At 74.3% G+C, this 57,671-nt stretch carries 41 protein-coding genes (2 of these 41 cut by a window edge); 29 read left to right on the top strand and 12 right to left on the bottom strand.

Features of this window, described 5'->3' with window-relative positions:
• Window positions 1-482, bottom strand: partial view of an acyltransferase family protein gene (locus tag QRT04_RS03810; RefSeq protein WP_289453617.1) — the beginning only. It extends 646 nt beyond the left edge of the window; the window shows 482 of its 1,128 coding nt (coding positions 1-482); it begins with the start codon at window positions 480-482; its stop codon lies off the left edge, out of view.
• A 36-nt stretch (window positions 483-518) separates the two neighbouring features.
• On the opposite strand from QRT04_RS03810, the gene QRT04_RS03805 reads away from it, so the two are divergent.
• Genes QRT04_RS03805 through QRT04_RS03795 form a run of 3 tightly spaced genes read left to right on the top strand, consistent with a single transcriptional unit; the run spans window position 519 to window position 4,285 of the window.
• Window positions 519-1,676, top strand: a complete 1,158-nt coding sequence (locus tag QRT04_RS03805) for a CHAP domain-containing protein (protein ID WP_289453615.1) — start codon at window positions 519-521, stop codon at window positions 1,674-1,676.
• The gene (locus QRT04_RS03800) at window positions 1,673-3,016 is read left to right on the top strand and encodes a CHAP domain-containing protein (RefSeq protein WP_289453613.1); all 1,344 of its coding nucleotides are present in this window, start codon (window positions 1,673-1,675) and stop codon (window positions 3,014-3,016) included. Before QRT04_RS03805 ends, QRT04_RS03800 begins: the two co-directional genes overlap by 4 nt.
• 57 nt (window positions 3,017-3,073) lie before the next feature.
• The gene (locus QRT04_RS03795) at window positions 3,074-4,285 is read left to right on the top strand and encodes an acyltransferase family protein (protein ID WP_289453612.1); all 1,212 of its coding nucleotides are present in this window, start codon (window positions 3,074-3,076) and stop codon (window positions 4,283-4,285) included.
• 47 nt (window positions 4,286-4,332) lie between these two features.
• Here the strand turns inward: QRT04_RS03795 and QRT04_RS03790 are convergent, their stop codons facing one another.
• Both QRT04_RS03790 and QRT04_RS03785 read right to left on the bottom strand, forming a co-directional pair.
• On the bottom strand, window positions 4,333-5,676 hold the full coding sequence (locus QRT04_RS03790; RefSeq protein WP_289453611.1) for an LCP family protein: 1,344 nt from the start codon (window positions 5,674-5,676) through the stop codon (window positions 4,333-4,335).
• A complete protein-coding gene (locus QRT04_RS03785) occupies window positions 5,673-6,896 on the bottom strand; it encodes an LCP family protein (protein WP_289453608.1) in 1,224 nt (407 codons plus the stop codon). Before QRT04_RS03785 ends, QRT04_RS03790 begins: the two co-directional genes overlap by 4 nt.
• 99 nt (window positions 6,897-6,995) lie before the next feature.
• Here QRT04_RS03785 and QRT04_RS03780 point away from each other — a divergent pair, with 99 nt between their 5' ends.
• Window positions 6,996-8,042 carry a glycosyltransferase family 2 protein gene (locus QRT04_RS03780; protein WP_289453606.1) on the top strand — a complete coding sequence of 349 codons (1,047 nt, stop codon included), beginning with the start codon at window positions 6,996-6,998 and terminating at the stop codon, window positions 8,040-8,042.
• Window positions 8,043-8,052: 10 nt separating this feature from the next.
• On the opposite strand, the gene QRT04_RS03775 is transcribed toward QRT04_RS03780, so the two are convergent.
• Both QRT04_RS03775 and QRT04_RS03770 read right to left on the bottom strand, forming a co-directional pair.
• A complete protein-coding gene (locus tag QRT04_RS03775; protein WP_289453605.1) occupies window positions 8,053-9,825 on the bottom strand; it encodes a glycosyltransferase family 61 protein in 1,773 nt (590 codons plus the stop codon).
• Between the two features lie 186 nt (window positions 9,826-10,011).
• The gene (locus QRT04_RS03770) at window positions 10,012-11,622 is read right to left on the bottom strand and encodes a glycosyltransferase family 61 protein (protein ID WP_289453603.1); all 1,611 of its coding nucleotides are present in this window, start codon (window positions 11,620-11,622) and stop codon (window positions 10,012-10,014) included.
• Between the two features lie 336 nt (window positions 11,623-11,958).
• On the opposite strand from QRT04_RS03770, the gene galE reads away from it, so the two are divergent.
• The 5 genes from galE (at window position 11,959) to QRT04_RS03745 (ending at window position 17,057) form a co-directional block, all read left to right on the top strand.
• Window positions 11,959-12,960, top strand: coding sequence for a UDP-glucose 4-epimerase GalE (galE, locus tag QRT04_RS03765; RefSeq protein ID WP_289453601.1), 1,002 nt, complete (start codon window positions 11,959-11,961; stop codon window positions 12,958-12,960).
• A gap of 64 nt (window positions 12,961-13,024) precedes the next feature.
• On the top strand, window positions 13,025-14,167 hold the full coding sequence (wecB, locus tag QRT04_RS03760; protein ID WP_289453599.1) for a non-hydrolyzing UDP-N-acetylglucosamine 2-epimerase: 1,143 nt from the start codon (window positions 13,025-13,027) through the stop codon (window positions 14,165-14,167).
• 67 nt (window positions 14,168-14,234) lie between these two features.
• On the top strand, window positions 14,235-15,473 hold the full coding sequence (gene wecC / locus QRT04_RS03755; protein ID WP_289453598.1) for a UDP-N-acetyl-D-mannosamine dehydrogenase: 1,239 nt from the start codon (window positions 14,235-14,237) through the stop codon (window positions 15,471-15,473).
• Window positions 15,470-16,672 carry a glycosyltransferase family 4 protein gene (locus QRT04_RS03750; protein WP_289453597.1) on the top strand — a complete coding sequence of 401 codons (1,203 nt, stop codon included), beginning with the start codon at window positions 15,470-15,472 and terminating at the stop codon, window positions 16,670-16,672. The genes wecC and QRT04_RS03750 overlap by 4 nt, the downstream gene beginning before the upstream one ends.
• Window positions 16,665-17,057, top strand: coding sequence for a hypothetical protein (locus QRT04_RS03745; protein ID WP_289453595.1), 393 nt, complete (start codon window positions 16,665-16,667; stop codon window positions 17,055-17,057). The genes QRT04_RS03750 and QRT04_RS03745 overlap by 8 nt, the downstream gene beginning before the upstream one ends.
• Window positions 17,058-17,119: 62 nt before the next feature.
• Here the strand turns inward: QRT04_RS03745 and QRT04_RS03740 are convergent, their stop codons facing one another.
• Window positions 17,120-17,950, bottom strand: a complete 831-nt coding sequence (locus tag QRT04_RS03740) for a hypothetical protein (RefSeq protein WP_289453593.1) — start codon at window positions 17,948-17,950, stop codon at window positions 17,120-17,122.
• Window positions 17,951-18,144: 194 nt separating this feature from the next.
• Between QRT04_RS03740 and QRT04_RS03735 the strand changes: the two genes are divergently transcribed.
• The 5 genes from QRT04_RS03735 (at window position 18,145) to QRT04_RS03715 (ending at window position 29,224) form a co-directional block, all read left to right on the top strand.
• A complete protein-coding gene (locus tag QRT04_RS03735) occupies window positions 18,145-20,205 on the top strand; it encodes a glycosyltransferase (protein WP_289453592.1) in 2,061 nt (686 codons plus the stop codon).
• Between the two features lie 27 nt (window positions 20,206-20,232).
• Complete coding sequence (locus tag QRT04_RS03730) at window positions 20,233-22,326, top strand: hypothetical protein (RefSeq protein WP_289453590.1); 2,094 nt, start codon at window positions 20,233-20,235, stop codon at window positions 22,324-22,326.
• A gap of 31 nt (window positions 22,327-22,357) precedes the next feature.
• Window positions 22,358-23,179 (top strand): hypothetical protein, encoded by an 822-nt coding sequence (locus QRT04_RS03725; protein ID WP_289453588.1) that lies wholly within the window; start codon window positions 22,358-22,360, stop codon window positions 23,177-23,179.
• The gene (locus QRT04_RS03720; protein ID WP_289453587.1) at window positions 23,176-25,740 is read left to right on the top strand and encodes a stealth conserved region 3 domain-containing protein; all 2,565 of its coding nucleotides are present in this window, start codon (window positions 23,176-23,178) and stop codon (window positions 25,738-25,740) included. The genes QRT04_RS03725 and QRT04_RS03720 overlap by 4 nt, the downstream gene beginning before the upstream one ends.
• Window positions 25,741-25,843: 103 nt before the next feature.
• On the top strand, window positions 25,844-29,224 hold the full coding sequence (locus tag QRT04_RS03715; protein ID WP_289453585.1) for a CDP-glycerol glycerophosphotransferase family protein: 3,381 nt from the start codon (window positions 25,844-25,846) through the stop codon (window positions 29,222-29,224).
• Here QRT04_RS03715 and QRT04_RS03710 read toward each other — a convergent pair.
• On the bottom strand, window positions 29,181-30,560 hold the full coding sequence (locus tag QRT04_RS03710; RefSeq protein ID WP_289453584.1) for a polysaccharide pyruvyl transferase family protein: 1,380 nt from the start codon (window positions 30,558-30,560) through the stop codon (window positions 29,181-29,183). The genes QRT04_RS03715 and QRT04_RS03710 overlap by 44 nt on opposite strands.
• 348 nt (window positions 30,561-30,908) lie before the next feature.
• Between QRT04_RS03710 and QRT04_RS03705 the strand changes: the two genes are divergently transcribed.
• Window positions 30,909-33,071 (top strand): acyltransferase family protein, encoded by a 2,163-nt coding sequence (locus QRT04_RS03705; RefSeq protein WP_289453583.1) that lies wholly within the window; start codon window positions 30,909-30,911, stop codon window positions 33,069-33,071.
• A 24-nt stretch (window positions 33,072-33,095) separates the two neighbouring features.
• On the opposite strand, the gene QRT04_RS03700 is transcribed toward QRT04_RS03705, so the two are convergent.
• Window positions 33,096-36,452, bottom strand: a complete 3,357-nt coding sequence (locus QRT04_RS03700; RefSeq protein ID WP_289453582.1) for a glycosyltransferase — start codon at window positions 36,450-36,452, stop codon at window positions 33,096-33,098.
• A gap of 128 nt (window positions 36,453-36,580) precedes the next feature.
• Here QRT04_RS03700 and QRT04_RS03695 point away from each other — a divergent pair, with 128 nt between their 5' ends.
• The 6 genes from QRT04_RS03695 (at window position 36,581) to QRT04_RS03670 (ending at window position 44,355) form a co-directional block, all read left to right on the top strand.
• On the top strand, window positions 36,581-37,813 hold the full coding sequence (locus tag QRT04_RS03695) for a CDP-glycerol glycerophosphotransferase family protein (protein ID WP_289453580.1): 1,233 nt from the start codon (window positions 36,581-36,583) through the stop codon (window positions 37,811-37,813).
• Between the two features lie 110 nt (window positions 37,814-37,923).
• On the top strand, window positions 37,924-38,613 hold the full coding sequence (locus tag QRT04_RS03690; protein ID WP_289453579.1) for a phosphocholine cytidylyltransferase family protein: 690 nt from the start codon (window positions 37,924-37,926) through the stop codon (window positions 38,611-38,613).
• A 35-nt stretch (window positions 38,614-38,648) separates the two neighbouring features.
• Window positions 38,649-39,446: a CDP-alcohol phosphatidyltransferase family protein gene (locus QRT04_RS03685; protein ID WP_289453577.1), complete on the top strand. Its 798-nt coding sequence runs from the start codon at window positions 38,649-38,651 to the stop codon at window positions 39,444-39,446.
• The gene (locus QRT04_RS03680; RefSeq protein WP_289453575.1) at window positions 39,443-40,318 is read left to right on the top strand and encodes a glycosyltransferase family 2 protein; all 876 of its coding nucleotides are present in this window, start codon (window positions 39,443-39,445) and stop codon (window positions 40,316-40,318) included. Before QRT04_RS03685 ends, QRT04_RS03680 begins: the two co-directional genes overlap by 4 nt.
• A gap of 109 nt (window positions 40,319-40,427) precedes the next feature.
• Window positions 40,428-42,083: an endonuclease/exonuclease/phosphatase family protein gene (locus QRT04_RS03675; RefSeq protein WP_289453574.1), complete on the top strand. Its 1,656-nt coding sequence runs from the start codon at window positions 40,428-40,430 to the stop codon at window positions 42,081-42,083.
• Between the two features lie 64 nt (window positions 42,084-42,147).
• Window positions 42,148-44,355: a SpoIID/LytB domain-containing protein gene (locus QRT04_RS03670; RefSeq protein WP_289453573.1), complete on the top strand. Its 2,208-nt coding sequence runs from the start codon at window positions 42,148-42,150 to the stop codon at window positions 44,353-44,355.
• A gap of 70 nt (window positions 44,356-44,425) precedes the next feature.
• Here QRT04_RS03670 and rfbB read toward each other — a convergent pair whose 3' ends face one another.
• Window positions 44,426-45,427 carry a dTDP-glucose 4,6-dehydratase gene (gene rfbB, locus QRT04_RS03665; RefSeq protein ID WP_289453571.1) on the bottom strand — a complete coding sequence of 334 codons (1,002 nt, stop codon included), beginning with the start codon at window positions 45,425-45,427 and terminating at the stop codon, window positions 44,426-44,428.
• A 173-nt stretch (window positions 45,428-45,600) separates the two neighbouring features.
• On the opposite strand from rfbB, the gene QRT04_RS03660 reads away from it, so the two are divergent.
• From QRT04_RS03660 to QRT04_RS03645, 4 genes are all read left to right on the top strand, one after another.
• Window positions 45,601-48,198, top strand: a complete 2,598-nt coding sequence (locus QRT04_RS03660) for an N-acetylmuramoyl-L-alanine amidase (RefSeq protein ID WP_289453570.1) — start codon at window positions 45,601-45,603, stop codon at window positions 48,196-48,198.
• Between the two features lie 139 nt (window positions 48,199-48,337).
• On the top strand, window positions 48,338-49,336 hold the full coding sequence (locus tag QRT04_RS03655; protein ID WP_289453567.1) for an ABC transporter permease: 999 nt from the start codon (window positions 48,338-48,340) through the stop codon (window positions 49,334-49,336).
• 3 nt (window positions 49,337-49,339) lie between these two features.
• On the top strand, window positions 49,340-50,185 hold the full coding sequence (locus tag QRT04_RS03650; protein WP_289453566.1) for an ABC transporter ATP-binding protein: 846 nt from the start codon (window positions 49,340-49,342) through the stop codon (window positions 50,183-50,185).
• 62 nt (window positions 50,186-50,247) lie between these two features.
• A complete protein-coding gene (locus QRT04_RS03645; RefSeq protein WP_289453564.1) occupies window positions 50,248-51,393 on the top strand; it encodes a hypothetical protein in 1,146 nt (381 codons plus the stop codon).
• Window position 51,394: 1 nt separating this feature from the next.
• Here QRT04_RS03645 and QRT04_RS03640 read toward each other — a convergent pair whose 3' ends face one another.
• Window positions 51,395-52,012, bottom strand: coding sequence for a dTDP-4-dehydrorhamnose 3,5-epimerase family protein (locus QRT04_RS03640; RefSeq protein WP_289453563.1), 618 nt, complete (start codon window positions 52,010-52,012; stop codon window positions 51,395-51,397).
• Window positions 52,013-52,147: 135 nt separating this feature from the next.
• On the opposite strand from QRT04_RS03640, the gene rfbD reads away from it, so the two are divergent.
• Entirely contained in the window at window positions 52,148-53,002 is an 855-nt protein-coding gene (gene rfbD, locus QRT04_RS03635; RefSeq protein WP_289453561.1) for a dTDP-4-dehydrorhamnose reductase, read from the top strand.
• On the opposite strand, the gene rfbA is transcribed toward rfbD, so the two are convergent.
• Window positions 52,999-53,868, bottom strand: a complete 870-nt coding sequence (gene rfbA, locus QRT04_RS03630) for a glucose-1-phosphate thymidylyltransferase RfbA (RefSeq protein WP_289453559.1) — start codon at window positions 53,866-53,868, stop codon at window positions 52,999-53,001. The genes rfbD and rfbA overlap by 4 nt on opposite strands.
• 144 nt (window positions 53,869-54,012) lie before the next feature.
• Between rfbA and QRT04_RS03625 the strand changes: the two genes are divergently transcribed.
• A complete protein-coding gene (locus tag QRT04_RS03625) occupies window positions 54,013-56,100 on the top strand; it encodes a hypothetical protein (protein WP_289453558.1) in 2,088 nt (695 codons plus the stop codon).
• Window positions 56,101-56,132: 32 nt separating this feature from the next.
• On the opposite strand, the gene QRT04_RS03620 is transcribed toward QRT04_RS03625, so the two are convergent.
• Window positions 56,133-56,843, bottom strand: a complete 711-nt coding sequence (locus tag QRT04_RS03620) for a TIGR03089 family protein (protein ID WP_289453557.1) — start codon at window positions 56,841-56,843, stop codon at window positions 56,133-56,135.
• A 228-nt stretch (window positions 56,844-57,071) separates the two neighbouring features.
• Between QRT04_RS03620 and QRT04_RS03615 the strand changes: the two genes are divergently transcribed.
• A complete protein-coding gene (locus QRT04_RS03615; RefSeq protein ID WP_289453556.1) occupies window positions 57,072-57,401 on the top strand; it encodes a WhiB family transcriptional regulator in 330 nt (109 codons plus the stop codon).
• A 77-nt stretch (window positions 57,402-57,478) separates the two neighbouring features.
• Window positions 57,479-57,671: the 5' portion of a glycosyltransferase gene (locus QRT04_RS03610; protein WP_289453553.1), read on the top strand. It continues 3,347 nt past the right edge of the window; 193 of the gene's 3,540 nt are visible here — the first part of the coding sequence; its start codon is at window positions 57,479-57,481; its stop codon lies beyond the right edge, outside the window.

Here is a 57,671-nt window from a genome sequence, read left to right as displayed (position 1 = left end):
TGGGTGACGCCGTGGCCGAGCCCGGCCGCGATCGAGACGACCACGGAGCCGGCGAGCAGGATGCCGGGGCGGACGGCGCGCAGCATCGGCGCGGCGAGCCGCCACGCGACGACCGCGGGCAGGTACCAGAGCGTCCAGCCGGGCACGAGCAGGTCCAGGTGCGCCGGGTGGCCTTGCGTCAGCGTCCGCTCGCCCCACTGCACGAGCTCGAACGCGAGGTACGGCACCACGAGCGCGGTGACGAGGCGCCCCGCGCGCCGATGGGTGAGCTCGGCCGTCAGGTACCCCGTGACCAGCACGAGGAGCGGCACGTGGAACAGGTAGATCAGCCGGTAGAGCCAGTCGGCGCTCGCTGACGAGTCGGTCGCGGGCTGCACCGCGTGCCCCACGACCACGAGCAGGACCGCCAGCCCGCGGGCGTTGTCCCACCACGCGTCGCGGGCACGTGTGCTGTGCGCCGCGTTTGCGAGGTCTGTGACCACCACTGCACCCTAGGCGACATGCCCGTTCGACGACGAATGCCCTCGCTGGTCCTGTCTGCCGCAATCGCGCTGGTCGTCGCGCTCGTGACCTGCGGCCCGGCGGCGCCGGCACAGGCGGCGGCGCGGACGGCGGTCACGTTCTCCGCCAGCCAGACGGCGCTCCGCAAGGGCGAGATGACGTGGCTGAGCGGCCGCGTCACGGTCGGGTCGTCCGGGGCGTCCCAGGCGAAGGTCGCCGTCGAGCGGCGCGCGGGTGCGGGCGCCTGGTCTCGGCTGACGACGCTGACGACGACCACGACGGGCCGGTTCGCCGTGCGGCAACGCCCGGCCGCCGCGTACTCCTACCGGGCGCGCGTGCTCGCCGCGGGCTCGGTCGGCAGCGCGGTCAGCCGCACCGCGACGATCCGGTTCTCCGGCGCGGACCGGACGCTCGCGCAGCGTGCCACCGTGCTGCGCCCGCAGCTCGGCCCGCTCACGGGCGCCACGACCGCCGCGTCGGGCTCGGTGCGGTACCGCAGCACGACCAAGGGGCTGCTCGTCGAGGTCCGCACGAGCTCGTCGGTGCGCACGTGGCTCGTCTACGGCGACATCCTGACGGCGTACCGCAAGGCGGGCGGTCCGAAGGGGAAGCTGGGCGCGCCGCTCGCCGACCCGAAGTGCGGGCTGCTCGAGTCGGGCTGCGTCCAGCGGTTCGCCCGCGGCGCGATCTACGACAACGCGCACACGAAGGGAACCGTCGCGTACGGGACGGGCCGCGTCACCGAGATCATCGCGGCCGAGCGCTCACAGCTCGGCTACGGCATCCACACGCTCAACAGGTCGAAGTACAACGCGTGGGCGCACTCGCCGTACGCGTGGTGCTCGCTGTTCCAGTCCTGGGCCGCCGCGGCGACCGGCAACGCGGCGTACATCCCGCAGAGCACCAAGTTCTCGCGCTTCGTCGCGGCGACGAAGGCCCACCTCCGCACGGGCTCCACGCCGCGGGTCGGCGCGCTCGTCTTCTTCGACACCGACGCCGACGGCCGCACCGCGCCGACGCACGTGGGCCTGGTCATCGCGGTGCACGCGACGACGATCACGACGATCGAGGCGAACACGAGCAACCCCGCCGGCGGCACGGCGCGCGGCGTCTACCTCAAGGAACGCGTCAGATCCTGGCCGCTGTTCTACGCCTACCCGAAGTACCTCTCGTGACGACCGCGTCCCGGGCCGCGCACCGACACCGGATGCGCGCGCTGGCGATCACGGCCGCCCTCGCGCTGGCCGCCCTCGTCGGGGAGACCGTCGCGGCGGGTCCCGCCGACGCGGCCGGCGGGGCCGGCTCCCGGGCGTCGGCCGCGCGACTCTCGGGCGGGGTGGAGGCCGCCGTCGTGGCCGCGGCGCCTGCCGCCGTGCCCGCTGCGACCTCGGCCACCGCTCGCGTCGTCACCGCGACGGCGACGCCCGCGGCGGTGATCCGCGGCGAGCAGGTCCTGTTCCAGGGCTCGGTCAAGGCCGGCGGCACGGCCGTCGTGGGCGTCACGGTCCAGCTCGTGCGCCGGGTGTCCGCGACCGCGCGGGAGGTCCTGGGCTACGCCGTCACGTCGTCCTCGGGCGGCTACTCGATCGCCGCGCGTCCGGCCGTCGCGGGGGAGTACTACACGCGCGTGCTCGCGTCGGGCTCGACGCCCGGGGCGCACGGTCCCGTGCTCCCGGTCCGCCTCGTGGGCGGCAACCGCACGCTGGACCAGCGCGCCCAGCTGCTGGGCTCGCGGCTCGGTGCGGCCACGGCCGGCATCTCGACGCTGTCCGCCTCGGCGCGCGCGCAGGTCGGCGACCCCGCCGTCACGCGCGTGCGGACCCGCACGTACCAGAAGGGTCAGCTCGTCGAGGTGACGCGCTCGGGCGTCGTCCGGACGTGGCTCGTCGCCTCGAAGATCCGGAGCCGCGTCGTCGCCAAGGGCGGGGTCACGGGCGTGTTCGGCGTCCCGATGCAGGACGCACGCTGCGGCCTGCTCGAGTCCGGCTGCATCCAGCAGTTCTCGAAGGTCGCGGCGTACCAGAGCTCGACCGTCGCCTCGGCGCACTACCAGCACGGCCGTGGCGGGGCGGCGCAGTACCTCGCGACCGCTCGCGCGCAGCTGGGCTACCGCGAGCCCGCGTGGCGCAAGTCGAAGTACAACACGTGGGTCGGCGGCCACCTGGCGTGGTGCAGCGTGTTCCAGTCGTGGGTCGCCGCGGGGTCCGGGCAGCCGGGAGCCGTCCCGAAGCGCGCGACGTTCCCCTCGTTCGTCAAGGCCGTCAAGGCGCAGCTGCGCACGTACTCGCGGGGCAGCAGCAAGCCGCACGCGGGCACGCTCGTCATCTACGACCTCGCGACGGGCGGTCGGGGCGCGCCGACGCACGCCGGGGTCGTGATCAGCCTGACGAAGACCACGGTGACGGCGATCGAGGGAAACTCCTCGACCGGGCTCGGCTTCACCGACAAGCGCGGCGTGTACGTCCACACCCGCGCACGGAGCGCGGTCGTGCTGTTCGCCGAACCGGCGTGGTGAGCCGATCCTCATCCGCTCGACCGGCCGTTCGGCGCCGGCCGAGCTAGCGTCGAACGGATGGCCGTCAGCTCGCTCACCCCTCCACCAGCGCCTGCCGACGACACCACCGTCGGCGCGCCGACCCTCACGGCGCCCGCCGCCGAGCCCACGCGCGCCCGCCTCGCGGCGCTCGACGGGCTCCGGTTCGCGGCGGCCGCCGCCGTCGTGCTCTACCACTTCACGGCCCGGCGCACGACGTCCTGGGGCACGCACCAGGCCGAGCTCGGGGCGCTGGGGAAGTGGGCGACGTACGGGTCGCTCGGACCCGAGCTGTTCTTCGTGATCAGCGGGTTCGTGATCCTGATGACGGCGTGGGGCCGCTCGACCGCGAAGGTCGTGGCGTCCCGGGTCGCGCGCATCTACCCCGCGTACTGGGTCGCGGTGCTCGCGACCGGCGCGCTCCTGCTGCTCGTGTACCCGGCGGGCAAGGCCGTGACGCCGGGCGAGGTGCTCGTCAACCTCACGATGGTCCAGCAGGCCGCCGGCTACGACCACGTCGACGGCGTCTACTGGACGCTCTGGACCGAGCTGCGCTTCTACGTGCTGATCGGCGCGTTCACGCTCGTGGGCGTCACGCGCCGGCGGGTGCTCGGCGTCGTGCTGCTGTGGCCCTGGGTCGCGCTGTGGGTCGAGCGGCAGGGGTGGGACACCGCCGCGATGCTGCTCGTCTCGGACTACGCGCCGCTGTTCTCGGTCGGCATGGCGATCTACGTCGTGCACCGCTGGGGTCACGGGGTGCTGCCGTGGCTGGCGGTCGGGCTGGGCACCTGGCTCGCGGTGCAGCGCGTCGTGCCGTCGCGCACCGCCGTGCTCAACCACGCGACGGCGTTCGTCACCCACCGGGGGGCCGTCGCCGCCGCGCTCGTCGTCTGCGTCGCGCTCGTCGCCGCCGTGACGCTCACGCCGCTCGCGCGCGTCGAGTGGCGCGGGCTCGTCGTGCTCGGCGCGCTGACCTACCCGCTGTACCTCGTGCACCAGTACTGGGGCCTGTACGTGATCCACGAGGTGGTCGACGCCGTCCCGGCGTACGTCGCGCTCGCGTGCGCGCTCGTCGCGGTCACCGCACTCGCCTGGCTCGTGCACCTGCTGATCGAGCGGCCCGCCGGCCCGCGCATGCGCCGCGCGGTCCAGACCGGCCTCGAGCGCGCTCGCGACGCGGTGCTCGGGCCCGTCTCGCGTGCCGGCCGGCTGCTCGCGTGGGCGCCGGCGCCGCGCGACGCGCTGCGCTGAGCGCGCCGCACCGAGCGTGGCGTCCGGCTCGCGTCGCCGGCCGCGGGTTACTCGAGGCCGCCCACCTTGCCCGCGGGCAGCTTGCCGTCGCGGATCGCGGCGAAGAAGGACGCCGTCTTGTCCGGGTCGAGCTCGACGGTCGAGCCGACGCCGCCCGGGCGGTAGTTCAGCGAGAGCAACGGGGGGGAGCCCGTGACGCCGCCGTCCCCGTTCGCGGCGCGGAACGCGAGCGCCATGCGGCCCAGGTCGACGATGTCCGAGTCGTCGTCCACCGTGAGCACCCCGGTCGCGGCGTCGACGAGCGCGACCTGCTGGGACGGGTGGAACGCGAGCGAGCTCGGCTGCACCTTCTTCATGACGGCGCCGACGACCTGCCGCTGGCGCTCGGCGCGGCCGATGTCGCCGAGGGGGTCGGCCTTGCGCATGCGCGAGAACGCGAGGGCCTTCTTGCCCTGCACCACGTGGCACCCCGCCTTCCACGTGAGCTTCGAGTCCTTGTCGTGCACGTCCTTGGCGTAGCAGAGCCGCACGCCGCCGACCGCGTCGACGACGTCCTCGACGCCCGCCATGCCGATCTGCACGTAGTGGTCGACCGTCATGCCCGTGAGCTTCTCGACCGTCCGCACGAGCAGGGGCGCGCCGCCCCACGCGAAGGCGGCGTTGATCTTGTTGTGGCCGTGGCCCGGGATGGCGACGTAGGAGTCGCGCGGGATCGAGATGAGCGCGGTCGGGCCGTGCTGCGGCACGTGGAGCAGCAGGATCGAGTCCGTGCGCGCTCCGACCGTGTGGTCGTGCACCGCGCCGTCGGCGCGCGAGTCCGAGCCCGCGATCAGGTACGTGGTGCCGGGCGTGCCCGCCGCGCCGGAGAGTGCCGCGGTGTGCTGCACCTTCCCGTTCGCCCACGTGACGAGCCCGACGGGCCACGCGAGCGCGAGCACGAGCAGGAGCACGAGGCAGACGACGACCCAGCGCACGGGGTGCCGGCGCCGGGCGGGTGCCGCGTCGCCGTCGGCCCTGGCGTCAGCGGGCTGACCGGTGCCCGGTCGGCCGGTGCCCGGCTGCGCCGGGCGCGGCTGCGTGCCGGCGCGTGCGGCTCCGGCGGCGCGGACCTCGGGTCGGTGGCTCGTCGCCGTCCGCGGCGCGGCGGGCCGCGACGTGGCCGGGGGCGACGTGGCCGCAGGCGAGGCCGCGGCGCCGCCCGACGGCGAGTTCGAGGGCCGGGACGACGACGTCGCGGGCGCGACCGTCGGCGGGCGCTGGCCACCCGGCTGCGGCGGCCGCGAGGCGCGCGAGCCGCTGCCGACGGCGATGGCGTCGTCGGTCGGCGGCCGCCCGCCCGACGAGGCGGGCGTGAAGCTCGGGGGACGCGTCACGCGCCGGTCGTCGGTCACGCCTTCTTGCAGACCGCGGTGGTGTCGTCGACGTTGAACGCCTCTTCGCCGGCCTTCTTCGTCTCGCCCTGGCTGGGCGTGGGCGTCTCGGTCGAGCCCGGCGTCGGCGTCGAGGCCGGCGTCTCGGTCTCGCCGAGGGCGGGCTTGTCGGCGGCGATGTTCGCCCAGATGGTCGCGGCCTCGGCCTTCCAGACCACGCGGTTGTGGTCCTGCGGCCACGGCTCCCACGGGATCGTCATGAAGGTGATGTTGGCACCTCGGATGGACCGCATGTTGTAGGCGAGCCCGGCCATGTCGGTGATCGACATGTTCGTCGTCAGCGACTTGGTGGCCGCGTCGAGGAAGCGCAGGACGCTCGTCGGGCTCGTCAGCACGTCCTTCGTCAGCAGGTGCTTGATCATCGCCGCGACGAGACGCTGCTGGTTGCCGATGCGGCCGATGTCCGAGCCGTTGCCCACGGCGTGGCGCGAGCGGGCGAAGCCGAGCGCCTTCTTGCCGTTCAGCGTCTGGTAGCCCGCCTTGAGGTGCAGGTTGTTCGCCTTCGGGTCGTCCATGGCGTACGGCACGCAGATCGGCACGCCACCGATCGCATTGACCATGCGCTCGAAGCCCTCGAAGTCGACCACGAGGTAGTCGTTGAGCTTGATGCCGGTGTTCCGCTCGACCGTCTTCCAGGTGCACGCGGCGGCCGACGCGATGTCGCGGCCCATGTCGTTCCCCGTGGCGAACGCCGCGTTGAACATCTGGTTGTGCTGCGGGTACGACTTCTTGCCGTTCGTGGCCTTGCACGCCGGGATGTCGACGATCGAGTCGCGGGGGATCGAGACCGCCTCGACGCGCGACCGGTCGGCCGAGATGTGGACGACGATCGCGGTGTCCGACCGCATGCCGGTGGCGACCTTGCCGCCGATCTTGCCGTTGGCGCCGCTGCGCGAGTCCGAGCCGAGGACGAGCAGGTTGACCGCCTTGCCGGCGTTCGGGTCGGTGGGCGTCGCCTGCGTGGGCTTCGACGACGCGCCGTCGTCGCCGACGAGCGCCGAGATGTCGACCTTGTTCACGTTGCCGGAGAACTGGCGGTACGCAGCGACGGCCGCCGAGGCGCCGAACGTCAGGACGAAGACCACGGCCACGGCGGTGCCCCGGAGCACGTTGTGCGTCCGGTGGGTCCGCGCGTGGCGGGTCGTTCGGGCGCGCTCGGTGGCGGCATGGCGGGGAAGCACCCAGTGATCGTAGGTTCCGCCGCAGGTGAGAGCGCGGTAGGCCCGGTTGCCGCCCGGTGGAGGACTTGTGCAGATCAGCCCCGACTAGGCTGACGCCCGATGTCCGAGCAGCCTGCCACCGTTCCCGCGACCGTCCCGGCGACGCCCGTCGGCGCCCCCCTCGCGAGCCCGCCCGTGTCGGTCGTGCTCGCGGTGCGCGACGAGGAGCGCTTCCTCGACGGCGCCGTGCGCCGGATCCTCGGGTCCGGCTACGCGGGCGAGCTCGAGGTCGTGCTCGCGGTCGCGCCGAGCATCGACCGCACGCGCGAGATCGCCGACGAGCTCGCGGCGCACGACCCACGCGTCCAGGTGGTCGACAACCCGACGGGGTGGACGCCGAACGGGCTCAACCTCGCGGTCGCCGCCGCGCGGCACGACATCCTCGTGCGCGTCGACGGCCACAGCGAGCTCTCGCCGGGCTACATCACGGAGGCCGTCGAGGTGCTGACGCGCACCGGCGCGGCGAACGTCGGCGGCCGGATGCTGCCCGTGGGCGAGACGCCGTTCGAGCAGGCCGTGGCGCGCGCGATGAGCACGCCGCTCGGCATCGGCGCGGCGAGCTTCCACACGGGTGGCGACGAGGGGCCCGCGCCGACCGTCTACCTCGGGGTCTTCCGCCGCGACGCGCTCGCGAAGGTCGGCGGCTTCGACGAGCGGTTCGTGCGCGCGCAGGACTGGGAGCTCAACCACCGGCTGCGCGCCGCGGGCGAGACCGTCTGGTTCGACCCGCGGCTCGGCGTCGACTACCGGCCTCGCGGGTCCTACCGCGCGCTGGCGCGCCAGTTCTACAAGACGGGCCAGTGGCGGCGGTTCGTCATGCGGGAGTACCCCGAGACGGCGTCGTGGCGCTACCTCGCGCCGCCTGCGGCGACGGCCGGCGTGGTCGGTGGCCTCGTGCTGGGTGCCGTGGGCGCGACGGTCGGCCCGCGCTGGCTGCTCGCGGGGCTCGCCGCTCCGGTCGGGTACGGCGCGATCGTCGCCGTCGGTGCGGTCGTCGCGGGGCGCGGCCTGCCGGCGGGTGCGCGTCGCCACCTCGGTCCCGTGGTCGCGACCATGCACCTCACGTGGGGCGCGGGCTTCCTGCGCGGCGTGCGGCCGAAGGGCTGACGGCGCGCGGTCAGCGGATCGCCGCGCGCAGCGCGGGCCGGAAGCGGTCGAGGTCGAACGTGAACCGGGAGTTGAAGACGCGGAGGTCGTGGCGCCCGGTGGGCCGCTCCAGGGACGTGCCCCAGAAGTAGTGGAGCTCGTTGCCGTTCGTCGCGGCGATCAGCTCCTCGTTGCTCGCGCCGTAGCCGTCGGCCGCGATGACGACGACGCGCGCCGTCGGCGCGAACATCACGCCGAACATGCCGCTCCCGCCGAACCCCGCGACGCACCTCGCCTGCGCGAACAGTGCGCGCTGCTCGGCGTACGCGTAGTCCTCGGGGTAGACGATCGCGAACCCCTCGTCCGCGAAGAAGCGCTCGACCTGGGGTCGGTCGACGCACGCGCGCTTGTCGCCGCGCCGCGAGACGAAGATGCGGTCGCCGTCCACCGGTGACTCGACCCGGTCGAGCCCGTCCGCCAGCCGGCGCCACGTCTCGGCGAGCTCGGGGTGGGTGTGGTGCGGGTTCTCGAACCGGGGCGTCGCCGCGTAGAGCCGCTCGACCAGCACGCGTTCGCCGTGGCGGACGACCTCGACGTCGCCGACGTCGATGCCGAGCGCCGCGAGCATCTGGAGCTGGAAGCTCGCCACGTGGTCCTCGCCGACACCGATGCTGACGAGCGGTCGCACGGCGGGATCGAGCTCGCGGGCCACCTCCCACCCCCAGCATCGCGACAGCACCTCGGTGGTGACGTGCCCGAAGTGGTCGGGGAACTCGGTGTCGAGGTGGAACAGCGCGCCCGCGACCTCCCGCGTCGGCTCGGCCGCGATGTGCGCCCGCACCCGGCCGGTGTGCGCCGTCGCGAACTCGAGCACCTTGCCGTTGTGCAGCCGGCGCTGGTGCGGGTGCCGGAACGTGTCCGGCGTGGCGTAGTCGCCGATGGTCACGAGCTGGCGTGCGGCCACCGTCGCGCCGTCGTAGCGGCGCACCCGCATCTCGGGGACGTGGAACGTGCGGCGCCCGACCTCGCGGAGCCCTTCGCCGTAGGCGGTGACGACGTTCGTCGCGGTGAACGTGAAGGCGGGCTCCTCGTGGACCGTGGCGCCCCACGTCGGGCCGAGCCGGGCGTCGAGCGTCGCGTCGGCCGCCCAGTCGCGCAGCTTGCGCAGGTGGTCGCCGCGCTTGACGACCACGACGTCGCCCCGGACGGTGCGGACGCTCGCGACCGACGCGGCGCGCTCGAGCGACTCGGCGACCACCCCGGGGACCGACTCGGGCTTCGCACCCGCGGGCACGCCGGTCCCGTCCGCGGCGGCCGCGAGGTCGGCGAGCGCCTCCCGCATCACGGGGTCGCGGCCCGACGGTCCGGCCGTGGCGGCGGCGGCGAGGTAGGCGCCCCGGTCGCGCAGGAAGGTGAACAGGTGGAGCAGCGCCGCGTGCTTGTCGTTCGGGCGCTGCGAGACCTCGAGGATCGCGTCGGGCGGCGGGACCTCCATCAGCACCTGGACCCGTGCGGCGGTCTTCGTGGCGACGCGCACGGACACCGACGGTGGCACCGCCGGCGTGGTCGCGCGGCGGACGACGGCGGTCACGTGCGCGGCCGGCAGGTGCGCCGCGAGCGTGCCCGCGAGCGCGGGCGTCAGCTCGTCGGCCACGACGACGACGTGCTCCACGACCGACGCGCGGCCGCCCAGGTGCCCGACCAGCCGCGCCACCGCCGCCGTGGCGTCGAAGTGGTGCCGGGCGGGCGACAGCCGGCGCGGCACGTGCGGCGAGCGGAGCCAGGCGCGCGCCCGGGTGGGCACCCGCCTGATGCGCGATCGCAGGTGGGGCTGCAGGGCGCACCACCCTTCCGGCTCGTCGTCCGTGCGACGACGCCGTCCGGCCGCGCAGCACCGCCGGCGGACTCGCCGCTCCCGTCGACGAGCGACGCTAGGAGCGGCTTCTGAGAGGTGCGTGAGACGGGTACGGACGGGTACGGCCGGGTGCGGTCAGCGGATCGCTGCGCTCAGCTCCGTGCGGAACCGGTCGAGGTCGAAGGTGAAGTCGGAGTTCAGCACCGAGTGGTCGTAGGCCCGCGCGGGCCGGTCCACCGAGGTGCCCCAGAAGTAGTGCAGCTCGTTGCCGTTCGTCGCGGCCATGAGCTCCTCGTTGTTGGCGTGGTACCCGTCACCCGAGATGATGACGACGCGCGCACGGCGGGCGAACATCATGCCGAACATGCCGCTGCCGCCGAAGCCCGCCAGCAGCCGTGCCTGGCTGAAGATCGCGCACTGCTCGGCGTACGAGTACTGCTCCGGGTACACGACGGCGTAGCCCGCGTCGGCGAAGAACGCCTCGATCTCCTCCCGGTTCAGGCACTCGCGCTTGGCGTGCCGGCGCGAGATGAACACGCGCTCGTTGGCGACCGGCGACGGGCCGCGGCCCAGACCGTCGGCGAGGCGGGACCAGACGTCGGCGAGCCGCGGGTGCGTGTGGTGCGGGTTCTCGAACTGCGGCGTCGCGGCGTAGAGCCGCTCGACGCGCAGCCGCTGGCCGGGCCAGATCACCACCGGGTCGCTCATGTCGATCCCCACGCCGGCGAGGAGGTCGAGCTGGAACTGCGCGACGCCCGGCTGGCCCGGCCCGACCGCGACCAGGGGACGCAGGCCCGGCTCGAGGGCACGTGCGTGCTCCCAGCCCCAGCACCGGGCGAGCACCTCCGTGGTGATGTGGCCGAAGTGGTTGGGGTACTCGGTGTCGAGGTGGAACAGCGCGCCCTCGACCTCTCCCGTCGGCTCCCGCGGGACGTCGGGCTGCAGCCGGCCCACGTACGGGGACGAGAACGCCAGCACCTTGCCGTTGTGGAGCCGCCCCTGGTGCGGGTGCCGGAAGCTGTCCGGGGCCACCAGGTCGCCGAGCGTGACGAGCTGGCGCGCGGCGATCGTGGCGCCCTCGTAGACCCGGACGCGCATCTCGGGCACGTCGAACGAGCGCCGGGCGACGTCGACGAGTCCCTCGCCGTAGACGGTGACGGTGTTCGTCGGCTCGAACGTGAACGCGGGCTCCTCGAGCAGCGTCGCGCCCCACGTCGTGCCGAGTCGCGCCGTGAGCACGCCGTCCGCGTCCCAGTCGCGCAGCTTGCGCAGGTGGTCGCCCTGCTTGACGACGACCACGTCGTCGCCGACGCGCGCGAACGAGCGCACCGCGAACGCCCGCTCGCGCGCCTCCGACACCGGGTCGGCGTCCCTGACCACCGGGAGCTCGTCGGGCACCTCGGGCGCGGCGGCGAGCTCCTCGAGGGCCGCCCGCATGGCGTCGCTGTCGGTCGTGGACGCGTCCGCCGAGAGGTAGACGCCGCCGTCGGCGAGGAAGCCGAACAGGCGACGGAGCGCGCCCTGCTTGTCGTTCGGCCGCCGCGAGAGGTCGACGATCGTGTCGGGCGCCGGGACGGCGGCGAGGATCAGCGCGCGCTGCTCGGTCCTCGTGGCGACGTGGACGGTCGCGCCCGGGAGGTCCACCTCCGGTTCGCGGCGCACGATGACGGTCGTGGTCGCGCCGGTGAACGCCGTCGCGAGCGCGTCACGGAGCGCGGCCGACATCGAGTCCGCGATCACGACCACGTCGCGGGGTGTCCGCGGGCCGGCATGCGCGAGCAGGCGGGCGAGGCGCTCGGGGTTGCCGGGCGGGCGTGGGGGCTGCGGCTCACGGCGGCCCGCCGCCGGGCGCACCCAGGCGCGGGCGCGCGAGCGAAGGGCAGCCAGCCGACGTCGTCCCACCTGCACGCCTCGCGCTCCCTCTCCGGATGTGCCCTCGTCCGTCCGACGGTCGCGTGACGCGGGGGGCCCCGATGTGGCGGCGAGACTATCGCCCGGCCGGGCCTCCCGTGCGGCCCTCGCGGAGCTCGTGTCGGCCGGGACCTATGCTCGTCGGCGGTCCCGTGCCGAGAGGAAGCGCAGATGACGATCGCAGTGACCGGGGGCGCCGGCTACATCGGCGCCCACGTGGTGTCGGCACTCGAGGCGGCGGGGCGCGACGTGCTCGTCGTCGACGACTTCTCGACCTCCACGCGCGAGCGCGCCGCCGGACGGGCGCTCGTCGAGCTGGACCTCGCGGCGCCGGGCGCCGCCGACGCGCTCACGGCGGCGTTCACCGACCACGGCGTCGACGCCGTGGTGCACCTCGCGGCGAAGAAGCAGGTCGGGGAGTCGGTCGCCGAGCCGGTCTGGTACTACCAGCAGAACGTGGGCGGCCTCGCCGCGGTGCTCGACGCGTCGCGCGTCGCGGGGTGCCGCCGGCTGCTGTTCTCGTCGTCCGCGGCGGTGTACGGCGAGCCCGCGGGCGGCGCGGTCGACGAGTCCGTCGTCCCGCTGCCCATCAACCCGTACGGCGAGACCAAGCTCGTCGGCGAGTGGCTCGCGCGTGACGCCGGCCGCGCGTGGGGGCTCGAGCACGTCGCGCTGCGCTACTTCAACGTCGCGGGCGCGGGGCGGCCCGAGCTGGGCGACCCGGCGGTGCTCAACCTGGTCACGATGGTGCTGGACCGGCTCGAGCAGGGCCTCGCGCCCGTCGTGTTCGGCACGGACTACCCGACGCCGGACGGCACCTGCGTCCGCGACTTCGTGCACGTCCAGGACCTCGCCGAGGCGCACGTCGCGGCGCTGGCCGCGCTCGAGACGGGCGGGCTCCCGTCCTCCACCTACGACGTGGGCACCGGCCGCGGCGCGTCGGTGCGCGAGGTGCTCGCCGCGCTCGCCGACGCCAGCGGGCTGGACACGACCCCCGAGACGACGGGCCGCCGGCCGGGGGACCCCGCGGTGCTCGTGGCGCGCGCCGAGCGGATCCGCGCCGAGATCGGCTGGGCGCCCCGGTTCGGGCTCGACGACATCGCGGCGAGCGCGTGGGCCGCGTGGCGCGCGCAGCGGGCGCGGGGCGTCGAACCCGTGCGGGCGGCTCGATGACGGCGGGGGCACACGCTCCGCATATGCTCGTCGACGGTCCGTGCCGCCCGACGAAAGAACGTGCATGCCCCCGAGAGTGATGGCCGTCTACGGCACCCGGCCGGAGGCCATCAAGATGGCGCCGATCGTCCAGGCCCTGCAGGGGTCGGCCGTGGGCGTCGACGTCGTCGTCACGGGCCAGCACCGGCACATGCTCGACCAGGTCAACGCGGTGTTCGGCATCGAGCCCGACGCGGACCTCGACATCTTCGCGCACGGCCAGGGGCTCGAGGCGGTCACGTCGCGCACGCTCGACCGTCTGACGCCCGTGCTGCGCGAGCGCGAGCCCGCGGCCGTGATCGTCCAGGGCGACACCACGTCCGCGTTCGCCGCCGGGCTCGCCGCGTTCTACCTCAAGATCCCCGTGATCCACGTCGAGGCGGGCCTGCGCACGCCGACCATCTGGTCGCCCTTCCCCGAGGAGGGCAACCGCCGTCTGCTCAGCCGGATCACGACGCTGCACCTGGCGCCCACGCCGACCGCGCGCGACAACCTGCTCCGCGAGGGCACCGACCCCGCCTCGATCGCCGTCACCGGCAACAGCGTCATCGACGCGCTCCTGACGACGGCCGGCACGAGCCGGCCCATCGCGGACCCGACGCTGGCCGCCACCGACCTCGACGGGCGCCGCGTGGTGCTCGTGACGTCGCACCGGCGCGAGTCCTGGGGCGAGCCGATGGCCCGGACGGCGCGCGCGCTCGCGCGGGTCGCGGACAGCGAGCCCGACGTCACGATCGTCCTGCCGCTGCACGCCAACCCGCGGGTGCGCGACATCTTCGTGCCGGCCCTCGCGGGCCGCGCGAACGTCGTGCTCACCGAGCCCCTCGGCTACACCGACTTCGCGCAGCTGACGGCGCGCGCCGAGGTCGTCGTCACCGACTCCGGCGGCGTGCAGGAGGAGGCGCCGTCGCTGGGGAAGCCGGTGCTCGTGCTGCGCGACGACACCGAGCGCCCCGAGGCGGTCACGGCGGGGACGGCGAAACTGATCGGCACGGACGAGCAGCGGGTCGTCGACGAGATCGAGCGGCTGCTGCACGACGCGGCGCACTACGCGACGATGGCGAACGCCGTGAACCCGTACGGCGACGGGAAGGCTGCGGCGCGCAGCGTGGCGGCGATCGAGCACCTGCTCGGCGTCGGGGAGCGGCTCCCCGACTTCGCCGGCTGAGCGGCGCGCATCTACGGTGAGCGCGGTCGGTGACGCCGACCGGGACGGAAGAGGGGACGTGCAGGGCGTGGTGGACGATCTGACGGTCGCGGTCGTGGGGCTCGGGTACATCGGGCTGCCGACGGCGGCGATCCTGGCGGCGAACGGTGTGCGGGTGCACGGCGTCGACGTGAACCCGCGGACGGTCGAGGCGGTGGCGGCGGGCGAGGTGCCGTTCGTCGAGCCAGACCTGGCCGGCTACGTCGCGCGCGCCGTGGCGGACGGCCTGCTGACGGCCGGGACGCAGGTGCCCGAGGCCGACGTCTACATCGTCGCGGTGCCGACGCCGTTCCTCGAGGACCGGACGCCCGACCTCGGCTACATCCGCTCGGCGGCCCAGGCCATCGCGCCGCGCCTCAAGGCCGGTGCGCTCGTGATCCTCGAGTCGACGTCGCCGCCCGGCGCGACGCGGCAGCTGCTCGACTGGCTGCTGGCCGAGCGACCCGACCTCGTGGACGCCGACGGCGCCTCCCAGGTGCTCGCCGCGCACTGCCCCGAGCGCGTGCTGCCGGGCCGCGTCATGGTCGAGCTCGTGACCAACGACCGGATCGTCGGCGGGCTCACGGCCGAGGCCGCCACGCGCGCGAAGGCCGTGTACGAGATCTTCTGCCAGGGCCAGATCCTGCTGACGGACGCGACGACCGCCGAGATGGCCAAGCTCGTCGAGAACTCGTTCCGCGACGTGAACATCGCGTTCGCCAACGAGCTGTCGCTCATCTGCGACCGCCTCGGCCTCGACGTGTGGGAGCTGATCGAGCTCGCGAACCACCACCCGCGCGTCAACATCCTCCAGCCCGGCCCCGGCGTCGGGGGCCACTGCATCGCCGTCGACCCGTGGTTCATCGTGGCCAGCGCCCCCGAGCAGTCGCGGCTGATCCGGACCGCGCGCGAGGTGAACGACGACAAGCCGGGCTACGTGGTGAACCGCGTCCTCGCCGCGATCGAGGACGTCGCCGAGCCGGTCGTCGCCACCCTCGGCCTCTCGTTCAAGGCCGACATCGACGACCTCCGGGAGTCGCCCGCCCGCAAGATCGTGGCCGAGCTCGCCGACGCCGCGCCGACCGCCGCGGTGCGGGTCGTGGAGCCGCACGTCACGGCCCTGCCGCCCGAGCTCGCGAACCGGCGCAACGTCGAGCTCGTGACGCTCGGCGAGGCGGTCGCGCAGGCCGACGTCGTGGTGCTGCTCGTCGACCACGCCGCGTTCCGCACCGTCCCGCACCTCAAGGACGGCGCCGTCGTCGTCGACACCCGCGGCGCCTGGCGGTGACGACCGCGGCGCGCGGTGCGACGTTCGACGAGCAGCCGCCGCTCGTCGTCACGAACATGTACCCGACGGCCACCGAGCCGTACCGGAACGGGTTCGTGCACCGCCGCGTCGTCGAGTACGCGCGCCAGGGCCTCCGCTGCGACGTCTACGTCGTCCGGCCGGACGAAAGCCTCGAATCCTCGGAGTACGAGTACGAGGGCGTGCGGGTGACCGTCGGAAATGCGGACGACTTCGATCGCGCCGTGTCCCAGATGTCGCGGCGCGTGTACCTCGTGCACTTCGCGAACCCCGAGATGATCCGGCCCGTGCAGAAGCACGCGCCGCAGGCGCCGGTGGTCGTGTGGATCCACGGGTTCGAGGCCGAGGCCTGGCACCGTCGCTGGTTCGGGTTCGTCGACTCGTCGCGCTCGATCAGGGCTGCGCTCGAACGGCGCACGGAGTATTTCGAGCGGCAGAACCGCTTTCTCGCGTGGCTCATCAGCACCGACGAGCTGACCGTGGACACGGTGTACGTCTCGGACTGGTTCAAGCGAAACATCGTCGAGCCGGACCTCAAGGTTTCCTCGCGGCATCCGCACATCATTCCGAACTTCGTGGACACCGAGCTCTTCGCTTATCGCGAGAAAGAGCCGGGCGCCCGGACGAGAATACTTTCCCTGCGTCCTTTCGCGTCGCCCAAGTACGCGAACGACCTCACGGTGGCGGCAATCCTCGAGCTGTCGGGTCGGCCGAGCTTCGACGAGCTCGAGTTCACCGTCATCGGTGACGGGGCGCTGTTCGACCGCGTGACGCGACCGCTGCAGGACCTGCCGAACGTGACCCTCCGCCGCGAGCTGCTCGAGCAGAGCGAGATCCCGGCGCTGCACGCGACCGCCGGGGTGTTCCTCGCGCCGACGCGGTTCGACTCGCAGGGGGTGTCGATGTCCGAGGCGATGTCGAGCGGGCTCGTGCCCGTGTCGACGGCCATCGCGGCGATCCCCGAGTTCGTCGAGGCGGGCGTCACCGGCCTGCTGGCGCCGCCCGAGGACGCCGTGGCGCTCGCGGACCACGTCGAGCGACTCCACGAGAGCCCGGAGCTCTTCGCGCGGCTGTCGCAGGCCGCCAGCGCCGGCATCACGCAGCTGGCCGGCTACGACGCGACGGTCGCCCGGGAGATCCACCTGGTCCGGGCGCGGATGGAGGGCAGCGGCGGTGAGTGACGACATCGACTGGCGGTCCGCCTACGACTTCCTCCTCACGCAGTACGAGCTCACGCTGCGCGCGGTGGCGGGCTCGCTCGAGGAGGTCGAGCAGCAGCTCGTGGCGGCGCGCAGCCCGCGCCTCATCGACGTCGCGGTGCGGTGGGTGAACGAGAACAAGATCGAGATCGTGGCGCGCGCGAGCGGGCCCGAGACCGAGTACGCGTTCGAGATCACCGACGAGGACGGCGGTGCCCGCCGACGCGGGTGGGGGATCGCCAACTCGATGCAGGTCCCCGCGTCGCCCGGCAAGACGATCCTGTGCCGGGTCCGCGCCCGGGCGGTCGGCACGTGGACCGACGTCGAGCTGACGGTCCCGTTCCACTTCGAGGGCGAGCAGGACTAGCGCAGCAGGACTAGCGCAGCAGGACTAGCGCCGAGGCCGCCGGCCAGGGGGTCTCGGGGAGCTCAGGGCTCGAGGTCCTCGCGGACGACCAGCTCCACGAGCGTCGCGGCGCTCACGGCGGTGCTGCGCTCGAGGCGGTCGACCTGTCGCGCGAGGTCCCGAGTGAGCGCCGTCAGCGTGGCGATCGAGCGGCGGTGCTTGTCCAGCGTCACCTGGTACGCCTCCTGGGCGCGCAGCACGCGCCCGAGCGTCCGGCGCGCGAGGAGCGCGAGGAGGACGGACGCCCCGGCGATCGCGCCGAGCGCGAGCGCGAGGACCGCTCCGGCGGGCGAGTCGAAGGCGATCCAGCCGAAGACGGCGAGCACGAGGACCGCGACGAGGCCCGCCCCCGCGACCACGCGGCGGTCGCGGAGCAGCCGCAGCACCCGCGCGCGAGGCGTGCGCGCCGCGCCGGACTTCTTCTTCGCGGGCTTCACCACGACGGCGACGGGCTCGTCGACGCGCGGCGCCGCGGGCGTGGCGGGCTCGGCCGCCGTGCGACCGAGGGCGACCGCGAGCGCCGTGAGGACCGGTCCGGCGGGCTGGCCCTGGCCCGGCGCGCAGACGGTGACGAGCGCGACGCCCGAGACGGCGTCGATGCGCTCGAAGCCGAGGTCGGTCTCGCCGCCCGCGACGCTCGCCGGGGTGACCGCCACGACCACGCGCTGCGGCGCCTCCGCGAGCTCGAGCAGCCGCCGCGCGATGCCTGCGGCGGTGCCGAGGTCGGCGACGAGGACCTGGACGTCGGAACCCGCGACGCCGGTCGTCGCGAGCTCGTCGAGCCCCAGCACCGTGACGTCGTCGAGCTGCCGGATCAGGTCGCCTGCGAAGGGGGAGTCGACGGTGTCGGTCACCAGGACCGACGCGTGCGACGGTGCGTGCGTCGGCGGCGCACCTGCGCCCGTGGCATTCACATGTTCCTCCGGATCGCATCCTGCACGCGGCGGTCACGAGCTCGGCGTGCGGTCGCGTCATAGTACACTCGCGCCTCGTGGAATCCGCCGCGACCTCTACGGCGCTCACCGAAAGCAATGATCGCGAATCTCGCGTGTCCGTGATTGTTGCGACGTATCTGGGCGCCGAAAGAATTGCGGGAGCGCTCCGCAGCCTCGTCAATCAGTCGCTCGATCCGGGCCGTTTCGAGGTCGTGGTCGTCTCGAACGGCCCCGAGGACGGCACGCCCGACGTGGTGCGCCGCTTCCGCGCCGAGCACCCCGAGCACGACATCCGGGTCGTGCGCACGTCGCGGCCGGGCGCGTCGAACGCGAGCAACGTCGGGCTGGCGAGCGCGCGGCACGACTACGTGACCTTCGTCGACGACGACGACTTCGTCAGCCGCGACTTCCTCGCGGGGCTGCTCGCGCACGCGGCGCCGGACGTCGTCGTGGCGGCCGCCTTCGGTGACCACGTCCCGGGGTCGCGGACCGTGGACTTCGGCGGCTACCTGAACCGCTCCGTGCTGCGGTACGCCGGCTCGACGGTCGGGTTCGACGAGCTGCACCACGCGGCGTCCGCGCACGCGGGCAAGCTCGCCCCCACGCGGTTCGCGCGGCAGGTGCGCTTCAACCCGGAGCTGGCCAGCGGGTACGACGTCGCGTACTGGTCGGAGCTGTTCTCGCGGTTCGGCCTCGACCTGCGCGTCGTCCCCCTGAGCGCGCACGCGGTCTACTACCGGCAGCTGCGCGAGGGGTCGGCCTCGCGGACGCTGAGCCGGCGCTTCGTCACGGAGCGGCTCATCGCGATCGGTGTCCTCGACCGTCTGCGCGAGGAGCACCCTGCCTACGCCCGGACGCTGTCGGCGCTGGCGAGCGGCCAGGCGACGCACATCGGCCGCTACCTGCGGGACCACCCCGACGAACGGCACGAGGTGTTCGCCGAGATCGCGGAGCGCGGCCTCGACGAGGACTTCCCGTACCACTCGATGAACGCGCACGCGACGACGGAGCTGGTGATCTCGTACGGCTTCCCCCCGTACCAGGACACGTCCGCGATGGTCGTCGCGCGCCGCATCGCGCTGGCCGACCGCCCGGTCGACGTCCTGACCCACACGATGCGGGGCATCCGCTCGGTCGACGAGCGGTCGCTGGCGCTCGTGCGACGGTCCGTCGGGCGCCGGATGACGGTGCACGGCACGCCCTCCTTCGCGGGCTGGGCCGGCATCGAGCGGTTCGCGACCGAGGGCATGAGCCGCATCGCCGCGCGCGAGGCGGAGCTCGGCGCCTACGAGTCGGTGTACAGCCGGGCGATGTGGCCCGCGGCGCACGTGCTGGGGGCGCTGTGCAAGGCGCGCAACCCCGAGGTGTCCTGGACCGCGGAGTTCTCGGACCCGCTGCTGCACGACGCCGAGGGCCGCGTGCGCGAGTCGGTCGTCGGCCCGTCGGAGATCTTCGACGAGATCGAGGCCGCGTGCGCCGCGCGCGGCGTCGCCCCGACCACGAGCCGCAACCTCTTCGAGTGGCTCGAGAAGATCGCGTTCGCGCTCGCGGACCGGGTCGTCTTCACCAACGTGAACCAGCGCGCGTACATGCTCGAGCACACGCCGGCCCGCGACACGGTCGAGCGTGCGCTCGAGGTGTCCGAGATCTCGCCGCACCCGACCCTGCCGCCCGAGTACTACCGGCTGGCGCCGAGCGGCTACCGGCTCGACGCCCGCAAGGTGAACATCGGCTACTTCGGCGTCTTCTACTCGGTGCGCGGCGTGGGCGACCTGCTCGCGGCGATCCAGGGCCTGTCGCCCGACGAGCGTCGGCGCGTGGCGCTGCACGTCTTCACGGACAAGCCGGACGAGACGCGCGCGGTCGTCGACGCGGCGCGCGTCGGCGACGTGGTCGTCGTGCAGCCGTACATCCCGTACTTCGAGTTCCTCGAGCTCTCGACGCACTTCGACTGGCTCGTCGTGGCGGACGCCCGCGTGGCGCACACGCACGGCGTGAACCCGTACCTGCCCTCCAAGCTGAGCGACTACCGCGGCTCGGGTGCCCGCATTTGGGGCCTCGTGGAGCGGGGGAGCGTGCTCGACACGCTCGACCTGGATGCCAAGACCGAGCTCGGGGACGTCGATGCCGCACGCGAGATCCTCCGGAACACCTCGTCCCGTGTCACCGCCTAGCCTGGGCCCCGTGCAGAGGACGTCGCGGTGACCGGTCAGTCGGGCAGCGGGCGGCACGGCGTCTCCGTCGTGCTGACCGTGGAGTCCGCCGACGCGGCGCTGGCGGAGACGCTCGCGGACCTCGCCGCCCAGACGCTCGACCCGGCGCGGTTCGAGGTCGTGGCCGTGGTGGCCGACGACCGAGCGGCGCAGGCGGTGGCGTCGTGGCGCGGCACGGTCGCCGTCCCGGTCCGGACCGTCGCGGTCGCGGACGCGCGCTCGGGCGGCCGACGGTGGGGCATGGCCGCGGCGCGGCAGCGTTACGTGACCGTCGTGGAGCCGGGCGAGCGTCTGGGTCCCCGTCACCTGGAGCTGTTGCTCGCGGCGGCGCGTCCGGGCGCGGTGGCCGTGGCGCCCGTCGCGACGCGCACGCTCGACGGCGCCCGGCACGCGCGGACGCGGGCGACCGTGCAGCTCATCGGCTGGGCGGGCGGCCAGACGACGTTCGCCGAGCTCCCGGCCGCCGCCGCGCACGGACTCGGTCGGATCGTCGAGACGGAGTGCGCGCGCTCGGTCCCCGCCGACCTCGCGGGCGAACCGCTCGTCGCGTGGTGGGCGTACGTCATCGCCGCGGGCGAGCTCCGCGTCCGCGTCGTCGACGACGTGCTGGGCGCGACGGTCGTCGAGCCCGCCGGCCCCGCGACCGCCCCCGAGCGGGTCGCCCGGCACCTCGACGCGATCGAGGCGGTGCGTCGGCTGGATGCGCTCGTGCCGGACGCGGTGCCCGCGCTCGATCGCGTCGTCGAGCTCGAGGCGGGCGCGATCGGCGCCCTCGTCAACGGGTCCCCGGAGGCCTGGCGCGACGCGTCGTCGGCGGCGGAGGCGCGCTCGATCGCGCGCTTCCCGCGGGCCGAGCTGAACGCCGGCGCGGCACGCGACCTCGTGATCGCCTACGCGTTCGCGCCGTTCGTCGACACCTCGGCGACCGTCGTCGCGCGGCGGGTCGCGGTCGGTGGACGACCGGTCGACGTCGTGACCCAGGACATGACGGGCAGGTGCGCGGTCGATCCCGCCGCCGACCTGCTCGTGGACGACGTGGTCGGTCTCCGCATGGTGGTCGGCGGCCCGCCGGCGTGGGCCAGCTGGCGGCACATCGAGGCGTTCACGCGCGGGGCGATCGAGCAGATCGAGGCCCGCGAGGCGCTCGCCGGCCGGTACGACTCGGTCTACAGCCGCGCCATGTGGGCCGCGTCGCACGTGGTCGGCGCGCTGTACAAGGTCCGTCACCCCGAGGTGCCGTGGGTCGCGGAGTTCTCGGACCCGCTGCAGTTCAACGCCGAGGGCGAGCGTCGGCTGGGCCCGATCACCGCGAGCGCGATCTTCGACGAGATCGAGGCGGCCTGCGCGGCGCGGGGTGTCCCACGGACCGAGAGCCGGAACCTCTTCGAGTGGGTCGAGAAGATCGCGTTCGCGCTCGCGGACGAGGTCGTCTTCACGAACCCGAACCAGCGACGGTTCATGCTCGAGCGCAGCCCGGTGCCGGCCCTGGTCCCGCGCGTGAGCGAGCGGTCGCGCATCGCACCGCACCCCACGCTCCCGGCGCGGTTCTACGACCTCGAGGCGAGCGACTACCGGCTCGACCCCGGCACGGTGAACCTCGGCTACTTCGGGGTCTTCTACTCGGTGCGCGGCATCGGCGACCTGCTGCTGGCGCTCGACGGGCTGACCGACGAGCAGCGCGCGCGCGTCGTGGTCCACATCTTCACCGACAAGCCCGACGACGTCCGGCCGCTCGTGGCTGCGCACCCGGCGGCGGCGTCGGTGCGGGTCGGACCGTACGTGCCGTACCTCGAGTTCCTCCACCTCTCGACGCGGTTCGACTGGCTCGTCGTCGCCGACGCACGTGTCGGCGCGATCCACGGCGTCAACCCGTACCTGCCGTCGAAGCTGAGCGACTACCGCGGGTCGGGCGCCAAGATCTGGGCGCTGTACGAGCCCGGCAGCGCGCTGAGCCGCGAGCAGGTGGACGCGCGCTCCGAGCTCGGCGACCCGGAGGCGATCCAGCTCGCGCTCGAACGCGTGCTCGAGCCGGCGCCCGACGGGCTCGCCGTCACGCCGCCCGCCGACCGGGGCGCCCGGTGACGCACCTCGGCGCGCCGGGAGCGGGGTCCGCGTGAGCCGGTGGTCGGGCCTGCGCGGCAAGGTCGCGCAGGCGCTCGAGACGCGGCAGCCGCACGACGACTCGCCGGTGCTGCTCGCCGCGGTGCACGACGGCCGGACGCTCGACGTGGTGGTCCGCGCGGCCGCACCGGCGTCGCTGGTGCTGACGTGCGGCGACGCGGTCGTCGACGTCCCGCTCGACGACGCGGGCGCGGATGCGGTGCGCGGGCTGCTCGACACCGCGACGCTGCCGTGCGCCGGCACGTGGTCGGTCGCCCTGCGCGCCGGGGACGGCGCCGCGATGCCGCTCGCGCACCGTCCGGAGCAGCGTCAGGACGGACCCGCCCGCGCGCAGGACGGCCCGCTGAGCCTGCTCGCGGCCAGGGTGGCCCGGCTGGCCGCGGGGACGGGCGGCCGGCTCGTGCTCCACGTCGAGGACGTGCAGCCGCAGCCCCTGGTGGTCGACGTCGTCGCGACGCCCGAGGGCGTCGTCCTGGGCCTCGGCGGACCGGTGGGCGACGGCGACGAGGTGGTCGCGCGGTCCGACGACGGCGGCGCGGTGGTGCTCGGCGTGGTCGCGGGCGGCGCCGCGCGGTGCCCGCTCTCGCGGCTGACCGCCGACCCCCACGGCCCGGTCGCGTGGCGCGTGGTGCTGCGCCGGGGCGGGACCGAGCACGCGCTGCGGTTCCACGTCGGCGACCTCGGACGACCCGGTGCGGCCATCAAGTTCCCGGCGCTCGACCTGGCGGAGAACGCGGGCGTCGTGCGCCGGCGCCCCGTGCTCGCGGGTGGCGCCTTCGCGATCGACGTGCGCGTGCAGGGAGGTGGCGCGTGAGGATCGCGTTCCTGGTGGGCTCGGCTCCCGCGGCGTCCGGGCCCGACCGGGTCCTCGCCGACGTCGCCGCGTGGCTCGCGCGGCACCACGACGTCGAGCTCCTCGCGCTGCGCCCCGGCGCGGGCCACGCAGCGCCGGTCGACCGGCTGGCCGTACGCGTGCTCGCACCCGCCGGTGAGCGCGAGGGGGCGGGCCCGTCCCGCCTGGTGCCGCGAGCCTGGGCCACGGGGTTCGACTCCTCGACAGACGCCGCGCTCGACGCTGCGCTGCGCGACCTGCGCGCCGACGTCGTGGTCGCCGCCTCGGACGTGCTCGCGGGCCTCGCGCTCGACCTGCTGCCGCGCGGGACGCGCGTCGTGCTGCACGCGACGTCGGCCGCGACGGGAGCGGGCACGGGTCCGCTCGACGTCCACGGTCCGCGGCTCGCGGCCGTGCTCGCGCCCTCGGCCGCGGTGCGCGACGCCGTGGTCGAACGACTGCGGGAGCTCGCACCGCCGGTCGACGCCGTGGGACCCGTGCTGCCCGCGGGGCACCTGCCGCGTGCGGGTCGCGTGAACCCGCTGGTCGTGGCCGTCGCCGGCGTCGGTGCCGACGAGGGCACGGCCGACGTGATCGCGGGGTTCGCGCACGTCCGACGCGCCCACCCGGACTGGCGGCTGCGCGTGCTCGGCGGCTCGGCGTGGCGCGAGGCGTGGCAGCGCCTCGTGTGGCGGCACCGGCTCGACGGAGCGGTCGACCTCGTGGGCGACGTCGCCGACGTCACCGCCGAGCTGGCGAAGGCCAGCGTTCTCGTCGCGGCCACGGACGGTGGGGGAGACCTCGTGACGGGGCTCGCGGTGGGTCTTCCCACGGTCGTGCGCGCGAGCGGCGCGGCGCCGGGTGCACCGTCGCTCGTCGTCCCCGACGGCTCCGCCGGCGGAGTCGGCGCGGGCATGCGTGCGCTCGTCGGCGACCGCGCGCTCGCGGACCGGCTCGCGGCCGAGGGGCTGAGTGCGGCGGCGTCCTTCGACGTGGACGCGGTCGGGCCCCGCTGGCTCGAGGTGCTCGAGGCGGTGGCGGCCGGGCGGGCCTGGAACGCCACGGTGACGGCCCCGGTCGAGCCGCCGGCGCGGCGCGCGGCCCGTGGACCGGTCGCGCACGTCGAGGACGCGCTCGTCGCCGCCGTCCGCGACGCGTGCGCGCGCGCGGGGTTCGCGGCGGCCGTCGTCGAGCGCGAGCCCGGTCCGGGCCGGGTCGTGGCCGTCGACGCCGGTGCGCGTCCGGTCGTGCTCGACGCGCTGCGCACCGCCCCCGGTGCGGCGGACCTCGCCGTGAGCGGCACGCTTCGCGGTGACGCGGTGCTGGTCGACCCGTGGTCGCCGGCGGCGGGCCCAGCGCCCGCGGCGCTCGCGCAGGCCGACACGATCACGGCCCACCGCGCGGGCCGCGTGGGCGGCGTCGCGAGCGCGGACCTCGTGGTCCAGGCCTGGCGTGCCGACGGCGACCTGATGGTCAGCCCGGGCCCGAACCGGCGCGCGCAGCTCGTGGGCACGGACGCGTGGCGGCGGTGGGCGGCGGAGACGGGCGCGGCGCACGTCGAGCCCGAGTACCCGTTGTGGGACGAGGTCACGTTCCCCGTCGACGTCGTCTACACGTGGGTCGACGGCACGGACGCACGGCTCGCGGCCGAGCGCGCCGAGCACCTGACGCGGACGGGGCGTGGCTCGGCGGACGACGGCGTGCGGGCCGCGCGGTTCGCGAGCCGCGACGACCTCTACTACTCGCTGGCCGCGGTGCGGCGGAACCTCCCGTGGGTGCGCCGGGTCTTCCTCGTCACGGACCGGCAACGGCCCGAGTGGCTCGAGCGGCTCTTCCCCGAGGTCACCGTCGTCGACCACCGCGAGATCTTCCCCGACCCGTCGGTGCTGCCGGTGTTCAACTCGCACGCGATCGAGGCGTGCCTGCACCGCGTGCCCGACCTCGCGGAGCACTTCCTCTACCTCAACGACGACGTCATGGTGGTGCGCCCGCTGCCTGCGGGACGCTTCTTCACGTCGACGGGAGCGCCGAGGTTCTTCCCGTCGACCGTGAAGATCGGGTACGCGACGCCCGACGACCAGCCCCACATGCAGGCCGGCGAGCGCAACCGCGAGATCGTCCGCCGCGAGCACGGCGTCGAGATCGTCGAGGCGCTGCAGCACACGCCGCACGCCCACCGGCGCGACGTCCTGCTCGACCTCGAGCGCCGGTTCCCCGACGACGTCGCCCGCACGCGCGCGTCCCGCTTCCGGGCGGGCTCCGACCTCGCGCTGCTGTCCTCGCTCGCGCAGTACCTCGGCTTCCTCGAGGACCGCTACCAGCGCGACGAGATCGCGTACCGGTTCTTCCCTGTGCGTTCGCTGTTCTCCGCGGCGACCGTCGACGCCGTCCTCGCGGACGAGCTGCTCGACGTGCTGTGCCTCGGCGAGCCCGGCGCGTCGGAGCGCGCGCGCCCGGGCACGGAGGAGCGGCTCACGGACTTCCTGGCCGCGCTGCTGGACGTGCCGACGCTCGCGCAGGCGATCGCGCAGGCGCCGGCCTGACGCGGGCGGCCGACGGACGCCGGGCCGCACGCCCGGCCGCCGAGGGCGGCGTGGACAGCGTCGACGGACGGGGCGCCGGGAGCCGCTCGACTATCCTGCCTCGGTGCCCTCGAACGTCCTCGTCCGTGCTCGTCGTGCCCCCAGGAAGCTGCTCCGTCGCGTGCTGCCACCGACGCTGCACCCCGCGGTCGGGCTCGACGCCGCACCCGAGCTCGCTCGGATCCGCTACGCGCTGACGGGGACGACGCTCGAGCTCGACGGTCTGTACGCGGCGCCCGGCGCGCGCGTGCTGGGGCTCGAGGCGACCGTCTCCGGCGGGCTCACCAAGTTCGACGCCGCGAACGAGCGGTCGGACGGCGGCGCGTTCGTGTTCCGCGTCGACGTCGCCTCGCTGGCGACGACGCTCGGCCTCGAGCAGGAGGCGAACGTCGAGCTCTGGCTCGTCGCCGAGGCGCCGACCGGCCGCGTCCGGACCCGGCTCGGCCGGTTCACGTCGACGCAGCGACCCGCCACGCCGCAGGTCACCGAGGTCGACGGCGTGCGGGTCGCGGTCGAGACCACCCTGCGGCACAACCTCGTCCTGCGCTTCGGGCCGCCGTCCCCGCGCCGGCCCGCCGTGACGACGCGCCGGATCCAGCCGACGCGCGCCGGCCGGCTCCACCTCGAGCTCGAGGTGGGCGCCGACGACGTGCCGGCCGAGGACGTCGCCCTCCTCGCGGTCGGCCGCCAGACGCACGAGCGGTACCTCGTGCCGCTGCCCACGCCGACGGCCCACGTGCGCAGCTCGAGCTACGGACGGCTCGTCGTCGACGTGCTCGCGGACGTCGACCTCGGCGCCGCGCTCGACCGCATGGGCGACGTGGAGGACACGCTCGACCTGTTCGTGGCCCTGCGGCCCGGTGCCGACGACGAGGTGCTCGCCCGCGTGCCCGGCGTGCGCGGCCTGCGCGGCCGGCGCCTGCGTTCCGCTCCCGTGCCGCGCGGCGACGGCTCGGACACGACGCTGCTGGTGCCGTACCTGACGTTCCGCGGCCGCAGCCTCAGCTACCGCATCGAGCGGTTCACCACCGCGAACTACCGCTACCTGCGCCGCCTGTCGCGCCTGGGGTGGGTGTTCGTCCTGACGCGGCCGTTCACACGCGTCTGGCTGATCGGCGAGGTCCCGTACAAGGCGCAGGACAACGGCTTCCAGCTGTTCCGCTACGTGCGCCGGACGCACCCTGAGCGCCGCGCGTACTACGTCATCGACGCCGGCTCGCCCGACCGCGCGCGCGTCGCCGAGTTCGGCAACGTGGTCGACCGCTTCTCGCGGGAGCACATCCGGGCGACGTTCATGGCGTCGCGCCTCATCGGCTCGCACCACGCGGAGTACCTGCTCGCCTCGCGCGACCGCCGCGCGGCGCGCTGGGCGCGCGGTGTGCGCGTGTTCCTCCAGCACGGCCCGACGGCGAGCAAGAACGTGGTGCCGAACTACGGTCGCCAGGGCACCGCCGAGCGGCCGACCGAGCGCTTCCTCGTCACGTCCGACCTCGAGAAGCGGATCGTCGTCGAGGACTACGGGTACCGCCCGCACCAGGTGAGCGTCACGGGCTTCGCGCGGTTCGACCAGCTGTTCGCGCGCGACGTCGAGCGCGAGCCCGTCGTGCTCGTCATGCCGACGTGGCGCGACTCGCTGATGCTCGAGGACGTCTTCCTCGCGAGCGACTACTTCGCCAACTGGCACGGCTTCCTGCAGTCGCCCGCGCTCCAGGAGCTGCTCGGCCGCGCGGGGCTGCGCGTCAAGCTCGTGCTGCACCCGAACATGCGCAAGTACGCCGACCACTTCGAGTCGGACCTCGTCGAGCTCGTGCGCCAGGAGGAGGTGGACGTCCAGCGCCTGCTCAAGTCGAGCGCGGTGCTGATCACCGACTTCTCGAGCGTGTCGTGGGACTTCAGCTACCTGCGGCGCCCGGTGCTGTTCTTCCAGTTCGACCGCACGGAGCTGGTCGGCAAGCGCGCGCCGCACATCGACTTCGACACGATGCTCCCGGGCCCGATCCTCGACACCCCGGACCGGCTGGTGGCGGCCCTCCAGGACGCGGTCGACCGCGACCTGACGATGACCGACGAGCACTACGCGCGCGCCCGCGCCTTCCTGACGTACGACGACCGCAACAGCTGCGCGCGCATCTACGACGTGGTGCGCCGCTCCTGGAACGCGAAGGTCGCGCTCGAGCGCGTGCGGAACAACCCGACGGTCCAGCTCGGGTGGCGCGTGTTCCGGCGCAGCCCGCAGTACTGGCCCGTCGTCCGCGCGCTCGCATGGTTCGGGCGGCTGCTGCCGCGCACCGACGTGGTGCTGTTCGAGGCCGACCGCGGCATGGGCTACGGCGACTCGCCGCGCTACCTCTACGAGCGGCTGTGCGCCCGCGAGCACGGGCTGCGCCTCGTGTGGGCGAACAACACGACGCTGCGCCTCACCGACCCGAGCACGGTCAAGATCACGCGGCACTCGGCGCGCTACTGGTGGACCGCGTCGCGCGCCCGGTACTGGGTCAACAACCAGAACTTCCCCGCCGAGCTGCGCAAGTCGCCGCGCACGCGATTCCTGCAGACGTGGCACGGCACGCCGCTGAAGAAGATGCAGCACGACGTCGAGAACATGCTCGGTCGCGACGAGGAGTACCAGGCGCGGGCCGCGCGCCTGACGAGCTACTGGGACGCGCTCCTGTCCGCCAGCCCGTACGCGACGGCGGCGTTCCGCAGCGCGTTCCGGTACGAGGGTCCGATCCTCGAGCGCGGCTACCCGCGCAACGACGTGTTCTCGTGGCCGGGCGCCGAGCAGCGCGTGGCCCGCCTGCGGGCGCGGCTCGGGCTCGTCGACGACCCGCGCCGCGTGGTGCTGTACGCCCCGACGTTCCGGGACGACGCCCGCGACGGCGTGCACTGGCGGCACGACCTGGCGCTCGACCTCGGCCTGCTGCGTGAGCGCCTCGGCCGCGACGTGGTGCTGCTCGTGCGGTTCCACCAGCTCGTGCGCGACCAGCTCCCGGCCGAGTGGTTCGACTCCGACTTCGTGGTCGACGCGTCGCGCTACCCGGACGTCCAGGAGCTCCTGATGGCCTCGGACGTGCTCGTGACGGACTACTCGTCGCTGTTCTTCGACTACGCGGCGCTCGGGCGTCCGATGGTCTTCTTCGCGTACGACCTCGAGCGGTACCGCGACCAGCTGCGCGGCTTCTACCTGGACTACGACTCGCAGGTGCCGGGGCCGATCGTGACGACGAACGAGGCGCTGGCCGACGTGCTCGCGGACCTCGACGCCGCGTGGGCGCCGTACGTCGACCGCCTCACCGAGTTCCAGCGGACGTACGGCCCGCTCGACGACGGCGGGGCCAGCGACCGCGTGCTCGACGAGTTCTTCCGTTCCGCGATCGGCCCGGCCCCCGCCGGCGTCGACCTCAGTCGGTCGGCGCGACCGGTGCCGAGGTCTGCCGTCGGATGAGCCGCGACGCGCGGCGCGCGACCGAGCCCGAGACCCGGGCCTCGACCGCGGTCAGGCGCTGCGCGAGCCCCTCGTTCGCGGCCCGGAGGGCGTCGATCTCGTCGCCGCGCCGGCCGAGCTCGCGGTAGAGCCAGTCGGTGCGGTCGAGCGGGTGCTTCTTGGGTGCCCGCGTGACGGCGTGCACCGGGCCGGGGAGCTCAGCGGCCGCGACGCGGGCGTCGTAGCGCTCCAGCTGGCCGGGGTCGTCGAGCGCGTGCTCGAGGCCGTGCCGGTGGAGGTACGACTCGAACGTGCGCCAGCGCTCGGGGTGCCCCGCGTTGAACGCCGAGTAGTCCGCCTGCTCGTAGAAGTGGGTCGCGTCCTCGTGCGCCTCGACGTCGGTCACCAGGCGGTGCGGGATGCCGTGGTAGCGCGCGAGCTCGAGCGTGCGCGTGTCGTGGGCGAGGAGCAGCGCGGGCGTGCCGGCGAGGACGGCGGCGACGTTGCCGTGGATGCGGTCGCCGAACGCGAAGTCGATGGTGCGCTCGTACGCGATCCACGGCTCGGGGTCGACGAAGAACCGCGCGAGGTCGTCACGGAACACGGGGTGGCTCGGGTGGAACGGCATGGGGTCGGGCTCGGGGAAGTCCGCGAGCTGCGTGCCCCAGAGCATCAGGCCGAGCGTCTCGTGGTCCTGCGGCACGTAGCGCAGGTTCCGGAACTTGCCGACGTGCCTGCCGAGGACGGCCGCCATCTCGCCGACGCGCGGCGTGACCGAGAAGCTCACGCGTGCGGACCGGTCGATGGTCTCGGTCGGCTTCTCGACGCGGACGTCGGGGCCGTGCAGGAACATCGACGGGCAGCCGATGACCTCGACGTCGCGGAAGCCGAGCCGGCCGAGGTAGTCGGCCGTCAGCTCGCCGCGGACGCCGATCGACGGCGAGTGGTCGAGCACGGCCTTGACGAAGCGGCGCACCGCGTCGTCGACCACGGGGTTCGGGCGCGCCTCCTCGCCGACCTCGGCCTGCATGCCGATCGACAGGATCGTGACGGGGACCGTGAGCCCCTCGATCAGCGACGTGAGGATCTCGAGCTGCCGCAGGAAGCCGCGGCGGAACGAGTTCGCCATCGGCAGCACGACGTGGTCCCACTGCTCGTTGACGCGCTCCGGGCGCTCGCCGCGCAGCCCGAGGCCGCGCGACACCACGGTCACGTCGGAGCGCGTGAGGAGCCGGTGCGACGCGTAGCTGAACAGGAGGTTGCCGCTGTTGCCGCCGTACACGTTGGTCGCGTAGGTCGTCTCGGGCGACAGGCGGACCCAGGGGTCCTTGCCCGAGCGCAGCAGGATCCGCTTCACGTCTGCCTCTCGTCGTGGTGGGGCCCGACCACGCGCCGCGACCGGGGAACATTCTTTGCGAGTTGCCTGGATGAGTCCAATGCGCCTGCCCGGAGCCCGCGGTGCGTCGCGGGCCGAGGACGTGCGCAGGGCGGGGAAGCGGTGTGCAGGGCCGCCGCCCGGGCACGGGTCGTCGCGGTGCCGCGGTTAGGCTGGAGGGTCGAGACCGGCGAGCCGAGGCAGGCGGCCGCCCGCGTCCGTCCCCCCACCCGACCTCCGACCCTCCCGGGAGCCGAGCACCATGACAGCGCGCGCGAGCACGGTCCGCGAACCCCTGCGGGCGGCGCACGCGAGCGGGGCGGCGACGCCGTGACGGCCCCCGTCCTCGTCGAGCGCGAGGCGGCTCCGCCCACCGGCCGTCCCCGGTCGCGCACGCGTCCCGAGATCCAGGCGCTGCGCGCGCTCGCGGTCATGCTCGTCGTGCTCTACCACCTGTGGCCGACCCGGCTGACGGGTGGGTACGTCGGCGTCGACGTGTTCTTCGTGATCTCGGGCTTCCTCATCACGGGCCACCTGCTGCGGGAGGCGACCACCTCGGGTCGCGTCCACCTCGCGCAGTTCTGGGCGCGCCGCGCGCGGCGCCTGCTGCCCGCGTCGCTGCTCGTGCTGGGCCTGACCGCCGTCGCGACGCTCGTGTGGGTGCCGCGCGCGCTGTGGCACGGGTTCCTCGTGGACACCGCGGCCGCCGCGACGTACGTCGTCAACTGGGCGCTCGCGGCGCAGTCCGTGGACTACCTGGCCGCCGACGCCGCCGCGTCGCCGGTGCAGCACTACTGGTCGCTGTCGGTCGAGGAGCAGTTCTACCTCGTGTGGCCGCTGCTGGTCGGGCTCGCGATCTGGTGGTCGGTGCGGCGGCCCGCGCGGCGTCTGGTGGCGGTGGGTGCCGTGCTCACGCTGACGACCGTCGCGAGCCTCGTCTGGTCGCTCCACCTGACCGGCGCGTCGCCGTCGACCGCCTACTTCGCGACCACGACGCGCGCCTGGCAGTTCGGTGCGGGCGGGTTGCTCGCCGTCGCCGAGCTCGTCCTGGCCGGGCGGGCGACCGGCCGCAGGGTCGCGCCCGACGCGCGCCGCGACCGGCTGACCGCGTTCGCGTGCGCCGGCGTGCTCGCCGTGGGCGTCGCGCTGATCGGGTGGGCCGCGCTGCGCTTCGACGGCGGGACGCCGTTCCCCGGCACCGCCGCGATCGTCCCGGTCGTCGGAGCGATCGCCGTGATCGCGGCGGGGGCGCCGTCGGCGACGCGCGTCGGCACCGGACCGCTCGGGCTGCGGCCCGTGCAGTGGCTCGGCGACGTGTCGTACTCGACGTACCTCTGGCACTGGCCGCCGATCATCCTGCTGCCGTACGCGCTGGGCCGGACGCTCCACACCGCCGACAAGCTCGTGCTGCTCGCCGTCGTGCTCGTGCTCGCGGGGGCGACCAAGCGCTGGGTCGAGGACCCGGTGCGCCACGCCAGCGGCCCTTGGCGCCGGCCGCGCGTGACGTTCGCGTGGGTGGTGCCCGCCATGGCGGTCGTCGTCGCGATGTCCGCGTGGGGCGTCCAGCAGGGCGACGAGGCCGCGCACACCGCGGCGCAGCAGGTGGCGGCGATCGAGAAGGCGCCGCCGAGCTGCTTCGGTGCCGCGTCGATGGACCCGGCGCTCGCGAACTGCCCCGACCCCGCGCTCAAGGACGTCATCGTCCCGAACCCCTCGACGGCCTCGGGCGACTTCGCCGGCGTGTCGTGCTGGGTCAGGAACGACTCGGCGGCCCTCGAGAGCTGCTCGTACCCCGCCAAGGGCGCCACCGGCCGCGTGCCGCACGTCGCGCTCGTCGGCGACTCGCACGCGCGCGCCATGCTGCCTGCGCTGATCGTGCTGGCGAACGAGGGCAAGCTCAGCCTCGACACGTACCTCAAGGGCAGCTGCCAGTGGTCCACCGCGGTGCCGGCGGGCGACAAGGCGACGGTCGACAGGTGCCTCGAGTGGCGCACGAAGCTCCACGGGCGGCTGACCGCTCACCCGGGCGAGTACGACGCGATCGTGACCGCCGCGCTGTCCAAGGAGCAGTTCCAGGTGCCGGCCGGCCAGACCCGCGAGCAGTACGCGAGCCGCGGGCTCGCCGCCGCGTGGAAGCCGCTCGCCGAGGCGGGCGTGCCGATCGTCTACATCCGCGACAACCCGATCCACACGTCCGACCCGAACACCTGCCTGCAGACCAAGGGCAAGGATGCGCCGCAGCGGTGCGACATCACGCGCAAGCAGGCGTTCGCGACACCGGACCCGCAGGTGGCGGCCGCGAAGCTCGTGGGGTCCGACGTCTCGGTGATCGACCTGACGAGCTTCTACTGCACGGCGACCACCTGCCCGGCGGTCATCGGCGGCGTCGACGTGTACCGCGACCCGCACCACGTGACCGAGACGTACGTGCGCACGCTCGCGCCGTACCTCGGCAAGCAGCTGTTCGCCGACCTGGCCCGCGGCCGCGGCTGACCGACCGCGGGCCGCGGCCCGGCCTCAGCCCTCGGTGGCCCGGCCGGCGTGGCGCTCGAGCGCGTCGACCGCGCGCTCGGCCGCGTGGCCGTCCTGCAGCGCGCAGCACCGGACGCGGAACGCGGACCAGTCCGGCGCCGCGTGCGCACGCAGCGCGGTGACGAGCTCGGCGCGGTCGACGGCCGGCGCCGGCGTCACGGCGCGCAGGTCGTCCGGCGTCCCCGTGCCCGCGGCCCGGCCGATCAGGTGCACGTCGCCGCGCGTGAGCACGAGGTCGAGTGCGCCCGACAGGTGGTTCGTCACGTGCGTGTCGGCTCCGACCACCGCGGTGAGCACCGCGACGGGGACCGCGACGTCCCGACCGTCGGCGCCGGCGCGGCGCACCCGCCGGCCCTCGGACGTCAGCACGGCGTACCCGGCGCCGAGGTCGCGCGCGAGCGCTCCGGTGTCGACCCGTGCGATGCCCTGCGGCACGGGCGACCACAGGACGACCCGCACGTCGTCGGCGAGGCCCAGCACCGCCGCGAGCTCGGCGCGGACCGCGGCGGCGTCCGCACGCACGAGCGCGTCGGCACCCGGGGTGCCCACCCCGGCGACCTCACCGGGGTAGCCCAGGCCGCGCCGGAGTGCGGGGGTGGCCCACGACCCTGGGCTCAGCAGGAGCGACCACTGGCCCGCGTCGTGCACGAGCTGCGCGAGGTCGGTCGGTCGGATGCTGCCGAGGTCGTGGCCGATCCGCCCGAGCGGTCGCGCGTGGCCCGTCTGCAGCACGGTCTGACCGGGCCGGCGCTCGAACGCGGCGGGCAGCGGTCCGTCGCACACGACCAGGCGGGCGCGGCCGAGCGTCTCGTGGAACGCGCGCGACCCGACGAGCAGGGTGGGCGCGCCCTCCGGCGTCGCGACGGAGGCGTCACCGACGGCCCAGAGCACGCGGTCGGCGCTGCCCCGCCGCGCGAGCTCGTCGACCACGGCGCGCGGCGACTCGAGCGCTCCGTCGCCGGTCTGCAGCACCACGACCTCGTCGGTGAGGGGCGTCTGACGCGTGAGCGCAGCAGCCTCGGCCGCGACGCGACGTCGCCGGCCCCGGCCGGTCTCGTCGGGCGCGAGCGCGGGTCGCACCTTGACCGCGACGCGGTCGCCGCTCGCCGGGCTCAGCTCGACCAGGCCCTCGGGCGTCGGCACGCGCTGCGGCAGCAGCGCGGACGCGTCGGGCGTGAGACGCGCCGCGCCGCCCGTGTCGGTCCCCGACCAGACGAGCGCCGGCCGGGCATCGGCCGGCAAGGGGCGGCGGACGCCGTCGGAGGAGGGGGCCGTGAGCGGCACCGTGGCCGTGAAGCGCGCGCCGTCGCGGCGCACCGCGTGCCGGACGTCGTCGCGCGCTCCGCCCTCGGCCGGCTCGAGCCCGAGCGAGGCGTCGGTGACCGTCCCGCGCACCGTGCCCGCGACCTCGAGCACGGGGCCGGGCGCGACCGCGAGCGAGTCGACCTCGAGGCCGGTCGACGCCGGCTCGACGACCAGCCGCCCGCGACGATCGGCGCGTGCCGCGACGCCGGCCTCCGAGAACGACGCGGGCGCGTGCGGGACCGACCACACGACGGCAACCGAGCCCGCGGCGGTGCTCGCCCGGACGGTCCGCCGTCCGCCCTCGGCGGGCACCGCGATCCGCAGCGTCGCGCCGTCGGACCGGTTCTCCACCTCGACGAGGGCCGCCTCGTCGGACGGCTGCAGCGACGCCGACCGCACCGGTCCGGTCGCCGCGACCTCGACGACCGCGACGTCGCCCTCCCACCGCACGGCCGTCGCGCGCACGGCGGGGTGCGTCACGCGCAGCTCGACGGGTTCGCCACCACCGCCGGCCACCTGGAGCAGCACGCCGCCGTCGAGGGCGCGGGCCGGCGTGCGGGGCGCGGATGCCCGCGCCACGACGGGACGCTCGCCCTCGTCGCCGGTCGTGACCCGCCACCCCAGGTCGCCCGGCACGTCGAGCAGCCGGCGCACGGGCACCCGGGCCGCGAAGCCGCGGCCCGCCGCGGTGTCGGGCGCCTCGGGAACCTCCGCCGCGACGGTCGGGAGGTCGACCCGGGTCGTCCCCGCGAGCCGGGCGAGCGGTGCGAGCCACGCGCGGCTCGCGGCGCGGGCCTGCCACCGCGACGGTGCGGTGAGCGTCAGCGTCGCGGGAGCGTCGCCGGGTCCCGTGGTCCAGCCCGTGAGCACGAGGTCCTCGCCGTCCAGGTCGACGCGCCCGACGGCCGTCTCGTGGCGGGTCCCGTCGGCGGCGACGGCCGCGGCCGGGAGCGCGCCACCCGGCGTGAGCGCCGCGGGCACCTGCACCGCGCGCACGCCGTCGGCCCCGACCGTCGTCGGCAGGTCGCCGGCGTGCTCGGCGAACCAGGCGTCGACCGCGGCGGCCTCGGCGAACCGGCCCGCGCGTGCGAGCTCGAGCTGGGCGCGCCTCCGGACCGGCACTCGCCGGCGGACGGCGTCCGACGCCGCACCGAGCCACCGCTCGACCGCCGCGCCGAGCAGGGAGCGGAACTCGTCGTCGGCGTCCGGCGCCGCCGCGACGTACAGGGCGAGGTCCAGCGTGAGGACCTTCTCGACGAACGCGTCGAGGACCGCCGAGCCCGCGGCGCGGAACGGCGGCTCCGACCCGTCGAGGGCGAGCAGCCGGTCGCGCAGGTTGCGCGTCTCGCTGCGCCGCTGCGTGATCGAGACGCCGCTGTCGCGGTACCGCCACACGTAGGTGGGCACGCCGACCACGTCGACCGCGCGCGCCACGCCGAACGCCCGCGCGACCGTCGCCATGTCCTCGTAGAGCACGCCCTCGCCCCACCGCAGGTCGTGCTCGCGCCAGAACGAGGTCCGGAAGACCTTGTTCCACGCGGTCGTGTCCTGCACGAGGACCGGGTCGTCCGCGAGCCGGGTGCGCAGGCGCCGGCGGGCCAGCGCGGCCTCGTGCGGTGGGGAGGGCAGCAGGGTCGCGCCACGCATCCGGCGCACGTTCCCGCTCGCGACGTCCGAGCCGGTCGCCTCGAGCGATCCCGCGAGCGCCGTCAGGGCGCCGGGGAGCACGACGTCGTCGCTGTCTGCGAACAGCAGGTACTCGCCGGTCGCGAGGGCGGCGCCGCGGTTGCGTGCCGCGCCCAGCCCCGCGTTCTCGAAGCCGTGCACCCGGACGCGAGGGTCGCGCGCCGCGAACGCGTGGGCGACCTCGAGGGACGCGTCCGTCGAGCCGTCGTCGACGACGACCACCTCGAGCGAGGGCCAGTCCTGCTCCGTGATGCTGACGAGGCACGCGTCGAGGTACTCCTCGACGTCGTAGACCGGCACGACGACGGAGACGAGGGGCCTCGCGGCGGCGCGCGGGTCGGGTGCTGGCACGTCGGCCCATGCTAGCCAGCCGTGGCGGGCCGCCGCCGCTCGGGCGCCACGCCGGCGGCTACCCTGGCGCTCGGCGCGGCCCACACACCCCGCGGCCGCCGGAACCCGAGCCCAGGAGCCCCATCGTCATGCGCGTCGCCGACGACGTCCGCCACCTGCTGAGCAAGTCGATCGGCGTCGTGCAGCACCGCATCGACCACCGCACGGTGCGCGCGCGCCTCGCGGCGCGCGGGCCGCTGCCGGCGCCCGTCGAGGCGGTGCTCTACTTCGCGGACCTGCCGGTCAACCTGTACCAGCTGCGCCAGTGGTACGAGCCGATGCGCGTGCTGGGGGAGCGGCACCCGGTCGCGGTCGTCGCGCGCTCGCCGATCACGGCGAAGGTCCTGCTGGCGGAGTGCCCGCTGCCGGTCGAGTACGTGCCGTCCATGGAGGCGCTCGAGCCGTGGCTCGCCCGCCAGCACGTCGGCGCGTTCTTCTACGTCAACCAGAACGCGGCGAACTTCTCGACGATGCGCATGACGGAGCCGGCGCACGTCTTCGTGTCGCACGGCGAGTCCGACAAGGCGTACATGGCGTCGAACCAGCTGCGCGCGTACGACTGCACGTTCGTGGCGGGGCCGGCGGCCGTGCGGCGCATCGAGGCGGCGGTCTACGACCTCGATCCCTCGCGGCTGCTCGAGATCGGCCGGCCGCAGGTCGACGTCGACTGGCCCGGTCCCGACCTGCCGGACGACGGCCGGACGACGGTCCTCTACGCGCCGACGTGGGAGGGCGACCGCCCGTCGATGAGCTACTCGTCGCTGCTGACCCACGGCGAGGCGCTCGTCACGTCGCTCACCCGGACCGGCCGCCACCGGGTGGTCTACCGGCCGCACCCACGCACGGGCGTGCAGGACTCGCGGTACCGCGCGGCGCACCGGCGGGTCGTGGCGGTGCTCGAGGCCGCCAACCGGGCCGACGCGGCCGCGCGGCACGTCGCCGACACCGGCCGCGACTTCGGCTGGCAGGTGCGCGCGGCGGACGTGTGCGTGTGCGACGTGTCCGCCGTCGCGTTCGACTGGCTCGCGTCGGGCAAGCCGATCGTGCTGGCGCGGCCCGAGTCGCCGACGGCCGTGCTCGGCTCGACGGGCCTGGCGGCCCGCGCCCCGCTGCTGACGGCCGCCGACGCGGCCGGCGCCGCCGAGCTGGTCGACCACGTGCTCGCGACGCCCGACCCGGCGGTCGCCGAGCTGACGCGCGACCACTTCGGCGACACCAGCCCGGGCGCGTCGATGGAGCGCTTCCTGCGCGCGGCGTCCCAGGTCATCGAGGGGCGCCACCGGGCCCAGGCCGAGCGTCACGCGACCGGCGCCGGCCACTGACGAGCGGCCGTCCCGGCTACCATCGGACGGTCCGACCGCGGCCCCGCGCCGCGTCGCGCACCCACCGGTACCCCCGCCGGCGGTCGACGAGCACGAGGAGCAACGGTTCCATGACGACTCAGGTGGCGATCCTCGCGGCAGGCATGGGCACCCGGCTGGGTCGTCCGTTCCCCAAGCCCCTCACGCCCCTGCGCGACGGTCAGACGATCATGGAGCAGCAGGTCAGCAAGATCCGCTCCACGTTCGCCGATGCCCAGCTCTACATCACGGTGGGCTTCAAGCTCGAGATGATCATGGAGGCGCAGCCGCGCGCCCTGTTCGTCTACAACGAGGTGTACGACCAGACGAACACGTCGAAGAGCCTGCTGCGGGTGCTGCGCCAGAGCGGCGACGGCGGTGTGCTCTGGATGAACGGCGACGTCGTGTTCGACCCGCAGATCCTCGAGCGCGTCCGCCCGCTGATCGAGGCCGGCACGTCCTTCGTGTGCGTGAACACCGCCAAGGTGGCGGAGGAGGAGGTCAAGTACACCGTCGACGGCGACGGGTTCATCGACCAGCTCTCCAAGAAGGTCGAGAACGCGCTCGGCGAGGCGGTCGGCATCAACTACGTCGCCGCGGCCGACAAGGCGGCGCTGATCGCGCGGCTCGACGAGGTGCCGGACCAGGAGTACTTCGAGGGCGGCATCGAGCTCGCGATCGCGAACGACGGCGTCAAGTTCACGCCCGTCGACATCTCGGACCTGTGGGCCGTCGAGGTCGACTTCGCGGACGACCTCGAGCGCGCGAACGAGCACGTCTGAGCGGCACCGGCACCGACCCGTCGCCCGCACCCAGCATGACGAACGACCACCCCTCCCTCGCCGACATCCGCCGGGTCGGCCAGCCGACCGAGATCCGCAGCCGGCGCACCGCCGAGCACTGGATCGCGCACGTGTACGGGCGGCGCGTGTCGCCGTACCTGTCGCTGACCGCGGTGCGGCTCGGCCTGTCCGCGAACGCCGTCACCTGGGTGATGCTCGCGGTCGGCTGGGCCGGCGCGCTCGTGCTCGTCGTGCCGGGCTGGCCGTGGGCCGTGCTCGCGCTCGTGCTGATGCACGCGCAGATGGTGGTCGACGCGGCGGACGGCGAGGTCGCGCGCTGGCGCGGCACGTCGGGACCGGCGGGCGTCTTCATCGACAAGCTCGCGCACTACAGCACCGAGGCGCTCGTGGCGCTCGCGCTCGGCGTCCGGGCCGCGGGCGGCCTGAGCCAGCTCGGGCCCGCGGCGTACGGCTGGACCACGCTCGGCGGGCTGCTCGCGGTCGCGCTGCTGCTCAACAAGGCCGTGAACGACCTCGTGCTCGCGTCGCGCGCGCAGACCGGCCGGCTCCCCGTCGAGGACACGGCCGCGGTCGCCGCCCCGCGCGCCGCGGGCCTGGCGCGGCTGCGCCGCGCGGCACGTTTCGTGCCGTTCTTCCGGCTGTTCCACGCGGTCGAGCTCACGACCGTGATCGCGCTCGCGGCGGTGGTCGACGCCGTGGCGGGCGGCCTCGGCGCGACGCGGGTCGCGCTCGTGGCGTTGGTCGTCGCCGCGGGGCTCTCGGCGTTCGGGCACGTCGTCGTGGTGCTCTCGTCGTCGAAGCTCCGCGCATGACGGCACCGCGCATCGGCGTCGTCGTCCTGACGCAGGGTCGCCGGCCGGACGACCTGCGTCGCGCGTTCGAGAGCCTGCTCGCGCAGCACGACGTCGAGCTCGACGTCGTGTGCGTCGGCAACGGCTGGGAGCCCGTCGACCTGCCGGCCGGCGTCCGGCCCGTGCACCTCGAGGAGAACCTCGGCATCCCCGCGGGCCGCAACGCGGGCGCCGCGCACGTGGGCGGCGAGCTCCTGTTCTTCCTCGACGACGACGCGCAGCTCGCCGGCACCTACGACCTCGCGGCGATGGCGGCGCGGTTCGCGCTGCATCCCCACCTCGGCCTGCTGCAGGCGCGCGTCGAGACGACCGACGGCTCGGACGCGCCGCAGCGGTGGGTGCCGCGGATGGGCTCGCCGGACCCCAACCGGTCCGGCCCGGTGTTCTCCGTCTGGGAGGGCGCGCTGCTGGCGCGCCGCGCGGCGTTCGACGCCGCGGGCGGCTGGGCGGACCCCTACTTCTACGCGCACGAGGGCATCGAGCTCGCGTGGCGCGTGTGGGACGCGGGCTACGTGGTCTGGTACGCGGGCGACCTCCGCGTGCTGCACCCGCCGGTCGACCCCCGTCGTCACTCGCAGTACCTGCGGCTCAACGCCCGCAACCGGGTGTGGCTCGCGCGCCGGAACCTCCCGGTCGTGCTGCGGCCGCTCTACGTCGGCACGTGGACGGCCGTGCAGCTGGTGCGCGGCGCGCGCGGGCGCGACGGCGAGGGCATGCGCCAGTGGTGGCGCGGGTTCCGCGAGGGCTTCGCGGTCGACCCGGGCGGCGTGCGGACCATGTCGTGGCGCACGGTGGCGCGCATGAGCCGGTACGGGCGGCCGCCCGTGGTGTAACCCGAAAGGGTGAACTCTCCGTGAATGTCGGAGGCGCAAAGCGTCCGAATCCCGGTGAACGGGACGTCTGGGACGCGACACCGTCCCGAGCGGGTGCGACCCTCGGCGGATGTCCTCGCAGACCTCTGCCGCGACCGCTGCGGCGCGCCGGCCGATGCCGCGCGTCGTCGTCGCGCTCGCGATCGCTCTCGGCCTCGTCGTGGCCGGTCTCGTGGCGGCGCCCGCGTCGCCCGCCGCAGCGGCGACCGCGGGCCCCTCGCTCGTCGCCGTCCCGGGCGCGACCACGATCTCGACCGAGTGGTCGAAGGTCGCCGGCTCGACCGGCTACGCGCTCCAGGTGAGCACGTCGTCGACGTTCAAGTCGCACACCAAGACGCTGCGGACCTCGGGGACCCGGCTGTACGTCAAGGGCCTCACGGTGCGCAAGACGTACTACGTGCGCGTGCGCTCGACGAGCGGCGTGAAGAGCTCGAGCAGCAGCGTCCGCAAGGTCGTCACGACCACGAGCGCCGTCGGGTACACGCAGGCGAAGGTCACGGCGGCCGGCATCGACAAGATCAAGGTCAGCTGGCCGCGGCTCAAGCGCGGCACGCGCGTGGTCGTCACCGCGTCCTACAGCAACGACGTGCTCGCGACGACCGGCAAGCACTGGTCGACCTCGTCGATCCCGTCGACGCGGACGTCGACCGTCGTGACGATCCCGTCGTCCTACCGCTCGAAGGTCGGCTCGGTCTCGGGCAACCCGGTGTACGTCCGGGTGTTCTTCTACAACGGGAGCAAGCAGAGCAAGTCGCCCGTGGTCTTCGGCTGGGCGAGCCCCACGTCCGTCACGGGCACCACCGCCGACCGCCTGACGTTCGCCACGTGGAACGTCGGCAACTACGGCGCGACGCTGAGCCTCGCGGGCCACACCTGGGACGACCGCCGCGCCGCGGTGGCCGCCGGCATCGTGCGCGCCGCGCCCGACGTGCTGACCGTCCAGGAGCTCTCGACCGCGAACGTGCGTGGCGTCGGCGCGACCGCGGTCTACCAGTACCAGGACCTCGCGAACCTGCTCGCGCCGCACGGGTACCGGATGGCCCTGCCGGGCGTCGCCAAGGCCGGGGCGGGCGCCGCCCGCGAGTCGCACATCTTCGTCGACGCGAAGGTCGGCGTCATCGCCGCGGGCCTGACCTCGCAGAAGAGCGTGGCGCACACCTACTCGCCCACGACCCCCTTCGTCACCAAGACGGGCAGCGCCGAGACGGACCGCCAGTTCGAGTGGGCGCACCTGCGCAACGTCGCGACGGGCGCGGACTTCTACGTCGTCTCGATCCACCTGCCGACCGGCTCGGCGAGCCAGACGGTCAAGGTCCGCAACGCGATCACCGGCGGCATGCGCTCGTGGATCGAGGCCAAGGCGGCCGCCGATGGTCGCGCGTCGGCGCCGATCGTCGTGGGCGGCGACTTCAACTCGTACGTCGAGGCCTACCCGTCGGGCCCGACCACGCAGCTCGCGTCGTGGGGCTACACCGACTCGGTGTCGACGACGTCGCGGTCGGGGACGAAGTACGGCTCGACGAACAACTACGCCGACGACGGTTACCCGGCGAAGCCGTTCCGCTACACGTACGTCGGTCCGCGCATCGACCACCTCTTCGTGCGGCACGGGTCCGGCGTCGTGAAGTACGTGAACGAGGTGGTGCTGACGTCGAGCGGCACGTTCGACGAGCGGTACCGGGGGTCCGACCACAACCTGCAGCTGGCCGTTCTCTCGCTGCGCTGAGACCGGCTTCCACCACTCGGTCGGACCCTGGTCGTCGGCCGGGACAACCGTCACACTGGGCCTCATGCGTCACAGGGGTCACAACGCCGTCACCCGCGCCCGCCGGCTCGCCGCGGTCGCCACCACCGTTCTCGCGGCCGTCGCGCTGCTCGTCGTGGGGCTGCCGAGCGCGGCCGAGGCGGCGACGGGGGAGCAGCTGACGATCTCCTCGGCGTCGTCGGTCCACCTGGGCAGCGGCGTGACCATCAGCGCCGGCTGGACCAAGGCAGGCAAGCCCGTGACGGGCACGCTCAAGCTGCAGCGCAAGTCGGGCACCAGCTGGGTCAAGGTCGCGAGCACCACGGTGACGAACGGCAAGGGCAGCCTCCGCGTCACGCCGGCGGCGACGACGACGTACCGGTGGCGTTCGACCACGGGCGCGAGCCCGGCGAAGACCGTCACGGTGATCCGGAGCTGGATCTCGTTCCAGGCGCCCACCGCCGTGCTGCCCGTCGGCAAGTCCGTGACGCTCAACATCGCGATGACCCTCGACGGCAAGCAGTCGGGCCGCGCCGTCACGCTCCAGCGCAAGTCCGGCTCCAGCTGGGTGACCGCCGCCAAGCTGACGCTCCCGGCCCCCGGCAAGGGCTCGGTGACGCTCAAGCCCACGAGCACGACGACCTACCGGATCGCACGGGGCACGATCCACAGCGCCGCGCGCACCGTCACGGTCGACCGCGACTGGTCCGCGATCGCGCTCTCGTCGACGTCGCTGCCGAACTCCACGTCGACGACGACGGCGACCATCAGCTGGTACGCCGCCGGCAAGGCCGCGACGGGCTCGATCACGCTGCAGCAGAAGACCGGCTCGACGTGGTCGACGGTCAGGACGGTCGCGGTGACCAAGGGCACGGCGACCCTGTCGCTCAAGCCCGTGACGCCGCGCTCCTACCGCGTCGTGGCGCCGACCTCGACCAGCGCGGCCGTGAAGGTGAACGTCGCGGTCACCACCTGGCCCAGCTACACGATCCACGGCTCCGGCTGGGGTCATGGCGTCGGCATGTCCCAGTACGGCGCGTACGGCATGGCGCAGGCGGGCAACGACGTCGCGCACATCCTGGGCCACTACTACGGCGGCACCACCGGCACGGCCTCGAAGGTGGCGCTGGACGGGAAGTCCGCGTCGACGACGATCGCCGTGCAGGTCTACGGGCCCGACGCCGACTACGGCAGCTCCTACGCCGACAACCAGAAGTCCGTGACGGCGACCGTCAACGGCGGCTCCTGGACGCTCGTCGACGGCAGCGGCGCGGCCCTCCCGGCGGCGTGCACCGCGAAGACCGGCACGGTGACGCTCAAGGCCGTCGGTACGACCGCCGCACCGAAGATCAGCGCCTACGCGGGCACCTCGACCACGGCCGCGTGCTCGGCCACGTCGATGAAGCTGACGTGGGCCACGGTCTCGGGCGGCAGCTCGACGCCGTACGTGACGCTCGCGGGCCCGTCCGGGGCTCGCGGCGCCCAGGGCGCGTACCGGCACGGCTCGCTGACCATCAGCCAGCTCACGGTCGGCGGCTCGACCTCCGTCAACGTGGTCAACACGCTCAAGCTCGAGACGGAGTACCTGTACGGCATCGCCGAGATGCCGTCCTCGTGGGCGCAGAACGGCGGCGCCGCGGCGCTCCAGGCGCAGGTGATCGCCGCGCGGTCCTACGCCGAGATCCAGCTCAAGGCGGGGCTGCGCTCCGACTGCGGCTGCAACCTCGTCGACGACGCTCGCGACCAGAACTTCACGGGCTGGAAGAAGGAGAACGAGGGCACCAGCGCCGTCTACGGCAAGCTCTGGGTCGCGGCCGTGAACGCGACGGTCGACTCGTCCGGCCAGGGCAAGGTGCTCGAGGACCCGAGCGGCAACGTGCTGCGCGCGTACTACTTCTCGTCGTCGGGCGGGGCGACGCTGAACAGCGAGGACGTCTGGGTCAGCGCGCTCGACTACCTGCGCTCGGTGTCCGACCCGTACAGCAAGGCCGCGGGGGTCGACAACCCGTACGCCTCGTGGACCGCGACGCTGACCCAGGCGAACGCCGCCAAGCTCTTCGGGCTCACGAACGTCGTCAACATCTCGCTGACCCACTACGCGGGCGGCGGCCTCAAGTCGATGACGGCGACGTCGTCGACCGGGGCCACGTCGACCATCTCCGGCAAGACCGAGACGATGCGCTCCAAGCTCGACGCGTACGCGACGGGCGCCGTGCGCGCCGCCTGGGTCTCGTCGATCACCGGGACCGCGTAGAGCGCGACCGGAGCCACGACGCACGAAGCGCGCGCCGCCCGCGAGGGTCGGCGCGCGCTTCCGTCTCGGCTCAGCGTCCGAGCTGCGCGTACTTCTGCTCGGTCGCGTCCTTCTGCGGCCGCCACCAGGCCTCGTTGTCCCGGTACCAGCCGATCGTGGCCTCGAGCCCGGACCGGAAGTCGCGGTAGCGCGGCGTCCAGCCGAGCTCGTCGCGCAGCTTCGACGCGTCGATGGCGTACCGGAGGTCGTGCCCCGGGCGGTCGTTCACCAGGTCGTACGCGTCGGCCGACTGCCCCATCAGCTCGAGGATCGTCTCGACGACCGTGCGGTTGTCGCACTCGCCGTCGGCGCCGATCAGGTAGGTCTCGCCGATCCGGCCGTGGTCCACGATCGCCCACACCGCGGCGTTGTGGTCCTCCACGTGGATCCAGTCGCGCACGTTCGCGCCCGTGCCGTAGAGCTTGGGGCGCACGCCGTCGACCACGTTGGTGATCTGGCGCGGGATGAACTTCTCCACGTGCTGGTACGGCCCGTAGTTGTTCGAGCAGTTGGAGATCGTGGCGCGCACGCCGAACGACCGGACCCACGCTCGGACCAGCAGGTCGGACGACGCCTTGGTCGAGGAGTAGGGGCTCGACGGGTTGTACGGGGTGGTCGGCGTGAACTTCGCCGGGTCGTCGAGCTCGAGGTCGCCGTAGACCTCGTCGGTCGAGATGTGGTGGTACCGCACGTCGTGCCGGCGCACGGCCTCGAGCAGCGTGAACGTGCCGATCACGTTGGTGTGCACGAACGGCGTCGGGTCGTGCAGGGAGTTGTCGTTGTGCGACTCGGCCGCGAAGTGCACGACGAGGTCGCTCTCGGCGACGAGGCGGTCGACCAGCGCGGCGTCGGCGACGTCGCCCTGGACGAGCCGGACGCGGCCGGAGACCGGCGCGAGGCTGCGCTCGTCGCCCGCGTACGTGAGCGCGTCGAGCACGGTGACCGCCGCGTCGGGACGCTCGCGGACGGTCTGGTGGACGAAGTTGGCGCCGATGAAGCCGGCGCCGCCGGTCACGAGGATGCGTGAGGACACGCCGCGAGCCTAGTCGGGCGCCTCGGACGGGCGGGTGCCTGCCGCCGGGCCCGGCCGGGCCGCACGACGCGCACCGTGACCTGGCCGTTCGCTCGAAGGGGTGACTCCGTGCTCAGAATGGTTGCCCTGTGCCCACCAACGCCGGTGGGTGAGCACCGCCGGAGGGGACCGCCGTGCACCTCGTCGTCCGCGCGACCGTCGTGGTCGCGCTCGCCGCGACCGGGCTGGTCGCACCCACCGTCTCGTTCGACGCCGCGCAGGCCGCGCCCCGCCCCGTCGCGCCCCAGCTGCACCGCCTTGCCGTCCACGGCGTCGACCGCGCGGCGGCCCGGGCCCGCGGAGCGTTCGCCGCCGCGGCGTCGGGCGAGGTGCCCGCAGCGGTGGCGAACCGGCTCGACCCGGACGCCGCCGTGCCGCTGCCGTCCGACCCGCCCGCGACGCCGGCGCCCGCCGACCCGGCGGACGTGGCCGCGCTCGACGCGCCGACCGCGACGGCGCACTTCGTCGCCGCGGGCGTCACCTGGGACCCGGGCCAGGACGTCACCGTGAGCGAGGTCGCGCTCCGCGTGCGCGAGCAGGGTCGGTGGAGCGCGTGGCAGTCGCTCACGCAGACGGTCGAGGGCGTGCCGGGGGAGCGCCCGGGGACCGAGCCGCTGCTGACGAACGGCGCGGACGGCGTGCAGGTCCGGGTGTCCACGGCGGACGGGGCGCCCGCGCCGCGTGGCCTCCGGGTGGACCTCGTCGACCCGGGCTCGTCGCCGGCGGACGGTCAGGCAGAGCCGAGCGCGCCGGCGGCGTCGGCGCAGGCGGCCACCGGCGACGTGCTCCGGCCGCGGATCGTGACGCGCGCGCAGTGGGGCGCCGACGAGTCGCTCGGCTCGCCGTGGCCCGACGTGTCGTCGCGGCTCAGCGCGATGTACCTCCACCACACCGCGGGCTCGAACACCTACACGAAGGCGCAGGCGGCGGCGCAGGTGCGCGCGATCTTCGCGTTCCACGTCAAGGGCCGCGGCTGGCCGGACATCGGCTACCAGTTCCTCGTCGACCGGTTCGGCACGATCTACCAGGGTCGCCGCGACGCGATCGCGGACCTGCCGATCGGCGCGCAGGCCGGCGGCTACAACACCGACACGATCGGCGTGTCGGCGATCGGGAACTTCCAGACCGCGAAGCCGTCGTCGGCGATGGTCGCGTCGATCGAACGGGTCTTCGCGTGGGAGGCGTACGCGCACAAGCTCGACGTGCGCGGCCGCACGACGCTGATCACCGGCACCAGCACCGGGTCGGACACCCGGGCCAAGGCGGGCGCCAAGGTGACCGTCCCGGTGCTCCTCGGGCACCGCGACACCAACGGCACGGCGTGCCCGGGCACGAACCTGTACGCCAAGCTCCCCACGATCCGCGTGGTCGTCGCAGCGAAGGTCGACGCCGCGGTCGCGAGCTACGGCTCGCCGCGGCCGCCGCTCGCGGCCCCCGCGGCGGTGGCGCCCACGGCGGCGCAGTACCCCGTGCAGTGGGCGGGCTCGGCCACCTACGCGTGGAAGCCCGTCGCCGGCGCGGTGCGCTACCAGGTGCTGACCAGCTCGTCGGCGCTCGCGGAGAACGGCCCGGACCTGCGGTCGTGGACGGTCTACGCCACGGTCGCGGGCACGTCGGCGAAGGTGACGACGGATGCGGGCCGGACGCGGGCGATCGCGGTGCGCGGCCTCGACGCGAGCGGGCGGCGCGGCCCGGTGACCGAGATCGCGCAGGTGTCGCGCGCCGTCCCGTGGTCCGCGGTGACCCTGTCGTCGGCGTGGGCCGCGCGGACCGACGGCGGCGTCACGTCCTACCGCGCCGACGCCCCGGCCGCGCTCAAGGTGAAGGTGGCGCAGGCGCGCGCGCTGGTGGTGCGGGTCCGCGGGGACGTGGCGGGCGAGCTTGCGGTTTCGTCGGGCGGCACCGCGCTCGGCCGGCTCGCGGTCCCCGCGGGCGGCCCGTCCGAGGTGCGCACCCTGACGCTGACGCTCCCGCACGTGGTGACCGGGACGGTGACGGTGCAGCGCTCGGCGGGCACGGTCGACGTCGTCGGGCTGGGCTTCCCGCGGCCGCGGGTCACCGACCCGTCGCTCAGCAACGCCCTGCCGCCCGCGCGCCCGGTCGCCGTCGCGATCGCGCGCGGCGAGGCGCCCGTCAAGCTCGGCTCGAGCCTCCGGCTGCGCTGGCACGCGGCGAGCGGCGCGACGTCGTACGAGGTCATGGCGCGTCACGCGGCCCCTGGCACAGGCTTCACGTCGACGTGGACGCGGGTCGCGACCTCGACCTCGACCTCCGCGACCGTGCGGCTCACGACGCGCGGCTACTCGTGGGCGTTCGCCGTGCGCGCGGTCGGCGCCGGCGGCCGGAGCCCGCTCGCCCGGTACGCGATCACGACCCGGCCGCTCGCCGGGGCCGACCTCACGCGGTCCGCGGGCTGGACGGTCGCATCGGTGACGCGCGCGTACGCGAACAAGGAGTACCGGGCGTCGACGGCAGGTCGCACGCTGACGGCCGATCCGCGGGGCGTCGGCGTGCGGCACGTCGCGGTCGTCGTCGACGCGGCGCCCGGCCGTGGCCGGCTCGCGGTCTACGTCGCGGGGAAGCGCGTCGGCACCATCTCGACGGCGGCGACGACCCACCAGCTGCACCGGGTGGCGGTGCTCGACCTGCCCTCGGGGCGGGCCGGCACGGTCGTGCTGCGCACGCTGGACCACAAGCCGGTGCGGGTCTCGGCCGTCGTCCTGGCGCGCTGAGCAGGGCGCGCGGGCCGCGGTCGGTCGACCCAGCAACCGCCGTTACCATGGAAGATCGGCGGGCCTTCGGGTCGCCCACGGTCATGCCCCCGACAGATTGGTCCCCACGACTGTGTCAGCCCCTGCTCAGTCCTCAGGGTTGACCGCGCGCGACGGCGCGGGGCTGCAGGCGGTGCCCGACGGCATCGACGTGCCGCAGCACCCGCTGGTCGTCCCGACGGCCGGCGCCGTCCCCGAGCCGCTCGGTCCGCTCCTGGCTCCGGACGCGATGCGCGAGATCGCGGAGGCGAGCGGGCTGCGCCAGATGGGGGTGCGCCCGCCGCTGCGCGAGTACATCCGGTCCGTGTGGGCGCGCCGCGCGTTCATCCGCGAGCTGGGGTCCGCGAAGGCGTACGCGCGCAACCAGGGGTCGTACCTCGGTCAGGCGTGGGCCGTGCTCAACCCGCTGCTCAACGCGATCGTGTACGTCATCATCTTCGGCCTGCTCGTGCACACCACGCGCGGTACGGCGAACGGCATCGCGTTCATCGTGGTCGGCACGTTCATCTACCGCTTCTTCGACGCGTCGGTGAGCGCGGGCGGGCGGTCGATCAAGGGCAACCTCAGCCTCGTGCGCTCGGTGCACTTCCCGCGGGCGGCGCTGCCCGTGTCGTCCGTCGTCACCGAGGCCGCGACGCTTGCGCCCGCGCTGGCCGTGATGTGCGTGGTCGCCTGGCTGTCCGGCTTCATGCCGGGCTACGCGCCCGTGCCGATCACCTGGCGGCTCCTGTTCCTGCCGGTCGCGATCGTGCTGATGTGGATGTTCAACACCGGCATGGCCTTCATCACGGCGCGGTGGGTCGCGGTGACGCCCGACATCGAGAACGTGATCCCGTTCGTCCTGCGGTTCGTCATGTACGGCTCGGGCGTGCTGTTCAGCATCAGCCACTTCGTGACGCACCCGGGCATCTCCCACGTGCTGCAGTACCAGCCCGTCGCGGTGTACCTCTACCTCTGCCGCTCGACCGTGCTGAACGAGCCGTCGATCCCGATCGACGCGCCGTCCATGTGGATCGCGGGCGTGGTCTGGGCCCTGCTGTTCCTCGTCGGCGGCTTCCTCTACTTCTGGCGCAGCGAGCAGCGCTACGGGCGGGACTGACACATGAGCATGCCGCAGGAGATCGACTTCGAGGTCGACGCCGACGACCTCAGCTTCGCGACCCTCAACAAGGAGCTCGGGACCCCGTCGCTCGTCGTCGACGACCTCTACATCACCTACAAGGTGTGGGGCGGCAAGAAGGTCGGCACCGGCAGCGCCAAGCAGCGCCGCGTGCGCCGCGCGCTCGACCGCAGCCGCGAGCACGTCGGCGCGATCACGTCGGTCGAGGCGGTCCGCGGCATCTCGTTCGTCGCTCGGCACGGCGAGTCGATCGGCATCGTGGGCGTCAACGGCTCGGGCAAGAGCACGCTGCTGCGCGCGATCGCCGGCCTGCACCCGCCGACCGCCGGGTCCGTCTTCGTGTCCGGCGAGCCGTCGCTGCTCGGCGTGAACGCCGTGCTCATGGGCTCGCTCACGGGCGAGCGGAACATCATGATCGGCGGCCTCGCGCTGGGGCTCACGCCGACCCAGGTGCGCGAGCGGTTCGACGAGATCGTCGACTACTCGGGGATCGGCGACGCGATCTACATGCCGATGGACGCGTACTCGTCCGGCATGGGTGCGCGGCTGAGGTTCGCGATCTCGTCGGCCGCGGTGCCCGACGTGCTCATGATCGACGAGGCGCTCGCGACCGGCGACGCCGCGTTCCGGAACAAGAGCAAGGAACGCATCGACGAGATCCGCAACAACGCGGGAACCGTCTTCCTCGTGAGCCACTCGCTCGCGACCGTCGAGGCGATGTGCACGCGTACGCTCTGGATCCACCAGGGCAAGCTCGTGATGGACGGCCCGTCGCACGACGTGTGCGAGGCGTACCGCGCGTTCGTCCGGGCGTCCGACAAGCGCTGACGCCACCTGGTACCACTGCCGACGCGCGACCCGTGCGCGCGCGAGAGGAATCTCCGAACGCCGTGACCGACTTCCGCATCATCCGTACCAGCGAGCTCGTGCTCCCGCCGCACGCCAACATCCGTCGGCTGCCGCCCCGCGAGCCGGAGTTCCAGCAGCCCGACTACCTCGAGCGGTTCGACGCGCAGACCGTGTTCTGCGACGTCTTCCGGTCGGGCGACGACCTCGTGCTCGTCGGTCCGCCGCTGCTCAACCTCGAGGAGCGGTTCGCGGGCGCGTCGTACTCGCTCGACGGCGCTCCCGTGCCGGCGCCCTCCTTCACCGCCCTCAACCGCGCGCAGCGCGGCGTCATCGCCGGGCACAACCAGGGCGACGACCTGCTCGTCGACTACGACGTCGACCACTCGGCGTCGGTGCGGATCCGCTCGGACCTGAGCTCGCTGTTCGACGGCATGAACGTGCTCGCGGCGATGCAGCGCAACAACGAGCTCCACTGGATCCGTGACTGGGCGTCGTTCTACGTGTCCGTCAACGACGTGCAGGCGCTCGCGCTCTACGACATGCGCTCGAACCTGTACCGCATGGAGGACATCGCCGAGGCGCTGCAGGGGATCCGCGGGCTCGAGACCGTCGTGATCGTCGACTGGCCGTACAAGTACGGCGTCCCGGCGTTCTCCAACGGGCAGCCGTGGGACTCCGACTACTGCCAGTACGTCGCGTGGGAGCACTGCCGCCGGCGGTTCCTGCGGTCCGCGCGCGCGGTGACGATCGCCGACCTCGACGAGCTCTTCCTCGCCGACGACGGCAGGTCGATCTTCGCCCACGCCGACGAGGACCCGCACGGCGTCGTCCGGTTCAAGCAGCGCTTCATCGAGCCGGCCGTCAAGCGCCACCCGACGGACGCGAAGACGCGCACCTACGCCGACTACCTGTACTACCTGCCCGAGAAGCCGCTCTCGACGCCCAAGTGGGCGGCGATCCTGCCGCGGCTCGAGGACAGGCACCAGCTGCTGATCCACTCGGTCGGCAACAACCACAGCGCGTTCTCGGACGTGGTCGTCGGGCGTCAGTTCCGGGCCATGAAGCTCGCGTGGCAGCGCAAGTCGTTCGACCGGCACCACCCGGACGTCCCGCTGACCCGCGCGTACGAGAAGGACGCCGTCCTCGCCCGGGCGTTCGACCGCGTCGCGCAGGTGCAGGGCCGCTAGGTCAGCCCCGGAGGGACTCGACGTAGGCCGCGACGTCGGCCGCCGGCGGCAGCAGGCCGGCGGCCAGCGCGTCCGCGAGCGACGGCGCGACCGCGTCCTTGTCCGACAGCGCGGGCGTCAGCGGACCGCCGTCGCGTCCGACGGTCGGCCACGCGATCGCGAGCTCCGGGTCGAGCGGGTGGACGCCGTGCTCGCGGTCCGGCGCGTAGCCCGTCGAGCACAGGTACGTCACCGTCGAGCCGTCCTCGAGCGACATGAACGCGTGCCCGAGCCCCTCGGAGAGGTAGATCGCCCGGCGGTCGACGTCGTCGAGCAGCACGGTGTCCCACCGGCCGAACGTGGGGGAGCCGACGCGAAGGTCGATCGCGACGTCGAGGACGGCGCCGCGCACGCACGTCACGTACTTGGCCTGACCGGGCGGCACGTCGGCGAAGTGCACGCCGCGCACGACGCCCGCCGCGGACACCGAGAGGTTGGCCTGCGCGAGCGTGAGCGCGTGGCCCGCACGCTCGGCGAAGGGTGCGTCCTTGAACCACTCCAGGAACACGCCGCGCGGGTCGCCGAACTGGCGGGGCGTGATCTCCCAGGCGCCGGGGATGCTGAGCTCGCGGTACTCCATGGCGGCGAGCGTAGTTGGCGGGGTGCGTGCCGCGACCGCCCGTCCGGCGCGGAGGGACCGTGGGCCGGCGCCGCCGGGCGTTGACTAGCCTGGCGGGGCCGGGCGCGTCGGGCGGCCGGCGGAGGGGAGCATCGCGTGCGCTGGGTCGTCGTCGGAGGACGGGGCATGCTCGGCAGCGACGTCGTGGACCTGCTGCAGCGCTCGGGCCGTGAGGTGCGGTCGCTCGACCGGGCGGCGCTCGACGTCACCGAGCCGGACGCGGCGCTCGACGCGCTCGCCGGCGCGGACGTCGTGGTGAACGCGACCGCCTGGACCGCCGTCGACGCCGCCGAGACGCAGGAGGCCGCGGCGTTCGCCGTCAACGCCGTCGGGGCCGCCCACGTGGCGCGTGCCGCGCGGGTGCACGGCGCGGCGTTCGTGCACGTCAGCACGGACTACGTGTTCGCGGGAGACGCGCGCGAGCCCTACGCCGAGGACGCGCCGGTCGCCCCGCGGTCGGCCTACGGCCGCACCAAGGCCGCGGGCGAGTGGGCGGTGCGTGCCGAGCACCCCGGCGCGCTCGTGCTGCGGACGGCGTGGCTCTACGGCGCGGGCGGCGCGTGCTTCCCGCGGACCATCGCGCGCGTCGCGGCCGAGCGCGGCGGCATCGACGTGGTCGACGACCAGGTCGGCCAGCCGACGTGGACGCGCGACGTCGCCGACCTCCTGGTGCGGCTCGTCACGGCGGAAGCGCCGGGTGGCACCTACCACGCGACGTCGTCGGGCGCGGCGTCGTGGTTCGCGTTCGCGCAGCAGGTGGTCGCCGCCGCCGGCATGGACCCCGAGACGGTGCGCCCCACGACGAGCGACGCGTTCGTGCGCCCCGCGCCGCGGCCCGCGTGGTCGGTGCTCGGCCACGACGCGCTGCACCGGGTGGGCGTCGAGCCGATCGGCGACTGGGAGCACCGCTGGGCCGCCGCGGCCCCCGAGGTGCTCGCCGGCCGGCCCTAGTCGTCCGCGTCGAGCAGCCCCAACAGGTAGGTGCCGTAGCCGGACTTGGCGAGCGCCTCGCCGCGCACGCGCAGCTCGTCGTCCGACAGGAAGCCCTGGCGCCACGCGACCTCCTCGGGCACGCCGATCTTCATGCCCTGGCGGCGCTCGACGGTGCGCACGTAGTCGGCGGCGTCCGTCAGCGAGTCGAACGTGCCGGTGTCGAGCCACGCCGTGCCGCGCGGCAGGATGCCGACCTGCAGGCGACCGTGCTCGAGGTACGTCCGGTTGACGTCCGTGATCTCGTACTCGCCGCGCGGGCTGGGCCGCAGCTCGCGGGCGATCGCGACGACGTCGTTGTCGTAGAAGTAGAGGCCCGGCACGGCGTACCGGCTCTTGGGCTGGGCCGGCTTCTCCTCGATCGACAGCGCGCGGCCGGACGCGTCGAACTCGACGACGCCGTACGCGGTCGGGTCGGCGACGCGGTACGCGAACACGGCCCCGCCGTCGACGGTCGAGAACCGCTGCAGCTGGGAGCCGAGGCCCGGCCCGTAGAAGATGTTGTCGCCGAGGACGAGCGCCGCGCGCTCGGCGCCGATGAAGTCGGCGCCCAGCACGAACGCCTGCGCCAGGCCGTTGGGCTCGGCCTGCACGGCGTACTCGATCGTGATGCCGAACTGCGACCCGTCGCCCAGCAGCCGGTGGAACTGCTCGGCGTCGTGCGGCGTCGTGATGACCAGCACGTCGCGGATCCCCGCGAGCAGCAGCGTGCTGAGCGGGTAGTAGATCATCGGCTTGTCGTAGACCGGGACGAGCTGCTTGCTGACGCCGAGCGTGATGGGGTGCAGCCGCGTGCCGGAGCCGCCGGCCAGGATGATCCCTCGCATGGCCACCATCTTGGCCGATGGCGCGGGTGCGCAGGGGCCATGCCGCCGCCGTTAGCATCGGCCGACGCCACGCAGGGGCGCGCGCACCGGCGCGCGTGGTCCCTCGCGGACGCACGAGCCGGACGAGGACGGGACGACGCGGACGTGACCACGCCGACGGCGACGGGGCGCAGCACCCCGGCGGTGGTGCGCGCGTCGCGCGCGACCTGGCGCGAGCGCGGCCTGCGGCTGCTCGTCGAGCTCCCCGACCGGCTGCCGGTGCTGCTCGGCTGCCTGGCGCTGGGCGGGCTGCTCGCGGTGATGGCGGGCCAGCTGCGGCCCGTCGTCGTGGTGCCGCTCGTGCTCGTTCTCGCGGCCCTGACGTGGCGCGCGGTGCCCGGCGCCCCCGGTCGCGGCCGGGCGGACCGCTGGGCGGTCGTCGCGACCCTCGTCCTGGTCGGGATCTGGCTGCTCGTGTCGGCCCACTTCGTCGCCGACTACGTCGTCGTCAACCGCGACCCCGGCTTCCTGACGCTCGAGGGCCTGTGGCTGCGGACGCACGCGAGCGCGGCCATCCCCGTGGGTGGCGCCGCGGCCGTCCAGGCTGCCGTGCCCGCGGCTCACGCGTCGGTGCAGGCGTTCGACCTGGTCGGCGGCTCGCTGCACGCGCAGGGCGACACGATGCTGCCCGCGCTGCTGGCGGTGCTCGGCTGGGTCGGCGGCGACGACGCCGTGGTCGGCGGGAACCTGGTCGTGGGTGCCGTGGGGCTCGTCGCGGTGTTCGCGGCAGCCCGGCGCTGGACCGGCCCGCTCTGGGCGCTCGTGCCGACCGGCGCGCTCGCGCTGTGCCTGCCGTTCCTCGTCTTCACGCGTGCCGCGTACAGCGAGCCGCTCGTCGTGGCGCTCGCGTTCGGCGCGCTCGCGGTGCTGCACGCGGGGCTGCGGGAGCGGTCGTGGCGCGCGCTCGCGCTCGGCGGGGGCCTCGTGGGCGTCGCGGCGGCGTCACGCATCGACGGCGCGCTGCTCGTGCTGGCGCTCGCGCTGGCGCTCGGCGGCGTCGGCTGGGCCGTCGTGCCGCGGGAGGGCCGCCGCGCGCTCGTGCCGGGGATCGCGGTCGCGATCGTCGTCGCGGCGGCGCTCGGTGCGCTCGGCGTGCTCGACGTGTGGCTGCTCAGCCGGGCGTACGCGCGGCAGCAGGAGTCGCAGCTGCGCATGCTCGTGCCGGCGGCCGTCGCGGGCGTCGTCGTGGTCCTGGCGCTGCTGGCGTGGCCGCGCGCGACCCGCCCCGTCCGCCGCCTCGTGCTCCGACGTCGCCGCATGCTCGGCACGGCCGCCGCCGTCGGCGTCGGCGTCGTCTCGATCCTGCTCGCGTCGCGGCCGCTGTGGCTGGTGTCGCGCCACAACACGCCCGGCACGGGCGTGCCCGAGGCGGTCGCGCTGCTGCAGCGGACGCAGGGCCTCCCGGTCGATCCGCTGCGCTCGTACGACGAGCACACCGTCGCGTGGCTCGCCTGGTACGTCGGCTGGCCGGTCGTCGCCGCGGCCGCCGTCGGGCTCGCGCTGCTGGTGCGGCGCGCGCTCGTCCGGCGGGACCCGGCGGCGTGGACGCTCGCCGTGGTGGTCGTCGGCGGGTCGCTGCTCTACCTGGTCCGCGCCAACATCACGCCCGACCAGCTGTGGGCGGTGCGGCGCTTCCTGCCGGTGACGATCCCGGGGCTGCTCGTGGTCGCGGGCTGGGTCGCGGCCCGGCTCTGGCGCGCGCGGCGCGCGGCGTGGCAGGTGGTCGGCGTCGCGCTCGCGGGCGTCATGCTCGCGACGCCCGTGCTCGCGTGGCACGTGTCGGCGTCGACGCGGGACCTCGACGGTCGTCGGGCGCAGGCCGAGGCCGTGTGCGCCGAGCTGCGCGCGCACCACGTGGACCGTGTCGTCTGGGTCCACAGCGCGCCGTTCTACTACCTCGCGACCCTGCGCGTGCTGTGCGACGTCGAGGTCGTCGAGCTCAGCAAGGCGCCCACGGCCGCGCAGCTCGCCGCGGTGCGCGCCGCGTGGGGGCCGGGCGACGTCGCGGCCGTGTCGTTCGACCTGGGCGACCTGCCGTGGGCGGGTACGCCGGGGGAGGAGTTCGCGTTCGCGCGCACCACGGAGATCGGCCGGTCGCTCACCGGGCCGCCGACGCAGAACCGGTACCGCCAGTCGGTCGCGCACGGCGGCATCGTGCAGGAGGACGGCCACGTCGCGGGGTTCGGCGGCTGACGGCCGCGTTCGCCCGCTCACCGGGACGGCGCTCAGGCCGTGACGCGCTCGCTCGCCACGAGCCGCTCGCGCGCCTGCGGGTCGGCGACCGCGGCGGGCGTGGCGAGCACGACGGACCCGGCCGCGCCGAGCGTCGCGAGCACCGCGAGCAGCGAGCCGAGGGGCTCGTCGGCACCGAGCACGACGAGGCGGCGCGCACCAGGCTCGTCGGCTGCGCCGAGCAGGTCCGCGAGACCGGCGTGCGGCGTGGCTCCGGCGGGCGTCAGGAGCGCCGCGGCCGAGGGCTCGACGTCGGGCGCCCAGGCGAGCACGTCGCCGTAGGTCATGACGGCGGCGGCGGCGTCGACCGCGCCGGCCGGCAGCGGGTCGGGGGAGCGGCGTGCCAGCGCGGCGAGAGTCACGACGACCACGTCGCGGGCGCGGCTGGCCCCGGCGTCCGCCGCGTCGGCCGTCACGAGCACGTCGTGCGGCGCGTCGTCGAGCACGACGCCGGCGCCGACGCGCCAGGTGGCCAGCGCCCAGACGACGGTGCGCCAGTGGCCGGGCAGGTCGAGCCGCACGCGGGTGCCCGGGCCGGCGTCGAACTCCTCGACGAGCAGGTTCGCCGTCTTGTGCACCCAGTTCTCGAGCACCGCGCCCGAGAGCTCGACGCGCTCGTGGTCGTCGCCGTACCAGGTGAGGCGGGGACGCCCCGGCTCGCGGACGAGGAGGGTCAGCAGGTCGGCGATGGTCGTCGGCGGCACCCGTTCAGCCTAGGGCGACACGCCGAAGTGCCCCGCATCGCCCAAGTTCACCCGACAAAGCGGGACAACTACCACGGCTCCGCTTGACGCTCGCGAACGACACGCGTGTAATTTCACGCAACCGATCCACGGAACGCGAGCAACACCACGCGGTGCTCGAAGGTGAGCCCCGCAGCACGGCCTCACAGCCCCAGACGCACGACCAGCAACCCAGCACCGGAGGCACGCATGTGGAACCTGCTCGACGACGAGGGGGCCTTCCCGTCGGACGCGGCGCGTCCCGCCCCGGCTCAGCCGTCCAACGTCCTGTCCCTGTTCGAGACCGTCGAGGACGACGGGCCGATGGGGTGGCAGGAGCGCGCGCTGTGCGCCCAGACCGACCCCGAGGCGTTCTTCCCCGAGAAGGGCGGCTCGACCCGCGAGGCGAAGAAGGTGTGCTCGGGCTGCGACGTCCGGGCGGAGTGCCTCGAGTACGCGCTCGCGAACGACGAGCGGTTCGGGATCTGGGGCGGGCTGTCCGAGCGCGAGCGGCGCAAGCTCAAGCGGCGCGTCGTCTGAACCTCGGCTGAGCATCCGCGGCTCCCGGGCGTGTCGCGGACGGCGACGCGCGAGGGCGACGGCACGATGACCCGAGCATGACTGACACCATCCTGGCCGCCGGCCCCTCCACGGCGACCTCCTCGGTCCCCGTCGTCACGCCGGTGACCGCGGTGGTCGTGACGCGTGGGCGCACGCCGTACCTCGCGACGACGCTGCGCGCGCTCGCCGCGCAGACGCGACGGCCCGTGCGCGTGCTGCTGGTCGACGCCGCGCCCGTGCCGGACGCCG

Origin of the sequence: Cellulomonas alba, from assembly GCF_030362835.1 — a bacterium.
GTDB lineage: Bacteria > Actinomycetota > Actinomycetes > Actinomycetales > Cellulomonadaceae > Cellulomonas > Cellulomonas alba.
Note: the sequence above shows the minus strand (reverse complement) of the source record. Positions and strands in the feature narration are given on the sequence as shown.

Coding starts and splice junctions, on each gene's coding strand:
- QRT04_RS03685 (WP_289453577.1), top strand. CDS start 38,649: ATGACGAACGACCACCCCTCCCTCGCCGACATCCGCCGGGTCGGCCAG.
- QRT04_RS03805 (WP_289453615.1), top strand. CDS start 519: ATGCCCTCGCTGGTCCTGTCTGCCGCAATCGCGCTGGTCGTCGCGCTC.
- QRT04_RS03615 (WP_289453556.1), top strand. CDS start 57,072: ATGTGGAACCTGCTCGACGACGAGGGGGCCTTCCCGTCGGACGCGGCG.
- QRT04_RS03670 (WP_289453573.1), top strand. CDS start 42,148: ATGCGTCACAGGGGTCACAACGCCGTCACCCGCGCCCGCCGGCTCGCC.
- QRT04_RS03795 (WP_289453612.1), top strand. CDS start 3,074: ATGGCCGTCAGCTCGCTCACCCCTCCACCAGCGCCTGCCGACGACACC.
- QRT04_RS03690 (WP_289453579.1), top strand. CDS start 37,924: ATGACGACTCAGGTGGCGATCCTCGCGGCAGGCATGGGCACCCGGCTG.
- QRT04_RS03780 (WP_289453606.1), top strand. CDS start 6,996: ATGTCCGAGCAGCCTGCCACCGTTCCCGCGACCGTCCCGGCGACGCCC.
- galE (WP_289453601.1), top strand. CDS start 11,959: ATGACGATCGCAGTGACCGGGGGCGCCGGCTACATCGGCGCCCACGTG.
- QRT04_RS03675 (WP_289453574.1), top strand. CDS start 40,428: ATGTCCTCGCAGACCTCTGCCGCGACCGCTGCGGCGCGCCGGCCGATG.
- QRT04_RS03680 (WP_289453575.1), top strand. CDS start 39,443: ATGACGGCACCGCGCATCGGCGTCGTCGTCCTGACGCAGGGTCGCCGG.
- rfbA (WP_289453559.1), bottom strand. CDS start 53,868: ATGCGAGGGATCATCCTGGCCGGCGGCTCCGGCACGCGGCTGCACCCC.
- QRT04_RS03695 (WP_289453580.1), top strand. CDS start 36,581: ATGCGCGTCGCCGACGACGTCCGCCACCTGCTGAGCAAGTCGATCGGC.
- QRT04_RS03640 (WP_289453563.1), bottom strand. CDS start 52,012: ATGGAGTACCGCGAGCTCAGCATCCCCGGCGCCTGGGAGATCACGCCC.
- wecB (WP_289453599.1), top strand. CDS start 13,025: ATGCCCCCGAGAGTGATGGCCGTCTACGGCACCCGGCCGGAGGCCATC.
- QRT04_RS03650 (WP_289453566.1), top strand. CDS start 49,340: ATGAGCATGCCGCAGGAGATCGACTTCGAGGTCGACGCCGACGACCTC.